This window comes from Phytoactinopolyspora limicola (genome assembly GCF_011320225.1).
GTDB lineage: Bacteria > Actinomycetota > Actinomycetes > Jiangellales > Jiangellaceae > Phytoactinopolyspora > Phytoactinopolyspora limicola.
This window is the reverse complement of record NZ_JAAOEN010000002.1, coordinates 646,436-704,106: the sequence shown is the minus strand read 5'-3', so window position 1 is coordinate 704,106 and position 57,671 is coordinate 646,436. Positions and strand designations below refer to the sequence as shown.

Annotated in this window: 49 protein-coding genes, 1 tRNA gene and 1 riboswitch (2 of these 51 running past the window's edge); of the genes, 31 read left to right on the top strand and 19 right to left on the bottom strand. The window is 68.0% G+C overall.

Translation table 11 applies throughout. The annotated features are described in order from the left end of the window. From G8760_RS08920 to G8760_RS08910, 3 genes are all read left to right on the top strand, one after another. Positions 1–214 carry the 3' portion of a WhiB family transcriptional regulator gene (locus G8760_RS08920; RefSeq protein WP_166349871.1) on the top strand. It extends 53 nt beyond the left edge of the window, so 214 of the gene's 267 nt are visible here — the last part of the coding sequence; its start codon lies off the left edge, out of view; its stop codon occupies positions 212–214. Between the two features lie 165 nt (positions 215–379). Continuing rightward, positions 380–4,279: a glycosyltransferase gene (locus G8760_RS08915; protein WP_166349869.1), complete on the top strand. Its 3,900-nt coding sequence runs from the start codon at positions 380–382 to the stop codon at positions 4,277–4,279. Further along, positions 4,279–5,799: a DUF5719 family protein gene (locus G8760_RS08910; protein ID WP_166349867.1), complete on the top strand. Its 1,521-nt coding sequence runs from the start codon at positions 4,279–4,281 to the stop codon at positions 5,797–5,799. The genes G8760_RS08915 and G8760_RS08910 overlap by 1 nt, the downstream gene beginning before the upstream one ends. 671 nt (positions 5,800–6,470) lie before the next feature. On the opposite strand, the gene G8760_RS08905 is transcribed toward G8760_RS08910, so the two are convergent. Beyond that, positions 6,471–6,923, bottom strand: a complete 453-nt coding sequence (locus G8760_RS08905; protein ID WP_166349865.1) for a metallopeptidase family protein — start codon at positions 6,921–6,923, stop codon at positions 6,471–6,473. Positions 6,924–7,100: 177 nt separating this feature from the next. On the opposite strand from G8760_RS08905, the gene G8760_RS08900 reads away from it, so the two are divergent. Beyond that, the gene (locus G8760_RS08900) at positions 7,101–7,454 is read left to right on the top strand and encodes a DUF3499 domain-containing protein (RefSeq protein ID WP_166349863.1); all 354 of its coding nucleotides are present in this window, start codon (positions 7,101–7,103) and stop codon (positions 7,452–7,454) included. Positions 7,455–7,554: 100 nt separating this feature from the next. Here G8760_RS08900 and G8760_RS08895 read toward each other — a convergent pair whose 3' ends face one another. From G8760_RS08895 to G8760_RS08885, 3 genes are read right to left on the bottom strand one after another with little or no spacing between them, the layout of a single operon-like run. After that, entirely contained in the window at positions 7,555–8,355 is an 801-nt protein-coding gene (locus G8760_RS08895) for a CbiQ family ECF transporter T component (RefSeq protein WP_166350084.1), read from the bottom strand. 2 nt (positions 8,356–8,357) lie between these two features. Beyond that, a complete protein-coding gene (locus G8760_RS08890; RefSeq protein WP_166349861.1) occupies positions 8,358–9,938 on the bottom strand; it encodes an ABC transporter ATP-binding protein in 1,581 nt (526 codons plus the stop codon). A gap of 4 nt (positions 9,939–9,942) precedes the next feature. Continuing rightward, positions 9,943–10,602: an ECF transporter S component gene (locus tag G8760_RS08885; RefSeq protein ID WP_207782165.1), complete on the bottom strand. Its 660-nt coding sequence runs from the start codon at positions 10,600–10,602 to the stop codon at positions 9,943–9,945. A gap of 103 nt (positions 10,603–10,705) precedes the next feature. After that, a riboswitch (TPP riboswitch) is annotated at positions 10,706–10,811 on the bottom strand. Positions 10,812–11,081: 270 nt separating this feature from the next. Between G8760_RS08885 and G8760_RS08880 the strand changes: the two genes are divergently transcribed. The 8 genes from G8760_RS08880 to G8760_RS08845 all read left to right on the top strand — a co-directional run bounded on the left by G8760_RS08880 (position 11,082) and on the right by G8760_RS08845 (position 17,877). Further along, positions 11,082–11,876, top strand: a complete 795-nt coding sequence (locus G8760_RS08880) for a hypothetical protein (RefSeq protein ID WP_166349857.1) — start codon at positions 11,082–11,084, stop codon at positions 11,874–11,876. Between the two features lie 63 nt (positions 11,877–11,939). Then, on the top strand, positions 11,940–12,641 hold the full coding sequence (locus G8760_RS08875) for a lysophospholipid acyltransferase family protein (RefSeq protein ID WP_166349855.1): 702 nt from the start codon (positions 11,940–11,942) through the stop codon (positions 12,639–12,641). 392 nt (positions 12,642–13,033) lie between these two features. Beyond that, positions 13,034–13,540 (top strand): HNH endonuclease, encoded by a 507-nt coding sequence (locus G8760_RS08870; RefSeq protein ID WP_166349853.1) that lies wholly within the window; start codon positions 13,034–13,036, stop codon positions 13,538–13,540. A gap of 139 nt (positions 13,541–13,679) precedes the next feature. Next, entirely contained in the window at positions 13,680–14,150 is a 471-nt protein-coding gene (locus G8760_RS08865; protein ID WP_166349850.1) for a YflT domain-containing protein, read from the top strand. A 103-nt stretch (positions 14,151–14,253) separates the two neighbouring features. After that, entirely contained in the window at positions 14,254–14,895 is a 642-nt protein-coding gene (locus tag G8760_RS08860; protein ID WP_166349845.1) for a DUF6758 family protein, read from the top strand. Positions 14,896–14,987: 92 nt separating this feature from the next. Next, complete coding sequence (locus G8760_RS08855; protein WP_207782163.1) at positions 14,988–15,941, top strand: PHP domain-containing protein; 954 nt, start codon at positions 14,988–14,990, stop codon at positions 15,939–15,941. A gap of 1 nt (position 15,942) precedes the next feature. After that, the gene (locus G8760_RS08850) at positions 15,943–16,806 is read left to right on the top strand and encodes a RecB family exonuclease (protein WP_207782162.1); all 864 of its coding nucleotides are present in this window, start codon (positions 15,943–15,945) and stop codon (positions 16,804–16,806) included. A 177-nt stretch (positions 16,807–16,983) separates the two neighbouring features. Next, positions 16,984–17,877, top strand: a complete 894-nt coding sequence (locus G8760_RS08845; protein ID WP_166349842.1) for a L,D-transpeptidase — start codon at positions 16,984–16,986, stop codon at positions 17,875–17,877. 153 nt (positions 17,878–18,030) lie between these two features. Here G8760_RS08845 and G8760_RS08840 read toward each other — a convergent pair whose 3' ends face one another. After that, entirely contained in the window at positions 18,031–19,554 is a 1,524-nt protein-coding gene (locus tag G8760_RS08840; RefSeq protein ID WP_246222482.1) for a DEAD/DEAH box helicase, read from the bottom strand. A 263-nt stretch (positions 19,555–19,817) separates the two neighbouring features. Between G8760_RS08840 and G8760_RS08835 the strand changes: the two genes are divergently transcribed. After that, entirely contained in the window at positions 19,818–20,483 is a 666-nt protein-coding gene (locus tag G8760_RS08835) for a ferritin-like fold-containing protein (RefSeq protein ID WP_166350076.1), read from the top strand. On the opposite strand, the gene G8760_RS08830 is transcribed toward G8760_RS08835, so the two are convergent. Beyond that, the gene (locus tag G8760_RS08830; protein ID WP_166349839.1) at positions 20,434–20,952 is read right to left on the bottom strand and encodes an RrF2 family transcriptional regulator; all 519 of its coding nucleotides are present in this window, start codon (positions 20,950–20,952) and stop codon (positions 20,434–20,436) included. The genes G8760_RS08835 and G8760_RS08830 overlap by 50 nt on opposite strands. Positions 20,953–21,040: 88 nt before the next feature. Here G8760_RS08830 and G8760_RS08825 point away from each other — a divergent pair, with 88 nt between their 5' ends. Further along, positions 21,041–22,291: an MFS transporter gene (locus G8760_RS08825; RefSeq protein WP_166349836.1), complete on the top strand. Its 1,251-nt coding sequence runs from the start codon at positions 21,041–21,043 to the stop codon at positions 22,289–22,291. 107 nt (positions 22,292–22,398) lie between these two features. Here the strand turns inward: G8760_RS08825 and G8760_RS08820 are convergent, their stop codons facing one another. From G8760_RS08820 to G8760_RS08810, 3 genes are all read right to left on the bottom strand, one after another. After that, the gene (locus G8760_RS08820; protein ID WP_166349833.1) at positions 22,399–22,623 is read right to left on the bottom strand and encodes a DUF3107 domain-containing protein; all 225 of its coding nucleotides are present in this window, start codon (positions 22,621–22,623) and stop codon (positions 22,399–22,401) included. Positions 22,624–22,865: 242 nt separating this feature from the next. Continuing rightward, a complete protein-coding gene (locus G8760_RS08815; RefSeq protein ID WP_246222481.1) occupies positions 22,866–23,504 on the bottom strand; it encodes a TetR/AcrR family transcriptional regulator in 639 nt (212 codons plus the stop codon). Between the two features lie 31 nt (positions 23,505–23,535). Next, positions 23,536–23,769: a hypothetical protein gene (locus G8760_RS08810; protein WP_166349830.1), complete on the bottom strand. Its 234-nt coding sequence runs from the start codon at positions 23,767–23,769 to the stop codon at positions 23,536–23,538. A gap of 202 nt (positions 23,770–23,971) precedes the next feature. On the opposite strand from G8760_RS08810, the gene G8760_RS08805 reads away from it, so the two are divergent. Both G8760_RS08805 and moeZ read left to right on the top strand, forming a co-directional pair. Continuing rightward, positions 23,972–24,865, top strand: coding sequence for an alpha/beta hydrolase (locus tag G8760_RS08805; protein WP_166349827.1), 894 nt, complete (start codon positions 23,972–23,974; stop codon positions 24,863–24,865). 121 nt (positions 24,866–24,986) lie between these two features. Beyond that, positions 24,987–26,159 (top strand): adenylyltransferase/sulfurtransferase MoeZ, encoded by a 1,173-nt coding sequence (gene moeZ / locus G8760_RS08800; protein WP_166349824.1) that lies wholly within the window; start codon positions 24,987–24,989, stop codon positions 26,157–26,159. A 583-nt stretch (positions 26,160–26,742) separates the two neighbouring features. On the opposite strand, the gene G8760_RS08795 is transcribed toward moeZ, so the two are convergent. After that, positions 26,743–29,157 carry a lysylphosphatidylglycerol synthase transmembrane domain-containing protein gene (locus tag G8760_RS08795; protein ID WP_166349821.1) on the bottom strand — a complete coding sequence of 805 codons (2,415 nt, stop codon included), beginning with the start codon at positions 29,155–29,157 and terminating at the stop codon, positions 26,743–26,745. A gap of 281 nt (positions 29,158–29,438) precedes the next feature. On the opposite strand from G8760_RS08795, the gene G8760_RS08790 reads away from it, so the two are divergent. The 4 genes from G8760_RS08790 (at position 29,439) to G8760_RS08775 (ending at position 37,522) form a co-directional block, all read left to right on the top strand. Further along, complete coding sequence (locus G8760_RS08790) at positions 29,439–29,753, top strand: MGMT family protein (RefSeq protein WP_166349818.1); 315 nt, start codon at positions 29,439–29,441, stop codon at positions 29,751–29,753. 279 nt (positions 29,754–30,032) lie between these two features. Further along, the gene (locus G8760_RS08785) at positions 30,033–33,206 is read left to right on the top strand and encodes an ATP-dependent helicase (RefSeq protein WP_207782160.1); all 3,174 of its coding nucleotides are present in this window, start codon (positions 30,033–30,035) and stop codon (positions 33,204–33,206) included. After that, positions 33,203–36,517, top strand: coding sequence for an ATP-dependent helicase (locus G8760_RS08780; RefSeq protein WP_166349815.1), 3,315 nt, complete (start codon positions 33,203–33,205; stop codon positions 36,515–36,517). The genes G8760_RS08785 and G8760_RS08780 overlap by 4 nt, the downstream gene beginning before the upstream one ends. A 51-nt stretch (positions 36,518–36,568) precedes the next feature. Then, positions 36,569–37,522: an NUDIX hydrolase gene (locus tag G8760_RS08775; protein ID WP_166349812.1), complete on the top strand. Its 954-nt coding sequence runs from the start codon at positions 36,569–36,571 to the stop codon at positions 37,520–37,522. Between the two features lie 7 nt (positions 37,523–37,529). Here the strand turns inward: G8760_RS08775 and deoD are convergent, their stop codons facing one another. Then, on the bottom strand, positions 37,530–38,234 hold the full coding sequence (deoD, locus tag G8760_RS08770) for a purine-nucleoside phosphorylase (protein WP_166349809.1): 705 nt from the start codon (positions 38,232–38,234) through the stop codon (positions 37,530–37,532). A 203-nt stretch (positions 38,235–38,437) separates the two neighbouring features. On the opposite strand from deoD, the gene nudC reads away from it, so the two are divergent. Then, on the top strand, positions 38,438–39,346 hold the full coding sequence (gene nudC / locus G8760_RS08765; protein ID WP_207782159.1) for an NAD(+) diphosphatase: 909 nt from the start codon (positions 38,438–38,440) through the stop codon (positions 39,344–39,346). 96 nt (positions 39,347–39,442) lie between these two features. On the opposite strand, the gene G8760_RS08760 is transcribed toward nudC, so the two are convergent. Continuing rightward, complete coding sequence (locus tag G8760_RS08760) at positions 39,443–39,700, bottom strand: mycoredoxin (protein ID WP_166349806.1); 258 nt, start codon at positions 39,698–39,700, stop codon at positions 39,443–39,445. Between the two features lie 107 nt (positions 39,701–39,807). Between G8760_RS08760 and G8760_RS08755 the strand changes: the two genes are divergently transcribed. From G8760_RS08755 to G8760_RS08740, 4 genes are all read left to right on the top strand, one after another. Then, positions 39,808–41,886, top strand: a complete 2,079-nt coding sequence (locus tag G8760_RS08755; protein ID WP_207782158.1) for an ATP-dependent DNA helicase UvrD2 — start codon at positions 39,808–39,810, stop codon at positions 41,884–41,886. A gap of 317 nt (positions 41,887–42,203) precedes the next feature. Continuing rightward, entirely contained in the window at positions 42,204–42,434 is a 231-nt protein-coding gene (locus tag G8760_RS08750; protein WP_166349800.1) for a hypothetical protein, read from the top strand. A 104-nt stretch (positions 42,435–42,538) separates the two neighbouring features. Then, positions 42,539–42,811, top strand: coding sequence for a WhiB family transcriptional regulator (locus G8760_RS08745; protein ID WP_166350068.1), 273 nt, complete (start codon positions 42,539–42,541; stop codon positions 42,809–42,811). A gap of 44 nt (positions 42,812–42,855) precedes the next feature. Then, complete coding sequence (locus G8760_RS08740) at positions 42,856–43,101, top strand: hypothetical protein (RefSeq protein WP_166349797.1); 246 nt, start codon at positions 42,856–42,858, stop codon at positions 43,099–43,101. Positions 43,102–43,379: 278 nt separating this feature from the next. Here the strand turns inward: G8760_RS08740 and G8760_RS08735 are convergent, their stop codons facing one another. Both G8760_RS08735 and G8760_RS08730 read right to left on the bottom strand, forming a co-directional pair. Next, the gene (locus G8760_RS08735) at positions 43,380–44,705 is read right to left on the bottom strand and encodes an ABC1 kinase family protein (protein ID WP_166349794.1); all 1,326 of its coding nucleotides are present in this window, start codon (positions 44,703–44,705) and stop codon (positions 43,380–43,382) included. A gap of 4 nt (positions 44,706–44,709) precedes the next feature. After that, a complete protein-coding gene (locus G8760_RS08730; protein ID WP_166349791.1) occupies positions 44,710–45,708 on the bottom strand; it encodes a TOMM precursor leader peptide-binding protein in 999 nt (332 codons plus the stop codon). 1,047 nt (positions 45,709–46,755) lie between these two features. Between G8760_RS08730 and G8760_RS08725 the strand changes: the two genes are divergently transcribed. Next, a complete protein-coding gene (locus G8760_RS08725; protein ID WP_425502299.1) occupies positions 46,756–47,277 on the top strand; it encodes a M48 metallopeptidase family protein in 522 nt (173 codons plus the stop codon). A 30-nt stretch (positions 47,278–47,307) separates the two neighbouring features. Here the strand turns inward: G8760_RS08725 and G8760_RS08720 are convergent, their stop codons facing one another. Beyond that, positions 47,308–48,771: a zinc-dependent metalloprotease gene (locus G8760_RS08720; protein ID WP_166349788.1), complete on the bottom strand. Its 1,464-nt coding sequence runs from the start codon at positions 48,769–48,771 to the stop codon at positions 47,308–47,310. A gap of 87 nt (positions 48,772–48,858) precedes the next feature. On the opposite strand from G8760_RS08720, the gene G8760_RS08715 reads away from it, so the two are divergent. The 3 genes from G8760_RS08715 to G8760_RS08705 are packed head-to-tail and all read left to right on the top strand — an operon-like array spanning position 48,859 to position 51,453. Continuing rightward, positions 48,859–49,953 (top strand): NAD-dependent epimerase/dehydratase family protein, encoded by a 1,095-nt coding sequence (locus G8760_RS08715; protein WP_166350064.1) that lies wholly within the window; start codon positions 48,859–48,861, stop codon positions 49,951–49,953. A 4-nt stretch (positions 49,954–49,957) separates the two neighbouring features. Continuing rightward, positions 49,958–50,380, top strand: coding sequence for a molybdenum cofactor biosynthesis protein MoaE (locus G8760_RS08710; protein ID WP_166349785.1), 423 nt, complete (start codon positions 49,958–49,960; stop codon positions 50,378–50,380). Positions 50,381–50,409: 29 nt separating this feature from the next. Then, complete coding sequence (locus G8760_RS08705; protein WP_166349782.1) at positions 50,410–51,453, top strand: YlbL family protein; 1,044 nt, start codon at positions 50,410–50,412, stop codon at positions 51,451–51,453. A gap of 39 nt (positions 51,454–51,492) precedes the next feature. Here G8760_RS08705 and G8760_RS08700 read toward each other — a convergent pair whose 3' ends face one another. Then, entirely contained in the window at positions 51,493–52,044 is a 552-nt protein-coding gene (locus tag G8760_RS08700; protein ID WP_166349779.1) for a PPA1309 family protein, read from the bottom strand. Between the two features lie 106 nt (positions 52,045–52,150). Here G8760_RS08700 and G8760_RS08695 point away from each other — a divergent pair, with 106 nt between their 5' ends. After that, the gene (locus G8760_RS08695) at positions 52,151–55,144 is read left to right on the top strand and encodes a UPF0182 family membrane protein (protein ID WP_166349776.1); all 2,994 of its coding nucleotides are present in this window, start codon (positions 52,151–52,153) and stop codon (positions 55,142–55,144) included. 139 nt (positions 55,145–55,283) lie between these two features. After that, positions 55,284–55,360 (top strand) — tRNA-Met (locus tag G8760_RS08690). A gap of 719 nt (positions 55,361–56,079) precedes the next feature. Here the strand turns inward: G8760_RS08690 and G8760_RS08685 are convergent. The 3 genes from G8760_RS08685 to G8760_RS08675 form a co-directional block, all read right to left on the bottom strand. Beyond that, positions 56,080–56,772 carry an AAA family ATPase gene (locus G8760_RS08685; protein ID WP_166349773.1) on the bottom strand — a complete coding sequence of 231 codons (693 nt, stop codon included), beginning with the start codon at positions 56,770–56,772 and terminating at the stop codon, positions 56,080–56,082. A gap of 164 nt (positions 56,773–56,936) precedes the next feature. After that, on the bottom strand, positions 56,937–57,446 hold the full coding sequence (locus tag G8760_RS08680; protein ID WP_166349770.1) for a cupin domain-containing protein: 510 nt from the start codon (positions 57,444–57,446) through the stop codon (positions 56,937–56,939). Then, on the bottom strand, positions 57,443–57,671 hold the 3' portion of the coding sequence (locus G8760_RS08675) for a hypothetical protein (RefSeq protein ID WP_166349767.1). The gene runs 122 nt beyond the window's last position; 229 of the gene's 351 nt are visible here — the last part of the coding sequence; its start codon lies beyond the right edge, outside the window; its stop codon occupies positions 57,443–57,445. Before G8760_RS08675 ends, G8760_RS08680 begins: the two co-directional genes overlap by 4 nt.

The window sequence follows — 57,671 nt, the reverse complement described above, 5'->3', positions numbered from 1 at the left end:
GAGCTGGCAGGAGCGCGCCCTGTGCGCACAAACCGATCCAGAGGCGTTCTTTCCCGAGAAGGGCGGCTCTACGCGGGAGGCCAAGCGGGTGTGTCTGTCCTGTGAGGTACAGGACGAGTGCCTGGAATACGCGTTGGCCCACGATGAAAGATTCGGCATCTGGGGCGGGCTATCCGAGCGGGAGCGACGCAAGCTGAAGAAACGGGCCGGCTGAACAGCCGGTCCGATCGCCCGATCGTGCGGTGTCCCACCAGCGTCGATGAGTGGCGCCACTGGTTCCGTGCGGCTCTTTCGCCAATCTCGGCGTAAGGTTGGCGATCGGCGTATCAGTGCGCCAGCACACCATCAACGCTGACACCGGTGGAACCGACGACGAGGCATGGCAACCGACCAATACCACTCACCCTCCGATGGCCACGTGACCGGCGGCCACGGCCCAACCACCTCCGCAACGGCGTCGGGCCCCGACGCCAACCGGAGCGTCTACGAAGACCCCGGGTACGGGATCGACGACGCTCTCGACGCCTTCGCTGGCGAAGCCACCTATGAACCCCCGGTGAGCGCCGCCGATCTGCACGGGCATGACGTCACCACGATCCTCGTGGCACACAACGGCGGGCGTTGGCTACCTCGCACGCTCGAGGCGCTCGGCGCGCTGACCTACGCACCCAACCGCATCATCGGTGTTGATACCGGCAGCCGGGACGAGACACCTCAGCTGCTCACATCCGCCCTCGGTGCCCCCGCGGTGGTCACGGCCCCCCGCACGACGGGTTTCGGCGCCGCGGTGGCCCGTGGGGTTCACGCAGCCGACGAGATGCTCGCCGCCACCCGCCGTACCGGCGCGGTCGACACCGGCCGCACCGAGTGGATCTGGTTGTTGCACGACGACAGCGCGCCCGCTCCGGACGCCCTGGTGCACCTGCTGGAGACCGCCGTGCGCCGCCCGGATGCCGGGATCGTCGGGCCCAAGGTGCTCGGCTGGCGGGGCGACCGACAGCTGCTCGAGGTCGGCGTGACCATCTCCGGTGGTGGCCGACGGCACACCGGGCTGGACCGCCGGGAATACGACCAAGGCCAGCACGACACCATCCGTGACGTCCTCGCTGTTGGTAGCGCCGGCATGCTCGTTCGCCGCGACGTCTGGGACGAACTCGGCGGATTCGACCCGCTGCTATCGGTCTTCCGGGACGACATCGACTTCGGCTGGCGCGCCAACCAGGCCGGGCACGCCGTCGTCGTCAGCCCTGGAGCCGCCGTCGAACACGCCGAGGCGGCCGCACACGGCCGGCGCCGGCTCGGCGCCACCCGGTACCGCCCGCACCTGGCCGACCGCCGCAACGCGCTCTACGTCCTGCTGGTCAACTCGCCGGTGCTCTACCTGCCGCTGCTGTTCCTTCGGCTGCTCGGCGGCGGGATAGCCCGGTCGTTCGGATTCCTGTTCGGCAAACAGCCGGCGCTCGCCGCCGAGGAGCTCGGCGCCGTGCTCGCGGTGCTGGGTCGCCCGGACCGGCTGGTCCGCGGGCGGACCCGGCGCCGGCGCACCCGGCGCAGGTCACATGGGCAGTTGCGGCATCTGTTCCCAGCCCGGGGCCAGCAACTGCGCCATGCCGGCGAGAACCTACTGGCGCTGATCACCGGCTCGGGATCCGGTCATGACGTCCCCGGTTCGCAACGGCGGGCGGCTACCACCGAAACCGACGACACACCCGACACCGACGACGCCTTCCTCATCCGGCTCATCCTCCATCCGCTGGTGCTGTCCGTCACCGCTCTGGTGCTGGTCACCATCCTCGCCGCGCGGGACCTGATCGGTGGCGGCCGGCTCATCGGCGGAGCGCTGCTCCCCGTGGTCAGCGACATCGGTGGCTTGTGGCAGTCCTACACCGAGTCATGGCATGGCGTCGGTCTCGGCAGCCCCACGCCGGCCCCGCCGTACCTCGCTGTCGTGGCGGCGCTCGGCTGGGTGGTGCGTAGCCCCGCGCTGGCGATCGACCTGCTCATGCTGGCGGCCGTGCCGCTGGCCGGCATCACCGCCTACCTCCTGCTGCGCCGCTTGGTCGCCGGCCGGTGGTTGCGGCTGTGGGGGTCGGTCGGTTACGCCCTACTGCCGGCCGTCACCGGTGCTCTCGCCGCCGGCCGACTCGGCACTGTCGTCGCGGCGGTCCTGGCGCCGCTGCTGGTTCTCGCGTTGTACCGAACGCTCGGCCAGCCCGGCGAACCAGGGCCTTTGCGGGCGGCGTGGAGCGCTGGCCTCATCCTCGCCCTGATGGCGGCGTTCGTCCCCATGGCGTGGCTCCTGGTCCTCGCGTTGGGCATCGTCGCGGTGGCCACGGTCTTCCGCAGCGGCGCCAACGCCATCAGGATGGCGATCGTCGTTGGGGTCGCTCCCGTCGTCCTGGTTCCGTGGAGCGGGAGCGTGCTCGACACGCCCGTGCTTCTGTTCACCGAGGCGGGGATGCCTGGTCCCGGGTTGTCCAGTGACGCCCTGGCCCCGTGGTCGGTGCTGTTGCAGCACCCGGGTGGCCCCGGAGGGGCACCGATCTGGCTCGGCGCCGGTCTGGTGCTGGCTGGCTGGGCGGCGTTGTTCCGCCCGCAACGTCGCCTGGTGGTCGCGGCGGCCTGGACGGTTCTTGGGGTGGCGCTGGCGTTCGGCGTCCTGGTGTCCAGGATTCCCGTCACCGGACCGACCTTGCAGACACCGGTGTCCGGATGGCCCGGTTTCCCCGCGATCGTCGTCGGCGGTGCGTTGATCGTGGCGGCCGTCGTCGGAGGCGAGGGAGCCCGCGCGTGGCTCTCCCAGAGCACCTTCGGCTGGCGACAGCCATTCGTCGCGCTGGCCACCAGCGCGGCTCTACTAGTCCCGTTGGTCGCATCGGTGTGGTGGGTGGCCCGCGGCGCCGACGACCCGCTGGAACGGCGCGATCCCCGGGTGCTGCCCGCGTACATCTCCGACGAGGCCATGCAGCCGGAACGGATACGTACGCTGGTGCTCAGCCGGGCCGACGACGGCCGGGTCACCTATGCCCTGCTGCGCGCTTCGGGGCCGCGGCTGGGTGACGCCGAGATGGGCCCGCCACCGGAAGAGTACGGCCCCGTCGATGAGGTCGTGGCCGACATCGTCTCCGGCCGGGGCGGAGCTGACGGCGCCCGGCTGGCCGAGTTCGCCGCCAAGTACATCTACCTGACCGCGCCGTTCGACCGTGAGCTTGCCGACACTCTCGACACCGTGCCCGGCCTGGTCCGGGCCAGCGCACCAGAAGGCGCCGCGATGTGGCGCGTCGACGAGCCGGTCGGGCGGATCTGGATCGCCGAGCCCGCCGCCGACGACGACGCCGCGGAGCCAGCCGAGACCGAACGCGTGGTCATCGACAGCGGCGAGATCGATGCGAGCGCCACCGTACCCGATGGTGCCGACGGCCGGCTGCTGGTGCTGTCCGAACTTGCCGACGCAGGCTGGTCGGCGACCCTGGACGGGGTCGCCTTGCAGCCGGTGGTCCACGACGAGTGGGCACAGGCGTTCGTCCTCGGGCCCGACGGCGGCGAACTGCAACTGTCCCATCAAGGGCCGCGTCGGGCCGGGGTGTTGCTGATCCAACTCGGCGCGGTTGTCCTGGCGATCGTGCTGGCTCTGCCGGGGATGCGGCGGGAGCGTGGGGCCGTCGAACACGCATCCGAGCTCGACCCGGACGACCCGACATCGCCGAACCTGCCCCGAGTTCCGGCTGAGCCGGAGCGCCACCTGGTGCCGGCGGGTGCACCACCCATGACAACACCGGTCCACCCGGAGCCGATGGAGGCGCCGCCAACCCAGCCGCCTGCCCTGCCGCCTGCCCTGGCGCCCGCCCCTGAGCGGCCAGACCGAGGATGGCCGGCCCCTGACCGGCCCGACCCGTCGGTGCCGATGACGCCGGCTCCGGCGAGACGAGGGGGGCCCGCTGGGCCGGAGTCCGAACCGGCGCCGGAGCCTGCGCCCGAGACGGTTGGTCATTCGCTGGACGACGACACCGGGGCCGATCCGGCGGGAGGACGTTACCGGGGGCGCCGGGCGCGGCGAGCGAGGCCCGAGCAACCGTCGGACGTGCGTGCGCACACCGAGGGGGACGTACCTGCGCACACCCAGGCTGACGTGCCGTCGGACGCGCCATCCAATGGCCCGCCCGACGACGACAGCTCGACTTACCGGGGGCGCCGGGCCGCGGGCCGACGCAGGTCCGGGCAGTCCGGTGGGCGCCGTGCCCGCAGACGTGATGAGGAGGACCGCGGCGGTGATGTTTGATGCGTAGCGGACTGACCGCCCTGGTGGTGGCCGCTGTGACAGCCGGTGCGCTAGGGGCGGCATCGCTGGTTGGGGCGCCGGACTCCGTCGTGGAAGAACACCCGGAAGTCCTGGAGCCGGTCGTGCGTAGCACCCTAGTGTGCCCATTCGCTGGCGGCGAGGAAGAAGCCCGGTCCCACGTGGGTGTGTACGCGCTGCCAGGGGTCGATGCGGTGGCTGACGACGAACCCGCACCCATCACCGCGCGGGCTCTCGGATTCGCCCCGGAACCGGGCGCAACCCCCGAGCCGACTCCGGAACCGACCGAGCCGGCCGAACCCATACTCACCGTCGACGGGCGCGGTGTACTCGAACGCGTCCGGGTAGAGATCGACGAGGGGACCTCGATAGCGGTCGAGGGCGCCGCGGCGTTGGCGCCCGGGCTGGTCGCCGAACAGTCCATGCTCGTCGGCGAGATCGATCTGCGCGGACTCAGCACCGTCGCCTGTACGCCGGCCGCACGCGAACACTGGTTCGTCGGCGGATCCGGAGAGGTCGGCAAACGCGGTCGGCTTATTCTCGCCAACCCGACGTCGGTTGCCGCGGTCGTCAACGTTCGGTTGTGGGATGAAGCCGGCCCGATCGACGCACCTGCCACCCAGGGCATCGGGGTGCCCGCCCGCAGCCAGCAGGTGTTGCTGCTTGACGCGCTGGCTCCCGACTCGGCGCGGGTCGGAGTGGAGATCACCACCAGTCAGGGGCGGGTCTCGGCGGCTTTGGAAGTACGCGAGACCGACGAGACGACCCCGATGGGTATGAGTTACGTTCCAGCCGCCAGTACGCCCGCCGAGACAGTGGTGATCCCGGGGATACCCGACCACGGCGATCGAGTGCTGCGGGTGCTGGCGCCGGGAAACACCGACGCGATCGTCGCCGTGCGGATGTTCGGGGCAGGTGGCCCATTCGCGCCCGTGGACAACGAGGTGATCACCGTACCGGCAGGCAGCGTCTACGAGATGGACCTCGCCGGGCTCGCCGACGACCCCGTCGCCATCGAACTGGACAGCGACGAACCGGTCACCGCGTCGGTGCGGGTCGTGGACGATCCCGACGACGGACTGCCCGATCTCGCCTACACGGCGGCGACCACACCGCTGTCCGGCACCACGGCTGCCCTGTTCGGCCGGGCGACGAGTGGGTTCGAGACCCGGCTGCACATCAGCTCCATCGAGACGTCCAGTACCCGGGTGACCCTTCGCATGCTCGACGACGACGGCGAGGTGGTCGACGAGGAAGACGTCGACGTTCCTGGTGGCGGCACTGTCTCGGTGGAGCTCGAGCGGCCGGAGGACGCATCCTTCGCCACCGTGGTCGTCGAGCCGGCGCAAGCCGACACGATCATCGTGGCCAGGGAGATGTCGGCCAGCGCCGACGATGGCGCGTATCTCGACCTGCTGCCCCTTCCGTCGCCAGCCCTGCAGGTCAGCGTCCCTCGGGTCGTCGGTGAACTTCCAGGCGTCCTCGACCCCTCCGCCAACTAACCCGTTGCGCACCTGATCTCCGTTTTGTCACCTGATCTTTTTTCAGGCGGCGATCAGGTGTGCTGAGCGCGGGCGATGGCCGACCGGGGTGCATCTGATCGCGTCCCGTGATGTGGACGCGCGGCGATCAGATGCATGAACGCAACCTCTCGGCTGGTTGATGCATCTGATCGTCAGTGGGTGAGCAATAGCCCGTGCCAGGTCCGTCGGCTACGTGTGGTGCCCGATATTGCCGCGTTCATCGTGGGCGTTGGTCTCGGCGGCCGCCGGTCATCACGGTGGTGGGCAGTAGCCCGTGCCAAGTCTGTCGGCTGCAACAAGCTTCCTTACGGCGCGCCGCCGTGTGCAGTAAGCCTCCTTGTTGTCGCTCTGGCGACAGTAAGCGTCCTTGTGCCCGGGGGAATGTCGCAGCAAGCCTCCTTATGGTCGCCCGGACACGCGCCACGCTCCATCGCGCCGAAGCCCGTGCTGCCCCGCACTCCGCTACCGCCAGATGGCGTTCAAGCCCGAATCTGGCCCTTAACCCCATCTGGCGGTAGCGGAGTGCGCGATGCCACACTCATGGAACGTTGGGGGGGCACTGTGATCACCGGGGGAGCGGCATGCCGGACAGTTGTGGCAGCAGCGGCGCTGCGATGGGGTGAATGCGCGCAGCGCGGTGCCGCCAGCGGTCAGTGGGCGCGGCCGCTTCCATACGACGGGTCTACCTCGTGTGGCTCGGCGCCGAACATCTCGGCGACCTGTTCAGCCACGACATCGCGCAGGAGCTCGCGGGTTCGGTCGGTGGCACCGGCCCGGGTTTCGATGGGGCGGCGGAAGACGACGATGCGCGCAGGTAGGGCCCCAGTGCCGGCGAATGCCCGGGCCAAGGGGATCCAGTCATGGTTCCAATCGTCGAGCGTGGGAACGTCTTCGACGGCGAATTCCACTTTCGCCAGGCGTTCGCGCCACCGAGCGGGGAGCCGGTCGACAGTCTCGACGACGAGATCGTCGAAACGCTGCGCGCGGGACCGGTTGACTGGTGATCCTGCCGGGGCTAGCGGCGCGCGTAGGCCGTGTCCGTGCCGATCCCGGCGAAGGCGGGGCAGGCCCGCTCGAGGGGTATCGCCGCTGGGATGACTCACAGTGGGCAGACTAGCAACTTGGTGACGCTCGACGTGGGTGGTGGCTGTCCGGTCGCGGACCGCGTGTGGCCTGCCCCGCGTGGCCTGCCTGCGTGGCCCGTCCCACCTTCGTCCCCGCGTTGCCCGTCCGCGCGCCGTCCCCGCACGGCCAGGCCACGCGGGATAGCCTTGGCCATTGTGAGCCCTACGCGTCGTTGTTCCCGCTCGGCCTGCGCCAAGGTGGCGGTCGCGACGCTTACGTACGTCTACGCTGATTCCACCGCTGTGTTAGGGCCACTGGCTACGTATGCCGAGCCACACACCTACGATCTCTGTGCCGGGCACGCCGAGCGGTTGGTCGCTCCGCGCGGCTGGGAGGTCATCCGGCTGGCCCCGGATCCGGACGCTGACCGGCCGAGTAGTGACGACCTCCTCGCGCTGGCCGACGCCGTGCGTGAGGCCGCCCGTCCGCCGGAGCCCGAGCCCGAGCCACCGGGCGAGACCGGCACCCGCCGTGGGCACCTTCGGGCCCTCCGTAATCCAGATCAGTAACCAGATCCGTCGCCCACATCCGCACCGAGCTCCGCCGCCCGGAACCGGTATCGAAGAGCGGCAGGTCCGACGTCGGGTTGTGGGCCTACCAGCAGTCCCATTAGCGCAGCGACGACGTCCATGTGCCGGTGCCGACGGCGAGGGTGACGGCCAGCGCGACTACACCCGCCGACACCAGGAGTAGGGCGGCATCGGCTCGGGTGAACCGGCTCTCCCGGGCGCAGGTGCGTGGACCACGGGCGTCGAACCCGCGTGCGTCCATGGCGACGGCGAGGTGGGTGCCACGACGGACGGCTCCGACGAGCAGCGCGAACAGCTTGCCGCCGAACAGGCGCAGCGCCGCCACCGGGTTACGACCAGCTTCGAGGCCACGGGCCCGGCGGGCGCGCCCGAGGACCTCCCACTCGGTGGCCAGCAACGGGGCGAGCCGCAGGGCGGCCAGTGACCCGTAGGCGAACCTGGGTGGTACTCGAAGGTGGCGGACGAGCGAGTCGGCGAGGTCGACAGGGTCGATCGTCAACACCGCCAGCATCCCGGGCAGCACGATGGCGGCGAACCGGAGACCGGTGGTGGCGCCGGCGGCCATGCTCTCGCTCGTGATCAACAGGGGGCCGAGGTCGACGAGGACCGCGCCACCCTTGCGGCCGGTGAAGATGGTGTTGCCGAGGGCGATGGAGGTGATGGCCAGGCCCAACGGCCAACCGCGCCGGATGAGATCGGTCCAGCGCAGACCCCATGCGGGCACGCTGGCCAGGGCGGCGGCGACGACGATACCCGACGACACGGGATCGACACCGGCGAGTAGCACGATGGCCGGGATAAACGCGGCACCGAGTTTGGCGACCGGGTTCCGTCGGCCGAGCGGGCTGTGTTGGCCGGGTATTTCGGTGCTTCCGGTGATGATCACAGGCCGCTCCGATCCCGGGTGGGGACGGGTTGTGGTGGGCCGACGGGGGTGGCGGTTCCGTCATGGACGGCGATGTGCTGGTCGGCGAGTGCGGCTGCGAACGCGGTGTCGTGGGTGACGCTGAGCAGGGTTGCCCCGTCGTCGCGCAGCGTGCGGCACAACTCGACGAGTTCGCGCCAGGTACGGGCGTCTTGTCCGAAGGTGGGTTCGTCGAGGACGATCACGTCCGGGGCGGTGGCGAGGGCGGTGGCGACCGACAGGCGACGTTTCTCCCCTCCGGACAGGGTGTACGGGTTGGCGCCGGCGAGCCGGTCGAGGCGTAGGCGGTCGAGAAGTTCACCCACCCGGCGCTGGGTCACCGACGTGTCGAGTCCGGCCCGTCGGGGCCCTAGCAGTAGCTCCTCGTGCACCGTCGGAGCCAGGAACTGGTGCTCTGGGTCCTGGAAGACGGTTCCGACCCGTCGGCACAGTTGCTGCGCCCGCCAGCGATGTAGTGGCCGGTGGGGAAGATCGGCGAGGAAGGAGCCGCCGGTGTCTGGTCGAACGAGCCCCGCCAGGATGGTGGCCAGGGTGGATTTGCCGCTGCCGTTGGGGCCGGTGACGCAGGTCGCCTGCCCGGCGGTGAGTTCGATGTTGGCGGGTCGGAGCGCCGGGGTGATGGCGCGCGGATAGGTGCGACTGACGTGGGTGGCGCGCAGCCGGACCGGTCCTCCAGGGCCGCGCTGCCAGTCCGGCATCGGGGGCGACCACGGATCTGGCACCCACACGCCGGCTTGGGCCAATGCGGCGCCGCGCCGGGCGAAGACCTCGGCTGGGGGACCGTCTTCGACGACGCCACCACCCGGCTCGACGACCACCACCCGGTCGGCGAGGCCGGCCGCCAGATCCACTCGGTGTTCGATCATCAGCAGTGTGGTCCCCGACACGTTGGGGGTGCCGAGGGGGCCCGACGCTTCGTTTCGGGGTTCGGTCGGGCGCAACGCGGTGGTGATCGCATCCAACACCAGTGACGTGCCGGCCGGGTCGAGGTTGGCGGTTGGTTCGTCGAGGAGCAGTACTGACGGGCGACGGACCAGCGCCCCGGCGAGCGCCAGGCGTTGCTGCTCGCCGCCGGAGAGCGCCGCGGTGGACCGGTCGAGACCATAGGGGAACCCGACGTGTTCCAGTGCGGCGCGCACCCGCGGCCAGATCTCGTCGCCTGGGACGCCGGCGTTCTCCAGCCCGAAGGCGACGTCATCCCCGGCCCGGGACATGACGAGGGACGCTTCCGGATCTTGAAGGAGCATGCCGATCCGGCCCCGCATGGTCGCCGCCGGGTGCCCGTCGACCAGGACCTCGCCTTCATGCTCGGCGGCGGACTCAGGATCGAGTAGACCGGCGACGGCCCGTAGTAGCGTCGACTTGCCGGCCCCTGACGGGCCGACGAGCAATACCCGTTCACCGGGTTCGATGTCGAGGTCGACGCCGCGGCAGGCCCAATCCCGCCGGCCCGCGTACCGCCATCCCCAACCGCGCAGGCGCACTCGAGCCGGAGGGGTTGGGGAAACGTCCACGGCGCTGGCCGCATCCACACCCATTGGCTCAGACCTCCTGTTGGGCACGGCCGGCGGCGAATGGCGCCAGGGCGCCGGTGCGGGCCAGCGAACGTGCCAGTAGCCAGCTCAGAACCCCGGCGATGAGTCCGGTGAACACGGCCGAGCCGACGTAGACGGCTTTCCAGTCCAGACTGAACTCGGGCACCGACACGATGGCTTGGTTGACCCCCATGGCCAGGCCAGCACCCGCGCCGGCCAGCACCGCCATGCCAACTCCCCACCGGCGGTAGGCGAGCAACGCGAACACCAGCTCCGCTCCGAGGCCTTGCCACAATCCGGACAGGAAGACCGACATCCCCCACGCGGAGCCGAACAGCATGGACGTGCTGGCGGCGACGAGTTCGGTGTAGAGCGCAGCACCCGGCCGGCGAATCACGAGGGCGCCGAGCACGGCCGGCATGAGCCAGATGGCGCCGATGGCGGGGCTGAACGGTGTGCTGCTCAGTGGTGCGTAGACGGTCGGGTAGACGAAGTTGTTCCAGGCGGCGAAGAGCACACCGAAAGCGACCCCAAGAACCGAGGCCACGATGATGTCGACGGTGCGCCATCGGCGACCCCGGGCCGGCGGCTGGGAGGTACCTGGCGGCTGGGAGGTGCCTGGCGGCTGGGACGCGGCCGGCTGTTGGCTGGGGTTCGTAGCGCTCACGGTGCTCCTGACGTCGTCGGGCAGAGGACGACGGGGGAGCTCCATCGTGCGGAGCCTGATCATGCACGAGCGCGCCAACGGGTTCTTCCGCGAGCGCGCCACAGCTGATCTCGTATCGACTTCCTGCGCCGGCATGATCCGGATCAGGTTCGAGGGTCTGCGGGTCTGTCCCGCACTCTCAGCGCTGCAGCGCTCCCCTGTCGTGGGTATGGAGTTGTGGGGCTGGATTGGCCCGGGTTCACCGGTGAATACGGGACGATTCAGCCTTTATGCGCAGGAGCGTACCCCGGCTGGGCGCAGGGAGTCATCCAGGTGACCACCAGGTGAACCCCGGTATGGCCTGTGGCGATGAGGTCCAGGTCACGAGGACGGGACGATCGCCGCTACTGCGGGGTACACTCCGTGCTGGCCCGTGCGACATGCCTGGCACGGCGTCACATATCAGGTTCGATCCGAGATCAGAGCGAGGTCCATCGCCGATGCAACTGTCCAGTTGCCGCAAGGTGGGGCTGGCGCTCGTGGTCACGTTGACCGTCGTCGTCACTGGATGTAGTGATGATCCAGATGAGCCGACGGCTGCGCCGATTGCCCAAATCGCCTCCGACCGCCAGACCGTGCCGGCGGAGAACGGCATCGACCAGCTGACCCCCGACGAGGTGCTGGCCGCGGCCATCGCCAACCTCGACGATGCCGGTACCTACCGGGTGAGCGGGACCACTTCGGCCGGCAGCACCATCGATATCAGCTTCAAAACGGGTGCCGGTTCGGTCGGGTCGGTCACCACGGACAGCGAGGTCACGCTGGTCGCATCGGATGGTGTGGTGTATATCACCAGCGACGTCGAGACCATCGCGAACATCGTGGGAGCCGACGTCGACGACACCATCGCGGAAAAGTGGCTGCTGATCCCCGAAGAGTCGAGTTCGAGCTTCCGCATCTTCGCCGAGGGCAGCGACTTCGCCGAAGCCGTGCTGGGCTCCCAGGTTCAGGGTGAGCTGACGGCTGTGCAGGACGTGGGTGGCGTCCCCGCCGTCGGCCTGGTGTTCTCCGAGTCCGGTGGAACGCTGTGGGTGTCGGCCACGGGAGAAGCGCTGCCTTTGCGATTCGAGGAGAAGGGCGCCTCCGGTGGTTCGGGTGTGCTGACGTTCAGCGATTTCGGGGACGACGTGGACGTCTCCCCGCCGGACGAGGACGACGTCATCGACCCCTCCACGCTGCCGGAGGAGAGCGACGACGGCGGCGACGAGTCCGGCGAAGGCGACGGCGAGGACTGACCGCGGCGCAGACCCGGACGAGTGGGGCGCACGCGGACGAGACCGGCACGCGATAATAGGACCGTGGAGCTAGTTGGAGCAGTCGCCATCGGCTTGACCAAACTGTTCGGACGAGTGGAATCGGACGGCCTGGAACACCTGCCGGTGCAGGGTCCGGCCATCATCGCGGTGAACCACACGACCATTGCCGACGTCCCACCGGTGCTGTCCACGCTGCACCGGGCCGGCCTGCATCCGAGCGTCCCGTGCAACGCGGACGGATGTGGCACCGACCACGGGCACGTCCGCTTCATCGCGTCGTCCATGGTGTTCAAGAACCCATTCATCGGACCCTTGGCCCGGCACGCCGGAATGGTGGAGGTGGGCTGGCGACAAGCTGGTGCGGTGGCCTTGCGAGCGGCCAGGGACGCGCTGGGCCGGGGCGAGATCGTTGGTATCTACCCCGAAGGCGACGTCTCGGCGACCACGGACGGCTCACCGCGCAGGTTCCGGTTCGGCGTTGGTCGCCTGGCGTTGGACGCTCAGGCGCCGGTTGTCCCGGTGGCCCATCACGACGCCCGTGAGATCGGCGCCGGTTCCGTCGCGCGTACCCTCGGCGGGGCGTTGACGTCCATCGTGCGTCGCCCCACGATCCGTCTTCGAGTGGGCGAGCCGGTCCAGCCGGCGGAGTTACGCGGGTTGGCCATCCGGGAGGCCGTCGACCTCGTACAGCAACGGGTCACGGACGTGTGGCGGTCGCTGGCGGCCGAACCCGCGACCCGCTGACCCTCACCGGGCATGCGGCCTACCGCGGCCCACCGTCGTCGGAGGCAGTCGGCCTATTGCCCGCTCCGGCCATGGGCGGACTGAAAGTGCAGGTCAGGGCGGTGTGTTGCACCCTTTCGTAGGGTGGCGATCAAATTCGGTTGAGCGTCGACACGATGTCGTGAAGGCTGAACTCCGGTCTCGTCGAAGGTTTAACTACAATTCGCCCATACAAGCAAAGTTGTGAACCCGAACCAGACACAATGCCGGACGTGAGGAGCGAACCCGCAGCTATGAACACCTGGACCCACCACGGGCGTTGTGGAGCCACGCGTCCGGCTCTGGCGGAGCAGGAGCGCGGCGTTACGAGATGAGGTAAAGGAGCGGCCGATGTCACGGAAGGAACCGGGCGGATGCAGACGCTGGTGTTGAACGCCTCGTATGAGCCACTGGCTGTCGTCTCTGTTCGCCGGGCCATCGTTCTCGTGCTGACTGAGAAAGCTGTGACAGAACAGGCCGACTCCGGCCGGATCATCCGCTCGGCGACCCGGGAGTTCCCGGCGCCCCTCGTCGTCCGCCTCGTGCGGTTCGTACGGGTGCCATACCGGCGCAGGCTGCCGTGGTCGCGCGGCGGCGTCCTCGATCGGGACAACCGCCGCTGCGGGTACTGCGGCGGGCGCGCCGAGTCGATCGACCACATCGTGCCCACCTCGCGAGGAGGTGCCCAGCGCAGCTGGCTCAACACCGTGGCGGCGTGTGTGTCCTGCAACCAGCTCAAGGCGGACCGCACCCCGGATGAGGCAGGCATGCACCTTTTGGTGGTGCCCTTCGAGCCCAAGGTTCAGAAAGCCCTGGTGCTGGCGCTCGGGGTGCGGCAGACCGAACGGCTACCCGACTGGCTGGTCGCTTCGTTCGCGTAGAACTTCGCGTAGAACTGGGGTGCCGTTCGCGGAGAAGTCTGACCTCCATCTGCCTGGATGTGTCTGTGCGGCTCCGGTGTCTTCGGCCGGGAATAGTGCGAACATAGGAGTGACGCGGGGCGAAACGAGGAGGTCCGCCATGGTCAGTCCGGTCCCAGGGCTGCCGACGGGGATGGTCGTCGGTACCTACGATGCGTATGAGCAAGCGCAGCGGGCGGTCGACTACCTGGCCGATCGGAAATTCCCGGTCGAGCACCTCGCCATCGTCGGCACCGAACTGCGCCAGGTCGAGCGGGTCACTGGGCGCATGACGTGGGGAAAGGCGCTGGCTGGCGGGTTGGCCACCGGCGCCTGGTTAGGTCTGTTCGTCGGCTTGCTGCTCAGCCTGTTCACCGACGAGGGGTGGCTGACGATCATCGTCATGAGTATGGCGTGGGGAGCGCTGTTCATGACCATCTTCGGCGCGGTCGGCTACGCGTTGACCGGCGGTCGTCGTGACTTCACCTCCAAGAGTGTCATCGTCGCCGGCAGATACGAGATCTACTGCCAGCACCAGCACGCCGAAGACGCTCGTAACCACTTGGCGCGGCTGTCCTTGCAAACTGGGTGAATGGACGTGTACGGCGGGCCCCACCCGGACCTTCGCGTCGTGATCCAGCACCAGTCGGCCGAAGTGCTTGACGTGAACGACGTAAGCGGGGAGCGTCAACCGGGTGAAAGGTGAACTGTCCTGTCCGCGGTGTGGCGCCGCGCCACAACCCCCGGGGCCTTGGTCCAGTCGATGGACCTGCCACCAGCATGGTCCCGTCTATCCGGTGACGCCGATGCTGGTACCGAGTGCTCCGCTGATCCGGCAGATCAGCCAGCGTTCCGCGGTGCCCTTGTGGCTGCCGTGGCCGCTCATGCACGGATGGGTGGTGGGTGCCCTCGCCCACGCCGGTGACGATGTGTCCGGGGTTCGGGCCACCGCGGTGGCGATCAGCGGACCGAACCCGTTCGGCGGGGCAGCCGATCTGGTCGTGGTGGCGGAGGAGCAAGGGGTGGGCCTGGGGGCAGGCTTCGCTGGGCTCGACGCCGTCGACCCCGGCGAGGTGGTCCGGTCCGAGCCGCATGCCAGAGTAGAGCTCAACGGTCGCCGGGTCCCCTTGTGGTGTGTCGACGGCGACCCGAAACATGCGGTATACGCAGGCCAATCCGGTGGCCATTGGTTGTGGATGATCCTCTACCCGCAGACGGCCGGTGCGCTGCTCCTTGAAGACCTCGGCCTGGAAGACCTTCGAGATCTCGGGCGAGAGGTGGAGATGCTGCCGTACGGTACTCCGCCGCCCTGGCTCCGTCCCGGCTACGATCATTAGGGTGGAGGGCACGCGGACCTCGGGTGGCATCGGGCCCACGGACCTGGTGGCACCGCCTCGCATCATCGTCATGAGCCCGGCTCGCCCGCGGCGTGGCGAGACCACATGAGCAATGGCACGTCCAGGTGGAGACATCACCGGGGGATGTGCTGTCGACAACACTGGGAACAGGTTTGCGCATCGATCTGCACACGCACAGCGTCGTCTCCGACGGCACCGACCGGCCAGAGGTGTTGGTTCGGCAGGCCCGCCGCCACGGGCTCGACGTCGTCGCCCTCACCGACCATGACACTTACGACGGTTGGGACGCCGCACACGAGGCAGCGGCCGAGGAGGGCGTGGAGCTGGTACCCGGCGTCGAGATCTCCACCCACTGCCAGAGCTACGGCGTGCACTTGCTGGCCTACCACGTCGACGCCGGATACCGTCCGCTGGCGCGTGAGCTGGCGCGGATCCGCCTGGACCGCCGGGACCGGCTGCAGCGGATCGCTACTCGGCTCACCCAAGCCGGCCTACCGGTAGAGCTGTCCGAGGTGCTCGCCCACGCGAAGGGTGCCTCCGCCGTCGGCCGGCCGCATGTCGCCGACGTCATGGTCGCCAAAGGGTACGTGGCCAGCCGGGACGAGGCATTCGCGACCTGGCTGTCGTACGGCTGCGTCGGCTACGTCGAGAAGTACGCGCCGGACATCGTCGACGCGATCGGCTGGGTCCACGGCGCGGGAGGTGTGGCCGTGTTGGCCCATCCATGGGGGCGCGGCTCGCGTCGGCTGTTCGACCGGACCATGCTGACCCTCCTCGCCGAGGCCGGGCTCGACGGCGTAGAGGTGGATCACCAGGATCACGACCACGCCGAACGGGCCGGTCTCCGGGAGCTGGCTACCGAGCTGGACCTCGTCGTCACCGGATCCAGTGATTACCACGGCACCGGCAAGAACGGGCACGAATTGGGCGTGAATACCACCGAGCCGGCCGAATGGGAGCGTCTGCTGGAGCGGGTGGGCCAGCGGACGCCGCATGGCACTCGGCGCCCCGGAGCGGAGGCATGAGATGACCGACACCACCGCCGGACAGCAGGCCCTCGAAGGGATGCCCCGGCGGCTCTATCGAGCCACACCTACACGGCTGACGACGTGGCTGGATTGCCCGAGACGGTATCGGTTCACCTACCTCGACCGTCCGGCGCCAGCCAAAGGTCCGCCATGGGCACACAACACCGTCGGTGCGGCGGTCCACAACGCGCTGGCCGAGTGGTGGCGGCTGCCGCTGGAGGCCCGGACCGTGGCCAAGGCCGGGGCGCTGGTCTCGACATATTGGTCCGCCGACGGCTTCCGCGACGCTGAGCAGGTCGAGCAGTGGCGCCGCAAGGCGCAGGTGATGGTGGAGCGTTATGTCACGAGGCTCGACCCGGCCGACGAACCACGTGGTGTAGAGCGCACTGTCGGGCTCATCCATGGCGGCACCTCGCTGACCGGCCGCATCGACCGGGTGGACGAGCGGGCCGACGACGTGGATACGGAGTTGGTGGTTGTCGATTACAAAACCGGCCGGCACCTGCTGACCACCGATGACGCCCGCTCGTCGTTGGCGTTGGCGGTATACGCGGCTGCCGCCGCGCGGACGTTGCGGCGGCCGTGCCGCAGGGTCGAGCTGCATCACCTGCCATCCGGAGAGGTGGTGTCGTGGGAGCATGACGAGCTGAGTTTGACCCGGCACCTGGACCGGGCCGACGACATCGCCGGCGAGTGCGGCGCCGCGGACGAGGCGTTCCGAGCCGGACAGGCTGGCGACGACACCTTTCCTGCCCGGCCCTCGGCCCTGTGCGGCTGGTGCGACTACCGGGCGCACTGCCCGGAGGGCCGGACGGCGGTGCCCACCCGTGCGTCCTGGGCGGGGCTCGCGGATACCGCGTGAAGCCTGGTGACGGGAGCGGCGGGACGCGGCGTGGTGAATGTCACCCGGGTCAGTGCACCGGAACGGAACGACGATCAGTGATCTGACGTTTGACGCGGTGACGGGATGGGCAAATGTCGTATGGTTGGCGTGATCTTGACACGTGCTGGCCGTTGTCGGCTCAAGGATGGAGGGCGGATGCCCGGACGCTACGGTAAGCCTGCGAAAGCAGGTCGTAGGGCACACGCGGCCACTCCCAGGCGTCCGTCGTTCCGGCTCCGGCTCATCGGCGTGGTGACCGGTGGCGCGATCGTCGCCACCGGCGTCGTCGCCATCACCGGTGCTGCGGACAATGCCGACAATCCAGAGTTCACTCCGGAGAGCTTCGCATCGGGCGGCGGTGAGATGACCATCGACCGCGACCCCGGGGGTCTGTCGCGGTCTGGCTCGCGGCAGCCGGGCCGGCTGTTGGGCACGTTGAGCGACATCATCGATCGCGCCGAGCTCAGTGACGATGCCGAGGCCGACGATGCCGACGACACCACGGCGGAGGAGCCGGATGATTCCGGTGAGCCGGATGACGTCGACGAGGTTGACGACGATGCCGACGACGAGCTGGACGAGGACGGTTCGACCGACGAGCCAGACCCGGACCCGAACGCCAAACCCGAAGCGACCGCGCCCCTGCCGGACAACAGCGGTGAGGGTAAACGGGTCGTCTTCGACATCACCGGCCAGCAGGTGTGGCTGGTGGCGGAGGACGGCGACGTCGAACGGACCTACATGGTGTCGGGCAGCCGCTACGACCAACTGCCTGAGGGTACGTACCAGGTGTTCTCCAAGTCGGAGGACGCCATCAGTTGGACCTTGGAAGAAACCATGCGCTACATGGTCCGCTTCCACCGGGGCGAGAACTCCAACATCGGTTTCCACGACATCCCCGTCTACAAAGACTCCGGCGACGCCGCGCAGACGCTGTCCGAACTGGGAACCCCGTTGTCCGACGGGTGTATCCGGCAAGACCTCGACGATGCCAAGGCGCTGTGGGAGTTTGCGCCGGTCGGCACGGACGTGGTTGTTGTCCGCACCTGAGCGGTAGCGCTCGGCCCGGACAAGTCGGATGTGTAGTCGGTTACGCCGAACTCACGGTCGACTTGTCAGGCTCGGCGCTGCCGGATGTGCAGCTCACGGAGTTGTCCGGCCTGACAAGTCGGGGAGGACAGTGGTGACCAGAGCGCCGGTCGATCACTCCGACGCTTGAAGGTCGACCGCCTGGCCCGCACGAGTACGTCGCCGGACCCGCTTGCGCGGCCGAGACTCGGAAACCTCGGTGGACTCCACCGCAGGCTCGGAACGCGCCGACCGGCTGCGGGTGCGCTGCCCACCGCCATGCGAGCCGGAGCTGCCACGTCGGGTCCGCCGACGCTGCCGTCCTGGTCGCTCCGAACCCTTGTCGGCGTCGTCCACCTCTTCGGCGTCGAGTCCGTCGCGGGTGCGTTCGGCGGCAGGAAGCCGGCCCTTGGTACCCGGCGGGATCCCGAGCTCACGGAAGAAGTGCTCACTGCTGGAGTACGTCTCCGGTGGATCGGCGAAGGGGAGGTCGAGCGCCTCGTTGATCAGCTTCCAGCGGTGGAGATCGTCCCAATCGACGAAGGTGACGGCGATCCCGTCGGCGCCGGCCCGGCCGGTGCGGCCGATGCGGTGCAGATAGGTCTTCTCGTCATCGGGACAGCTGAGGTTGACCACATGGGTGACCGCTTCGATGTCGATGCCACGCGCCGCGACGTCGGTAGCGACCAATACGTCGACCTTGCCGTTGCGGAATGCCCGCAGTGCGCGTTCCCGTACCGGCTGGCTGAGGTCGCCGTGGACGGCCGCGGCCGCGAAGCCACGCTCAGTCAGCTCGTCGGTGAGGCGCTGAGCTGCCCGCTTGGTGGTGCTGAAGACGATGGTGCGGCCCCGGCCCTCGGCGCGGAGCAGACGGGCGACCATCTCGTCTTTGTCGAGGCTGTGCGCCCGGTAGACGAACTGCGCCGTGGTGGGCACGGTCTGTTGTTCGTCGCCGGTCTCAGCTCGGATGTTCAACGGGTTGCGCATGTAGCGACGGGCCAAGCTGACCACCGCTGGCTGCATGGTGGCGGAGAACAGCATGGTCTGGCGCAGTTCGGGCGTGCGGCTGATGAGCTTCTCGACGTCCGGCAGGAACCCGAGGTCGAGCATCTTGTCGGCTTCGTCGAGCACGAGGACCTTGATCTGCCCGAGGTCGAGTTTGCCCTGGTTGGCGAGGTCGAGCAAGCGTCCGGGAGTGCCGACGACGACGTCTACCCCGGCGCTCAGCGCGCTGAGTTGCGGCTCGTAGGCCCGGCCGCCGTAGACGGTGAGTACCCGGACCCGGCGTATCGTCGACGCTGTTTCGAGGTCGCCAGCGACCTGGAGCGCGAGTTCACGGGTGGGGACGATGACGAGTGCCTGCGGCTTGCCGGGCACGACGGCCTCGGCGTAATCCCGCTCGTCCGGGCTGACCACGCGTTGCAGTAGCGCGAGCCCGAACGCGTAGGTCTTCCCGGTGCCGGTGCGAGCCTGACCGAACAGGTCGCTGCCGGCCAGTGCGCTGGGCAGGGCCAGCTCCTGGATGGGGAAAGGTTCAGTGATGCCGACGCGCTCAAGGGCGTCGGCTATGGGGGGTAGGACCCCTAGATCTCTGAAGGTGGTCAGAGTGTTCGCCTCACTATCTCGGAGGGTAACCCCGAGGTGTTGTCCACAGTGCACGCTGCAGGGCTGCTCAACGGCGGAACTCAACCGTGGCGCCAAGCGCCGCGCCGGCAGGCGTCCGAATCGACCTCGGGAGCGCCCAGTTGGTCCGGACGCATCGTCATTACTAGCAGGCCAGTCTACGGCATCGTGGGCAAGTGTGACGCACGACGCGTCCGGGGTGGCCGCGGCAGGTTCCTCATCGCCGTCGACAGCGGAGTTCATCGCCTCGTGAGCCAGCCGCCGCAACTGCGGATATCGTTGCTGGCGTGGATGTACATATGGACGATCCCGAGTACCGCGCCGGCATCGTCGACCTGCTCGGTGCCATGGGCCTCGGGGAACTGCTGGCGTTCCAGCGGCTCGCGGCCGACGCCGAGTTGGCGCCCACGCTCTCCGATCAGGCTGCCCTGGCCGGGATGGCGGTAGCGGAGTTCCGCCACTTCGAGCGGATCCGTGACCGGCTGGCTGAGCTGGGTGTATCCGCCGACGAGGCCATGACGCCGTTCCGGGCGGCGTACACCGAGTTCCACGCCAAGACCGCGCCGTCCACCTGGCTGGAAGGCTTGGTTAAGGCCTACGTCGGCGACCAGATCGGCACCGACTTCTATCGCGAGATCGCCGCCACGGTCGACGACGACACACGTGCGCTGGTCACCGAGGTCATCGCCGACTCTGGGCACGCCGACTTCGTGGTCGATCGGGTCCGGTCCGCCATCGAGCGGGATCCCAGCGTGGCCGGCCGGCTCGCCTTGTGGGGGCGGCGTCTGGTGGGAGAGGCGCTTGCGCAGGCTCAGCGGGTCGCGGCCGACCGCGAGGCCATCACCGCGATCATCGTGGGTGGACCGGGCCGGCCGGGGATGGACCTCGCCGAGTTGGGGAAGGTGTTCGCGCGGCTCACCGAGAACCACGCGGCCCGGATGGCGAAGCTGGGCTTGGCGTCGTAGCGGAGAACCATCTCTGTAGGCGTTCCAGCGCTGTGCCGCCGCTGTCCGCGTCGACCTGTTCGGCCAGGTCGGCGACGGTGATCTCGGCCAACGCGGATCGCCAGGCCTGTTCGGCGGTGGCCATGGCCCGCGCTATAGCACAGGGGAGCAGGCACCGTTCCGGGTCCGCCGCCAGGGGTCCGCGCTGGCGGATCTCGGTGCAGCGAAACGCTGGTTCGGTGCCGTCGATGGCGACGACCACGTCGAGTGCGGTGATCTGACTGGCCGGTCGGGTCAGCTCGTAGCCACCTGCCTGCCCTTGCGTCGACGCCACCAGGTTGGCGCGAGACAGCGCCTGAAGTTGCTTCGCGAGATAGGGCTGCGGCACTCCGTGCAGCTCGGCGAGCCTGGACGCGGGCACCGGATGCTGGCTCTGGCTCAGCGTGACACAGCAGTGCAGGCCCCATTCGACGCCGCTCGACAGTCGCATAGCCGTAGCCTACCCAACGCGGATGTTTGCTGTCTGAGTTGTGATATAACTCGGACATTGAATATCCGAGAAGAGTGGAGCAGTTCGCATGGCGCGTGTTTCAGGTCGCCCGCCCAGCCCAGTCACTCCTGTCACGGCCGACGCTCAGCCCGGCGGTTCGGCCACGGCGATGTCCGACCGCACCAGGCTGGGCTTCGCCGCCGTCGCCCTCTTCGTGGCCGCCCTCAACCTCCGCCCCGCGGTAGCCGCGGTATCCCCGCTGGTCGACCGCATCCGGACCGACCTCGACCTCTCGGCGACGGGGGTGTCGCTGCTGACGGTTGTCCCCACCCTCGCCATGGGGGTGTGCGCGCCCCTGGCCGCCTACGTCGGCCGGCGCTGGGGTCTACACGCCGGTGTCCTGCTGGGGCTCGCCGTCGTCACGGTCGGCACGGCCGCCCGCGTCGGCGGCGAGGCAACCTGGATCCAGCTCAGCAGTGCCGCCGTCGTCGGCACCGGGATCGCCGTCACCCAAACCCTCCTACCCGCCGTCGTCAAAGCTCGCTTCGCCGACCGTGCCGGACTCGTCACCGGGATCTACACCGCCGGCCTCGGGCTTGGCGGCGCGATCGCGGCCGGGGCCAGCGCCCCGCTAGCCGAGGCTGTCGGGTCATGGCCGGGAGCGCTGGCGTCGTGGGCGGTGCTGGCGGTGCTGGGGATGGTCATGTGGGCCGCCGCGGCGCCGTCGTTGAATATCCGTCGGTCCGGGACGGCAGCGGGTCCGGCTACCAGTGGACTACCGTGGCGCGACGCTACGGCGTGGCGGGTCGCCGCGATCTCCGCGATCAACTCGGGGCTCTACTACTGTGAGCTGGCCTGGGTGGCGCCGCTGTTGCACGACGACGCCGGGTACACCGAGGCGCGGGCGGGAGTGCTCCTCACCGCCATGATCTGTGTGCAGGTGGTAGCCATGCTCATGGTGCCTTCCCTGCTGGGCCGCCGCAGCGATCTCCGTCCGGCGCTGGCCGGATGTGCCGTCGTCACCGCGATCGGGTTTCTCGGGCTCGCCGCCAGCCCTGGGACTCCGACCTGGGTGTGGCTGTTGCTGCTGGGAATCGGCCACGGTGGGCTGTTCCCGCTCGTGCTCATGCTGCCCGTCGTCGCCAGCGTCGACCCAGATGGAGCGAGCCGGCTAGGCGCGATGGCATTCTTCGTCGGCTACGGCTGTGCGGCGATCAGCCCACTCGTCGTGGGTGTCCTGCGGGATGTGCTGGGTGGGTTCACCCAAGCATTCGGGCTGCTGGCAGTGGTGACGCTGATCGCCCTGTATCCGATCATCCGGCTGACCCCAGCCGACTAGGTGCCATGGCGTGACACACGGCGGCGCCGCCTCCGCATCGGAAACGACGCCGGCGCGCCGGTCGCTATGGGGCTGGCCGGCGCGCCGGGAGTACGGCCAGGCAGGTTTTACAACGCGCCGAAGCCGACGCGGCGTTCAACCGGCTCGCCGATCTCGACGTATGCCAGATGTTCGGGCTTAACAAGCACCTTGCGGCCACGCTCGTCCGTCAGTTCGAGCAAGACGCCGCCTTCGATAGCTTTGCGGACGGCCGCCTCGACTTCCTCCGGTGACTGATCGCTCTCGATGATCAATTCGCGCGGGGCGTTGTGCACGCCGATCTTGACCTCCACGGTCACCTCTCCTGCGTCTACGTACCCGGCGATACCCGGATGTTTGCCCTCGAGGTCACCCGGATAGGGGCTCTGCCCCTAAGCGCGCGACCTCATGGGAGATCGCGTGACCTCTTCATTGTCTTGACCACAAGCCAGCGTAGCCGAGGTGATGCCGGACCGACCGGGCTGTACGCCGCAAGCGAAGCCGGCGCACGCCGGGAATACCCGGCTCCCGGGATGACGTCATGGGTGTCGTTGCGTCACGGGGCGTCGTCGGTCGCGTCCAGGCGTGGAAACCCGCGGATCCCGCGCCAGCCCAGCGTGGCCACCAGTTCGGCTGCTGTCTCGCGTGGAATGGTGCCGTTGGTGACCAACCAGTACCGGGCCGTCACCTGGGCGATCCCGATGAGTCCCACCGCTAGCAGGGTGGATGCCTCCCGGGACAGGCCGGTGTCTTCGGCGATGATCGCGCTGATCTCGGTGGAGCACACCTCGGTCAGCCGGTCGAGCCGGCTGCGGACGGCCGGGTCGTTGGCGAGGTCGGACTCGAACAGCAACCGGTACAACCCGGATTGATCGTCGACGAACTCGAAGTAGGCGTTGACCGCGGCGATCACGCGCTGCTTGTTGTCTCCGGTGGAGGCCAGTGCTCGGTGTAAGCCGGCCAGTAGCCCGTCGGTGGCCGTGTCGATCAGGGCAAGATAAAGCTCCAGCTTGCCCGGGAAATGCTGGTAGAGAACCGGCTTGCTGACGCCGGCGCGGACGGCGATCTCGTCCATGGCCGCGGCGTGATATCCGTGTGTGACGAACACTTCCTGGGCGGCCCGCAGTAGGTGAACACGTCGCTTGCCGCGGGGCATGCGCACACCGCGCGGTGGTACGTCCGGCACGGCGGTCACTTGTCTACCTCCATGTCGACTCCGAGGGATCCTATCGGTAGTCGTCCTCGTCGTACTCGACGATCCTGGTCTGCTCGTAAGCGTCGGCGGGATCGACGTCGCTGGGAAGGGTTCTGGGCAGCTCGACCGGCGTGAGGTCGGGCTCCTCAGGATCGGCCTCGGTGCGACCGGCCCCGGCGTCGGCGTTGTCGACGGGGCGGCTCTGCTCGAACGCGTCGGCCGCGGGCTTCTCAACGCGCTCGGTGGGGCCATCGTACTCGGTCATCTATACCTCCTGCGTGCGTTGACGGGTTGCCCAAAGACAGCTTTGATACACCCTTCTCATCTTGAAGCTACCCCGAATCGGCGGGGTTGAGCGCGATCGTGGCGGTCGGCGCCCAGGGTTGTCGAGGCGACGGCGGGGAAAAGTTCGACGGCTGGACCTGCCGGTGGGTGGCCGAACGCCGCGAGCGAATACCATCGTTGACGTGGCTGTGATCACCCGGTGGCCCGGCCACGAGGTCACCCTCTCGAACGGACATCTCGTCAACATCCGGCATGCCGAACCGGCGCGGCCGGGGCTCCCGCATGCGGTGATGGTGCACGGCTTGGGCGGTTCGTCCACCAACTGGACCGCGTTGATGCGAGAGCTGCGCGGCGACCTTGATCAATGGACACCTGACCTGCCGGGATTTGGTGAGTCTCCGCCGTCGGACGAACATACCGTGCCTGACTACGTCGCCGACGTCATCGCCTATCTGGAGCGGTTCGACGAGCCTGTTCACCTCGTCGGGAACTCGATGGGTGGACTGATCAGCGTACTTGTGGCGTCATCGCGTCCGGACCTGGTCCGCAGCCTGACACTGCTCTCACCGGCGATGCCGCAATACCGGCTGCCCTGGGGCGCTCAGGCGATGGCCGTCATCGCCGCACCCAAGCTGGGCGAGTGGATGTTGGGCAGGGTCAACACCGAACCGACGCCGGAGCAGATCCGACGGCTGGCGCCGATGCTGTTCGGCGACCCGGACGGAGTCGACCCCGACGAGTTCGACTTCGCCGTGCAGGAAAGGATGCGCTGGATCAGCAAACCGCACGCCGAGCGGGTGCTGCTGACCGCGCTGCGCTCACTGGTGGCGCAGTACGTGGCGCCGCACCGCCGATCGCCGTGGCGGGCCGCACAGCGTGTTCTCTGTCCGACGATGGTGGTGGTGTGCAATAAGGACGCTCTCGTCGGGGCGTGGGCGGCGCGTCGTTGGTGCCAGACCCTTCCGGGAGCGAGGGTGGTCAAGCTGGAACGGTCTGGCCACGTGGCGATGATGGAGTATCCGTGGGTGGTGGCGGACCTGATCAGGTCGTTCCTCCGTGACGTGTCCGAATATTGAGACAATATGTCCATCACATGGACACTGGCGCGGGAATGTGTGCGGCTGTGTCACTGTTGCGCAGAGGACAAGGCCGAACTTTCCCGGTTGATCACCGAGACGTATATCGATGGAGTCGATCGTGTCTTTGCCACCTCTCGTAGAGCCTGCCGCTGAGCTGACCATCGACGAGGTCAGGCGCTATTCGCGGCACCTGATCATCCCCGACGTCGGGATGGACGGACAGAAACGGCTGAAGAACGCCAAGGTGCTCGTCGTCGGCGCCGGTGGCCTCGGCTCGCCAGCACTGCTGTACCTGGCCGCCGCCGGAGTCGGCACCCTCGGCATCGTCGAGTTCGACGAGGTCGACGAATCCAACCTGCAGCGCCAGATCATCCACGGGCAGTCCGACATCGGCCGGTCCAAGGCGCAGTCCGCGCGCGACTCGGTCAAAGAGGCCAACCCTTACGTCAACGTCGTCCTGCACGAGACCCGGTTGGACAACGACAACGTCCTCGACATCTTCGCCGGCTACGACCTCATCGTCGACGGCACGGACAACTTCGCCACCCGGTACATGGTCAACGACGCCGCCGTACTCCTGGGCAAGCCCTACGTCTGGGGCTCGATCTACCGGTTCGAGGGACAGGTCAGTGTCTTCTGGGAGAAGCACGGACCGCAGTACCGCGACCTCTACCCCGAGCCGCCGCCGCCCGGCATGGTGCCGTCGTGCGCCGAGGGCGGCGTGCTGGGCGTCCTCTGCGCATCCATCGGCTCGATCATGGTCAACGAGGCCATCAAACTGATCACCGGCATCGGTGAACCGTTGATCGGGCGGCTTATGGTGTACGACGCGCTGGAGATGAGCTACACCAAACTAAAGATCCGCAAGGATCCCAACGCCGAGCCGATCACCGAACTGATCGACTACGAGGCGTTCTGCGGTGCCATCAGCGACGAAGCCGCCGAGGCCGCGGTCGGCTCCACCATCTCCGTGACGCAGCTGAAAGACTGGCTGGACCTGCGGGAGAAGGGCGAACGAGACTTCGTCCTGGTGGATGTCCGGGAGCCCAACGAGTACGAGATCAACCGGATTCCAGGTGCGGTCCTCATCCCCAAGGGCGAGTTCCTCACCGGCGAGGCGCTGGGCAAACTGCCGCAGGACAAACAGGTAGTACTGCACTGCAAGTCCGGTGTGCGCTCGGCCGAAGCGCTGGCGGTGGTCAAGGGTGCCGGTTTGGCCGACGCGGTGCACGTTGGTGGTGGCGTGGCTGCGTGGGTCAACCAGATCGACCCGTCACAACCCGCCTACTAACCCCTTGTGCACCTGATCTCCGTTTTGACGCCTGATCGTTTTCGTGGCGACGATCAGGTGCGCGGTGGTGGCGACGGCCAGTGTCGACGTGCGGTAGCGGCGTCTGATCGTCGCCACGATGTGGGACGCGTGGCGATCAGATGCACAAACCGTCGTATGGCGTCCAGCAGCGCATCTGATCGCCAGGGCGTCCATCGTGGTGACGCCCGCGCACGGCCGGCCGCAACAAGCTTCCTTACGGCGCGCTGCCGTGTGTAGTAAGCCTCCTTGTTGTTGCCCTGGTGACAGTAAGCGTCCTTGTGCCCGGGGCGGAGGCCGCAGTAAGCCTCCTTGTTGCCCCGGACACTCAACACGCGTGCCTCCCACTGCGAGAACCGTGCTGCCCGTTCCGGACTCCGCTACCGCCAGATGGTGTTAACGCCCGAATCCGACTCTTAACGCCATCTGGTGGTAGCGAAGTGCGCGGATGGGCAGCACGACACCTATTTCGCCATGCCGCGACGGCCCTTTCTGCAGACGGTGCGACGATCAGGTGCACAAACGGAGATCAGGTGCACAAATGGAGATCAGGTGCACAACGGGGTTAGAGGAGGCCGCGGCGCTGCATCTGCGTCCAGAGGATCCAGCCGGGGATGATCGGCATCCAGAAGCTGACGATGCGAAACAGCAGGACCGCCGGCACCGCGATGGTGGTGCTGACACCGATGGTGGATACGCCGGCGGTCAGCGCAGCTTCGACCGCGCCCAGCCCGCCCGGCGTCGGCACCGCCATACCCAACGTGTTGCCCACGAGCTGTACCACGGCGAGCGCGGCGATGTCGGCGCTGCCGCCCACCGCGCGTAGGCAGGTGTAGAAGCACATCACGAGGGAGGCGGCCTGCAGGACGATCCCGCCGATGGCGACGGCCAGCTTGCGTGGGTTGCTCAGCACGTCCAGCAACCTCGGGAGGCCACGTTCGGCGAAGTCCGCCCACATCGACCGTAGCCGGGTACGGATCGGCGGGATCAGAATCAACAGGGCGGCGGCCAGCAGGATACCCGCGACGATCATCAACGTGGATTGCGACGGCTCCAGCCCGGCGGCGGCCGAGCTGCCGGAGACGACGGCGAGGACCGCGATGGTGGGCATGGTGATGGCGACGTTGCCCACCTGGTTGGCCGCCACGCTCGCGGTGGCCAGCGGCCCGGTGACGCCGGCCTTGGTGAGGAGCCGGATGTTGATGGCGACATTGCTGACGGTCGACGGTGCCACTAGCCGCAAGAAGCTCAGGGAGATCTGCGCACCCAGGGTGCGCATGAACGGTACCCGCTCCGGCACGAAGCCGAGAATGGCGAACGCGGCGCCGACGAAGCTCAAGAACATGAACACCACGGCCGGCACTAGCCAGGCCAGGTTGGTCTGCTCCCACAACTCACCGAACGACACGTCCACCAGTTGCGTACCGACGAGGTACACCGCCGCGACCGCCCCCACACCGGTCAACAGCGACAGCGGTTTGAACCGCTCCAGGCGGACTGGCTCGGTGTCTCGGCCGATCTGGCTGATCAGGCCGTCGCGTAGCTCTGTCAGTAGGGCGCGGCGCCCGCGAAGCTCGCGGCGGACGCTGCGGGGCAAGGCGAGCTGTTGTAGCAGCGGTACGGCGCCGCCGAGCACGGCCGGCCCGAGGACCTCCAGGGAGGTGGTGATGGTCCGTTCGGCACCGACCACCAGTGCGGTGGCGACCAGCGCCTGGGCTAGGTCGGCTCGGACGGCGAGGTCCGGTGCGGCGACCTCTCCGCCGGACGGATCCAGGATCCAGACCTTGCCCTTCTCGGAGATCAGGATGGTGCGCCCGGACAGCCGCCGGTGGGCGACCTGGTTGCGGCGGAGCCTGCGCAGCTGTCGCCAGAGGTCGCGGAGCATGTCGTCGGTGACGGCGTCAGCGGTGAGGTTGGATAGCGCCGAGCCGGGTACGTGGTCGAAGACGAGTGCCGTGGACTCGCCGTTGACCTTGAGGACCTTGCGTAGTTTGGGGGTGCGCACGCCCGCCCGCGACAGCGCCAGCGACTGGAGCGTGATCTGATTGACGGCGGTGCGCATGGTCACCGCCTGCCGCGGCCGCACCTCTTCGCGGGTGCGGATCTGGTCGAGCACGCGGGCCATCGTCCCGGCGCCTTCGGTGTCGCGGTCGAGGACGAGGACACCCAGCGGGCCCTCATCGCTGTCAGCGACGTAGCGGCGGTGCTGTTCGACCGAGTCCGCGCGTAGTGTGCTCAGCGCGAACCCGTTGTTCTCCAGGACCGCCGCAACTTTGTGTCCAGTGGGTGCCACCGATGGTTGCCCGCTGACGAGGCGTACCAGCAGGCCGACGATCCGGCCAAGGCTAAGTGCGGCGAGGATACCGGCGACGGTGACTTCGCCGCTCAGCAGTCCGACGGCGAAGCTCGCGGTGATGGCGAACAGGGCAACCTGGCGGATGCGTTTGAGGTTGAGTCGGGCGACGACGGTGACGATGGCAACCAGCACGGCGGGAAAGGTGGGTACGGGCGCGCCGGTTGTGCCCGGGAGAGACGGGACGAACGAGTCGTGTAACCGTTCCGGCGCCGCGGTGAGTAGCCATTCGGACACCAGGGCGGTGACGACGGCCGCCAGCAAGGCGGCGACCAGCAGCTCGGCCGTGGTTCGCAGCCGTCCCCGGATCATCAGGATGACGACGAGAATGGGGGGCAGGGCCTGAGCGGCGAGGCCGGCGGCGAACGCGACGATGTTGACTGGGCCGCTCGGCATGACTTGGTCGAGTTCGGCGAGGTCTCCGGTGAGTGCGGTGAGGGTGCTCTCGGCGACGACGGCGAGGGTGACGAGCGCCGTGGTGCCGACGATGACCAGCAGGAGCCGCAGCCCGTCCAGGGGACGGCGAGTGCGGCGGGGCAGCGGCGGTTCGTCCACTCGCACTGGGGGCGCTGGCGGCTGCGGCGCAGCCGTGGCATCATGACCGGCACCGTGCGCGGGCTGCTCCATCGATGAGCCTCCCCGCGCACGTATCGTTTCGGTCGTGTTCGTCATGCCATTCTGATCGTCGCACGTCATCGGCGTGCAGGGTGGGGGCGACCCGCACATTCCGACGAAGCCAGTGTCCTGTCGCAGACTTCCTGCGCAGGACATCAGATCTTAGTGTGGCGGTCCTGTCTGCCGCACCGGGTTTCAGGTGGGGCACAGCAGCACCATGGTCGGTGCCTGCGCGGCCGCCGCCGACGAGGCATTTTGCCGGTCAACGACGTATCTGAGGAGAGCTGTGAGGTATGGACGACGAGTATGTCGAAGCGGTGCTCACCCTCGTTGAGCGGATCCCACCCGGGCGCGCGATGGCTTACGGCGCGATCGCGGAGGTGATCGGCGCCCAGCTGCGGCGCGGCGGGCCGCGGATGGTTGGTGCCGTGATGGCGTCGTTCGGGGCGGCCGTCCCGTGGTGGCGGGTGGTGACGGCGAACGGTCGGTTGCCTCCGGGAAACGAGGTTGCCGCACGGCGCCATCTGGCTGCTGAGGGCACCCCGATGTCGGTCGACGGCGACCGGGTCGACATGCGACGTGCCGCCTGGCGGCCGGATGGGCCGTGACGGTTGAAGAAGCACAGTGCATCAGGGTGTCGCCGGGACAGTTCGTTGTCGGTCCGGCATGGTGAGATGGAGCCCGCTTGGCAAACACGTCATGACGTCGCGTGAGAGCTTCCGCCGATAGATCGGTGGAGCTGAGCCAGTGGAGGAGCGAGTATGGCAAGGCGGAGGAGGAGGTCGATGCGGAGTCATCGATCGACGACGACAACGACGCCAGGCGATGCTCATCCGCCGGCTCAGCCCGCCAGCATCTATTGGCGGAAGCTCTAAGGAGGGCGCCGCTTGCGTACACCTTCGGAGCCGTCCGTGCGGCTCGTCCGGCCGAAGCGTTCGCCGCTCACCGCTCCCGTGCTCGACGCCGACCAGCGACGGGTCGTGGAGCATCGTGGCGGACCGTTGCTCGTCCTCGCGGGGCCCGGCACGGGAAAGACGACGACGCTGGTCGAGACGGTGGTGCACCGGGTGGTGCATGACGGCCTCGACCCGGAGCAGGTGCTCGTTCTCACATTTAGCCGGCGGGCGGCCACGGAGTTGCGGGAGCGGATCGCTCGACGGCTGGATCGCACCGTTCGTGAGCCGTTGGCGCGCACCTTCCATTCCTACGCCTTCGGGCTGCTGCGTCGTGAGGCGGTCCAGAACGGTGAGCCCACCCCCCGGCTGCTCTCGGGCGCCGAGCAGGACCTTCTGATCCGGGAGTTGCTACGTGGCGACGTCGAGCAGCTTGGTGCGGATTACTGGCCCCCGCGGCTCCATGCTGCGTTGCTGACGCGGGGATTCGCCCGTGAGCTGCGTGATCTGCTCATGCGTGCGGCCGAACGTGGTCTGGCTCCGGAGGAGCTGGCCGAGCTGGGCCGCGGGCATCGCCGAGACGACTGGCTGGCCGCGGCCACGTTCGCCCACCAGTACGCGGGCGTGACGGCGCTGCGCACACCGCCGTCGTATGACCAGGCGGAGCTGGTCCGGTCGGCGGCGGGGTTGCTCCGGGAGGATCCGGAGCTGCTGGCGCGGGAGCGCGATGCGAGACGGCTGGTCGTGGTCGACGAGTACCAAGACTCCGATCCGGCGCAAGAGGAGCTGCTCCAACTGCTGGCTGGCGGCGGACGGGACCTGCTCGTTGTTGGTGATCCCGACCAATCGATCTACGGCTTCCGTGGTGCCGAGGTCGAGGGTATCCGGCGCTTCCCGGAACGGTTTCCGGGTGCTGACGGCAGCCCGGCTACGGTCCTCGCGTTGACGCTGTCGCGGCGTAGCGGTCCGGCGTTGCTGGACGCGTCTCGGCGGGTCGCGGCCCGACTCGGCGGTCCACCGGGGCACCGGCGGTTGCGCCCGGCTGACCCCTACGCCGCCGCCGACGTGTCCGTACATGTGTTGGGCAGCCCCAGCCAAGAAGCGGCCTTCGTCGCGGCGCGGCTGCGTGAGGCGCACTTGATGTACGACGTGCCGTGGTCGTCCATGGCGGTGCTGGTGCGTGCGTCGTCGTCGATCCCGACGCTGCGGCGGACGCTGGTGGGCGCCGGAGTGCCAGCGACGGTCCGGCTGGATGAGATCCCCCTCGTCGATCAACCGGCGGTACGTGCCTTGCTCGCTGTGGTGGACGTCGCCCTGAACTCCCGGGAGCTCACTGGTGAGCTGGCATTCGATCTGGTCACCGGGCCGTTCGGCGGTGCGGACCCGCTGGCGCTGCGGCGGCTGCGGCAGGAACTGCGTCAGCATGAGCTGGCTGCCGGCGGGGGGCGTGCTTCAGCGGAGCTGTTGGTAGAGGCTATTCAGGAGCCTCTGGTGCTGGTGCCATTGGACGGCGACGCCGTCGCACCGGCGGAGCGGATCGCACGATTGGTCGAGGTGGGTCGAGCCGCGGCGAGCGCGCCCGGCGCTTCGGCCGAAGATGTGTTGTGGGCTGTGTGGTCGGCGTCGGATCTGGCCCGCCGGTGGGCGCGTACGGCGTTGTCCGGCGGCCGGTCCGGGCAGGGCGCCGACCGCGACCTCGATGCGGTGGTGGCGCTGTTCGACGCCGCCGCCCGGTACGTCGACCGCATGCCCGGCGCCGGCCCGGCCGGCTTCGTCGACCACATCCGGGGCCAGCAAATTCCGTCCGATTCACTGACCGCGCGGGGCGCTCGGGACGATGCCGCCGAGACCGTCACCATCCTCACCGCCCACGCCGCCAAGGGTTTGGAGTGGGATGTCGTTGCCGTGCCCGGCGTGCAGGAAGGGGTGTGGCCCGACCTGCGTGAGCGAGGCAGTCTGCTCGGTACCGAAGAACTTGTCGACGTGGTGGCCGACCGCGACGCCTCGGCGGTGACCCGGGCGAGTGCACGGCTGGCGGAGGAGCGGCGGCTGTTCTACGTCGCGGTCACCCGGGCACGGCGTCGACTCGTCGTCACCGCTGTGTCGAACGAGGACGAGCAGCCGTCCCGGTTTCTGGAGGACCTGGACCCGTTGCCATCGGACGCGCCGGCGGAGCGGCTCGTGGAGCGTGCTGGCCGCGGGCTGGATCTCGCGTCGCTGACCGCGGAGCTGCGCCGGGTGGTGTGCGACCCCGCGGAAGCGGCGGCCCGGCGCCGGGCCGCCGCCGTACAACTCGGCCGGCTGGCGGCCGAGGGGGTGGCTCAAGCCGATCCGGAGCAGTGGTACGGCGGGCGCGAGTTGTCGATTGCCGATCCGCTGGTTGGTCCGGACGATCCCGTCCGGGTCTCACCGTCGAAGGTGGAGGAGTTCAACCGCTGTGAGCTGCGCTGGTTGTTGAAGGCGTGCGGCGCCACCGACGCCGACATGTCTCGGGCCGGTGTCGGTTCGCTGGTTCATGACCTGGCCGAAAAGGCCGTCCTGCAGCAGTGGTCGGAGCCGGCCATGCTGGTGGAGTTGGACCGGCTGTGGCCGGGCATCGATGCCGGGACAGGATGGGTGGCCGCGCGCGAGTATCAGCGGGTCCGCGAGATGGTGCAGCGTATGGCCCGGTGGTTGCAGGCGAACCCGCGGCGGCTGGTCGGGGTCGAACTCGACTTCGACGTACGGGTCGGCCGGGCCCGGCTGGTGGGGCGGGTCGACCGGTTGGACGAAGACGACGAAGGCCGGCTCGTCGTCGTCGACTACAAAACCGGAAAGAGTGCACCGACGGCGGCCGAGGTGAGCGAACACGCGCAGCTGGCCGTCTATCAGGTCGCGGCGGAGGCGGGTGCGTTCCAGCGGGAGGGCTCGTCGAACGCCGCGCCACCCCGGTCCGGCGGGGCCAGCCTGGTTCAGCTTGGTAAGCCGTCGCGAGGGGAGGCACGTGAGCAGTGGCAGCCACCCCTCGCCGACGCCCCTGACCCGACCTGGGCGCACCAGCTGCTCGACGAGACCGCGGCCGGGATGGCGCAGCGGAGTTTCCGAGCTCAACGTGGTCCGTGGTGCGGTTTCTGCCCCGCACGGCCTTCGTGCCCCGCCTTCCCCGACGGCCAGCAGGTGACACCATGAGGTTCTCGGCCGCCGACCTGGCTCAACGGCTCGGCCAGCCAGCGCCGACAGCGGAACAGGCGGCTGCCATCGCCGCGCCGCTGGAACCGGGGGTGGTGATCGCTGGTGCGGGTTCCGGAAAAACCGAGACGATGGCCGCGCGCGTGGTGTGGCTGGTCGCCAACGGATTGGTCCGGCCGGAACAGGTGCTCGGTCTCACCTTCACCCGCAAGGCGGCGCGTGAGCTGGCCGCCCGGATCCGCCGACGGTTGAGTCAGCTCGCCGCCCGCGGGGTCATCGATCCCGCCGCTGGCCTGCTTGATGGGGAGCCTGCGGTGTCCACCTACGACGCCTACGCCGGGCGGATCGTCGCCGAACACGCGCTGCGGCTGGGCCGGGAGCCCGGTGCGCGGCTGATCACCGAGGCCGAGGCGTGGCAATACGCGCAACGGGTGGTCAACGCCTATGACGGTCCGATGGAGGCGGTGGAGTATGCCGCGTCCACCGTCGTGGGTAAAGTCCTGGCCCTCCACGGAGAACTAGCCGGGCACCTGGTGGAGCCGGACCAGGTCCGCACGTTCGCCGAGACACTCCGCGCGGAGGTGCAGGCTCGGCCACGCGCGCACGGACAACGCACCAAGACCGACATCTACGCCGACGTCACCAAGGTGCTGGGGGTTCAGGATGCACGAGCCGCCCTCGTCCCGATGGTAGAAGCGTTCCGCGCACGTAAGCGGGCCGATGAGGTCGTCGACTTCGCCGACCAAGCCGAACTGGCCGCTCGGCTCGCCGACGGCTTCCCCGAGGTGAGGCAGACCGAGCGGGCGGCGTATCGGGTGATCCTCCTGGACGAGTACCAAGACACCAGCCACGCCCAGCTGGTGCTGCTCCGGGCTCTGTTCGGTGATGGGCACCCAGTGACCGCCGTCGGCGACCCCTGCCAGTCGATCTACGGCTGGCGGGGAGCCAGCGCGGGGACTTTGTCCGCGTTCCGCAGCCAGTTCCGCGCCGAGCACGGGGAGCCGGCTCGGCTCGACTCGTTGACCACCAGCTTTCGCAACGGCCCACAGATTCTGGACGTGGCGAATCTCCTGTCCGGCCCATTACGCTCCGAAGGTTTGGAGGTACCTGAGCTGTCGGCGTTCGGAGGTGCGGCGCAGGTGACCGTCGGGCTGCACCTCACCGCCGAGGACGAAGCCGCCGACGTCGCGCGGCGGGCGCGGGCGTTCTGGGATGCCGCGCCGGAGGGCCGCTCCGCCGCGGTGTTGGTGCGCAACCGCAGCCAGATCACCCGGCTGGAGACGGCGTTGCGGGCTACGGGTTTGCCGGTCGAGGTCGTCGGGGTCGGCGGCTTGCTCGCTACCCCGGAAGTCAGTGACGTCGTGGCGACGCTGCGAGTGGTCTCCGATCCTGGTCGCGGTGATGCGTTGATGCGGCTGCTGACGGGCGCCCGGTGGCGGATGGGGCCGCGCGACCTGGAGGCGCTGGCCCGCTGGGCGCGTCGGCTGGGGGGCCCAGCCGGTCCGGCTGGACCCGCCGGTCCGGCGAGCGTGCCGGGCGCTGGAGGTGGAGCCGGTGCGGGTGCGGGCGCTGGAGGTGGAGCCGGTGCGGGTGCTGGTGTGGCCAGCGTCGCCGCCGAGGGAGTAGCGGGTGCGGCCAGTGACGCCGACGCGGTTGTGCCCGACGAGATCGATCAGCTGGGCATCGTCGATGCGCTCGACGCGCTGCCCACCGGGACCGAGGCAGGTTGGTTCTCCGCCGTGGGCTACCAGCGGCTGACCCAACTCGCCGACGAGCTTCGCGGCCTGCGTCGCCGGGCTGGTCAGTCGCTGACGGAGCTGGTGCTCGACGTTGAGCGCACACTAGGCCTCGATGTTGAGGTGGCCGCGCGGCGTGGTCCCACCGGCCGGGTCAACCTGGACCGATTCCTCGACGTCGCTTCCGACTTCGAGGGCACCGCACAGATTGCCACTTTGCCCGCGTTTCTTGCCTATCTGGAGGCGGCTGAGACGGCGGAGCGCGGCCTTGCCCCCGGAGAGGTCGAGGTATCGGGTGATCGCGTGCAGATCCTCACCGTGCACGGGGCCAAAGGCCTCGAATGGGACGCGGTGTTCGTCACGGGCCTGGTCGAGGGAGTTTTCCCGGCCGGTGGCGAGAGGGCGAAGGCCTGGCTGGGCGATCCAGGTGAGCTGCCGTACCCGCTTCGCGGTGACGCCGCGGCGTTGCCTCAGTTGGATCTGGCCGGCGCGGGCGACCAGAAGGAGGTCAAGGAGGCGGTCGACGAGTTCACCGTAGCCGCAGCCGACGCAGCTCGGCTGGAGGAGCGTCGGTTGGGTTACGTCGCCGTGACCCGAGCACGGTCACTGCTGGTGTGTAGCGGCTACCGGTGGGACGACGCGGTACGGCCGCGGGAGCCGTCGCCGTTTCTCGTGGAGATCCGCGACGCCTGCCAGCGTGGTGCGGGTGAGGTGGCGGTGTGGGCCGACGAGCCGGGCGAGATCAACCCGCTCACCGAGAATCAGCCGGAGTGGCGGTGGCCATACGATCCACTCGGCGAGCGCCGGGTCGTCGTCGAGGAGGGAGCGGCGCTGGTGCGAGAGATGTCCGCGGCCGATCTCGACCTCGAGACGGCTGCGGCCATGACCGAGTGGGACGACGAGATCAGTCGGCTGTTGGCCGAACGGCATCGCCATCGCCGAGGTCGCCGGATCGAGGTTGACCTGCCGGGACACCTGTCGGTGTCGCAGTTGGTGCGGCTGCGCCAGAATCCCGACGCACTCGCCCGCGACCTGCGCCGCCCGGTGCCGCGGGCGCCGGCGCCGTTGGCTCGGCGGGGGACGTTGTTCCACACGTGGCTCGAATCGCGGTGGGGGTCACCGCGGCTGGTCGACATCGACGAGCTACCCGGGTCGGCCGACGAGGGCGCTGCACCGGACCGCGAGATCGCTGAGCTACAGGAGGCTTTCCTCGCCTCGGGGTGGGCGGACCGGACCCCCGTGGAGATCGAGGCGCCGTTCGAGCTGATGGTCGGTGGTGTCCTGCTCCGTGGCCGGGTGGACGCGGTGTTCGAGACGGCCGACGGCGGCATCGAGGTGGTGGACTGGAAGACCGGCCGACCACCCCGCGACGCTGCCGAAGAGTCCATCCAGACGGTTCAGCTGGCCGCATACCGGTTGGCCTTCGCTCGGCTGCGGGGGCTTGCCACTGAACAGGTTGGGGCGGCATTCCATTACGTCCGCGCGAACATCACGTTGCGACCAGCGGATCTGCTCGGCGCGAAAGAGTTGGAGTCGCTGGTGAGCGAGTTGCCGGCGGCCGCGGATGCATCTTGACGCCAAGACAACCGTTGATCTTTCCGGCTTTTGCCGGAACACTGACGTAGCGTGACTACTGAGTTGACACCGCTGCGCCGGGTAGCCGCCTACGCGATCTGCGTTGACGAGCACGAACGTGTCCTTTTGATGCGAGAGTCGGCTAACTCCGGCACCCCTGGTGTCTGGACGCTGCCTGGCGGGAGCGTCACGCAGGGTGAGCATCCGGAGGTGGCGGTCCGACGTGAAGCCGTCACCGAAACGGGTGTTGAGGTGCGGGTCGAGTCCGTCGTCGACGTCGTGGCAGACACCCGGGAGCTGCGGCACCGCGGCGTCACATTACACACCGACCGGATCATTTTCGGTGCCCGATCGGCCAGCGGAGGTGACCTTCGGATCGGCTCACCGATGGTCGACGAAGCCGCGTGGCTGAGTGTTGACGAGGCAGCGGCGGTGCAGCTACGCCCTTTTGTGGCGCAGGCGTTGAAGCTACCGCTGTCGGCGGTCGACATGCCCCCGGAGCAGATGCCTGAGCTTCCGGGATTCCACATCGTGGAGTCGAATGGCCGCCCGACTGTGCAGCGGTTTGCCGTCTACGGGCTCGTGCGAGACCCGTTCGGACGGGTGCTACTGACCCAGGTGGCCGACGGATACCCGGGAGCGGGTTCCTGGCATCTGCCCGGTGGCGGGTCCGACTTCGGTGAGCAGCCCGCCCAGGCGCTGCTACGCGAGCTGGAGGAGGAGACGGGACAGGTGGGGCGGGTTCGAAGCTTGCTGGGTGTGGCCAGCCATCACGAACCAGCTCAGGTCGGACCCGAGGGTTTCCCCATCGATTGGCACGGCATCCGCCCGTACTACGACGTCGCCGTCGACGACCCCGGCACCCTGAGGGTGGTGGACGAGGGTGGGTCTACCGTCGGGGCTCGGTGGTTCACGCCGGACGAGGCGTCGTGGCTGTCGCTTACCGCCGTCACCGCGGAGGCCTTCGACGCTGCGAAGCTTTCGAGCGAGATTCCCCGGCGGTGAGCTGAACTCAGGCGAGCACGGTGTCGAGCGCGAGCGTCGCCATGTCGGAGAAGCTACGTTCTCGGTCTTCGGGTGGGAGTTCCGCACCGGTCACGATGCTGTCGCTCACCGTGCACACGGTCAATGCGCGGGCGCCGAACTTCGCTGCCAGCGTGTACAACGCGGCGGCCTCCATCTCCACCGCCAGCACGCCATACCCGGCCAGCCGGTCACGCAACTCGGGGCGGTCGAGGTAGAACGAGTCGGTGCTGAAGATCTGTCCGACATGGTGGCGCACACCGGCGGCTTCGGCCTGTTCGACGAATGCACGCAGCAAGGTGAAGTCGGCGTGTGGGGCGAAATCGAGGCCCTCGAACCGTAGGTGGTTCGCCGAGGAGTCGGTGGCGGCGCTGATGCCGACCACGAGGTCGCGGATGCCAACCGACTCCACGAGCGATCCGCAGGAGCCGACTCGGACGAGGGTACGTACGCCGTATTCGGCCAGTAGTTCATGGACGTAGATGGACAGCGACGGTTGTCCCATGCCGGTGCCCTGGACGGATATCCGACGCCCACCGTAGGTGCCGGTGAATCCCAGCATGTTGCGGGTAGTGGAGTAGCAGATCGGCTCATCGAGGTACGTGGTGGCGATCCACTCGGCTCGGAGGGGGTCGCCGGGTAGCAGTACGGTGTCGGCCACCTGGCCGGGTTCGGCGGCGATGTGAGTGCTCACCTGGGTGACGTTACCCGCCCGGCCGTCGGGATGAGCCGCGAGAGTCCGACGGATCCGGCCACGATCACCGAGTTGGGGGCAGAAATCCGGCAACGATCATCGGGGTGGTCGGTGGTCGGTGGTCGGTGGTCGGTGGTCGTGCCGACCGCTGACCTCTCACCGCCGGCACCCTCGACCTGACGCGGCGTCTAAGCTCGAAGACTGTGGACGACACGTTTTCGTTGCCCGGTCCGTTGGCCCTGTCCCGGTCGACAGCCGACCGGATCGCTCATCGTCGCGGTGACACCGCATGGCTGGACAAGGCATGGCACGATCCGGCCACCCGGGTGCTCGTTGTCGACGGTGGCCGGGTGGCCGTCGCGGGCGGGGCGTTGTCGTACGTCGCACCGGCCGATGCGCCCGATGGCGAGCGGTATCTGCTGGGTGCTGAGGACGGCACGGTTTATATGGCGGTTCATGCCGCCGGTGCCCTGGGCGAGCCGGGAACACCGACGGACGGAACCAGCGGCCTCACGTTGCGCGAGGTCGGGGTGTCACTCGACGACCGCGACGCCGGTCTCGCCGTGCACGCGATCTCGTTGGCCAACTGGCATGCCACACATTCGTTCTGTCCACGTTGCGGCCGACCTACCGAGGTTGCGCAGGCCGGGCACGTGCGGCGGTGCGCCGCGGACGGCTCGGAGCACTATCCCCGGGTCGATCCCGCGGTGATCATGCTCGTCGTGGACGAGAACGACCGGTGTCTGCTGGGCCGCCAGCGCTCGTGGCCGGAAGGACGGTATTCGACACTGGCCGGCTTCGTCGAACCAGGCGAGACTCCCGAGCACGCAGTGGTCCGGGAGGTTTACGAGGAAGCCGGCATCACGGTGACGTCGTGCCGGTACGCCGGTGCTCAGCCCTGGCCGTTTCCGTCCAGCCTGATGCTCGGGTATTACGCCACGGCGACCGGGGAATGGCCCCGGCCGGATCGCGACGAGATCGACGAAGCGCGCTGGTTCAGCCGCGCCGACTACGAAGCGGCGCTGGATAACGGGGACATCAAGACACCGACGTCGTTGTCTATCGCCAGCCGGTTGATCCAGGGCTGGCTCGGGCATCCGTTCCCCGGCTGACGGCACCCCGTCGTAGGCGCGGCACAGCGTACGTCGCCTGAACGTCTCCGGCGACGGGCGACGCGAAGAGTAGTACGGAGGCCGCGCCACCCGGGCCTAGGGGCGGGCGCCGGCCAACTCGGCCAGCCGCTGCTTGACCTCCGACGGGCGGGGGTTGGTGAGCGAGCTGCCGTCGGCGAACACCAAGGTTGGGACGGTCGCGTTGCCGCCGTTCAGGCTCATGACCAGTTCAGCCGATGCCGGGTCGGCCTCGATGTCGACCTCGTCGAAGGTGATGCCGTCGCGATTGAGCGCACCCTTCAGACGGTGGCAGTAGCCACACCACGGCGTGCTGTACATGGTGAACTCGGTCATCGACGCTCCTGCGTTCGTGGACGGGTGGGTCTGGGTGTCACTCGAGACAACACCACATGTGCACCGCGTGTTCCTCGATGTCGGCCGCAGGTGCCAGGATGGAGCCCATGGCTGTTCCCGACGTGCTCTCCGCCCTGGACCCAGAGCAGCGGGAGGTGGCCTCCGCACTGTCCGGTCCGGTCTGTGTCATCGCCGGTGCTGGCACTGGCAAGACCCGCGCCATCACGCACCGCATCGCCCACGGTGTGCTGACCGGCACCTTCGACCCACGTCGTGTGCTCGCCGTGACCTTCACCACGCGGGCAGCGGGCGAGATGCGGGGGAGGCTGCGCTCGTTGGGCGTCGAGGGGGTTCAGGCCCGGACGTTCCACTCGGCTGCGCTGCGGCAGGCACGGTATTTCTGGCCGCAGATCACCCGGGCTGAACTACCGGAGATCACCAGGAGCAAGCTCTCCATCGTTGGTACGGCGGCCAGCCGGTGCCGGGTTGCTACCGACCGTGCCGTGTTACGCGATCTAGCGTCTGAGATCGAATGGGCCAAAGTCAGCAACGTCCTGGCGGAGCAATACGCGGCCGCGGCCGACGCTGCTCATCGCGAGGTGGCAGGTATCGACGCCGAGACCGTCGCCCGCGTCTACGCAGCGTATGAGGACATCAAATCCGATCGCGGCCTGATGGACATGGAAGACATTCTGCTGGCAGCGGTCGGGTTGCTCGACGCCAACCCCGGCGTAGCCGAGGCGGTCCGGGCGCAGTATCACCATTTCGTCGTCGACGAGTACCAGGACGTCTCCCCGTTGCAGCAGCGGTTGCTGGATCTTTGGCTCGGTGATCGCGACGACGTCTGTGTCGTGGGTGACGCCGCCCAGACCATCTACTCATTCGCCGGTGCCCGTCCGGACTACTTGCTGGAGTTCGCTCGGCGTTACCCGTCGGCGACGGTCATCAAGCTCTTCCGCGACTACCGCTCCACTCCGCAGGTGGTGGACGTGGCCAACGCGGTGCTGCGCAAGGCGACGGGCAACGGCGCGGGGGTAACTCTGCAGGCGCAGCGGCCGCCGGGACCCGGCGCGGTCTTTCTCGAGCATCCCGACGAGGTCGCGGAGGCCGAGTGGGTCGCCGCGGAGATCGGCCGGCTGATCGCGGCCGGCGTGCCGGCGCGAGAGATCGCGATTCTGTATCGGGTCAACGCCCAGTCCGAGAATTATGAGCAGGCCCTAGCCGACGCCGGCATTCCCTACGTGGTGCGCGGCGCCGAGCGGTTCTTCGACCGCCCCGAGGTGCGGCAAGCCGCGATGCTGCTCAGGGGGGCGGTTCGGGCGGGGGAGTCATCTGACGACGCGCCGGACGCGGCAGCGGCCACCCAGGCGATCCTGCTCGCCGCGGGGTGGTCGGCCACCCCGCCGGCGGGAGGCGGTGCCGCCCGTGAGCGCTGGGAGTCGTTGGCGGCGGTGGTGGCGCTAGCCGAAGACGTCGTCGCCGCACGGCCCGACGCTCGCCTGGTGGACGTGGTCAGCGAGTTGGAAGCGCGCGCCGCTGCCCAGCATGCCCCGGTGGCAGACGGTGTGACACTCGCCTCGCTGCACGCGGCCAAGGGTTTGGAATGGGACGCGGTGTTCGTGGTGGGTGTTCATGAGGGCACATTGCCGTTGAACTATGCGGAGACGCCGGAGCAGATCGAGGAGGAGCGGCGCCTTCTGTATGTGGGCGTCACCCGGGCCCGTGAACACTTGGCGGTCTCGTGGTCGCAGGCCCGGCAGCCGGGCGGGCGTGGCTCGCGGCGGCCCAGCCGCTTCCTCGACGGGCTGCGGCCGGGCGGGACGGCCCGGGTGGCTCGGAAGGGCCCCGCTCCAACCGGGAGCCGCCGCCGAGCCCCGGCCCGTTGTCGGGTGTGTGGGGCCGCTTTGGTCGATGCCGCATCACGCAAGCTCGGTCGGTGTGGCGAATGCCCGTCGTCGATGGACGAGGCACTATTCGAGCAGTTACGAGAGTGGCGGCGGGAGCGGGCGCAGCAGCAGAAGGTGCCACCGTACGTCGTGTTCACCGATGCCACCCTCACCGTGATCGCCGAGACCAAGCCGGCCGATGAGACGGCCTTGATCGCGATTCCCGGCGTCGGACGGACCAAACTCGACCGTTACGGCGCGGACGTTCTGGAGTTGTGTCGCGATGCCGGCGCCGTCTAGTAGGCCGCGTCGGTGATCGTTGCCGGTTTTCTGCCCTCAACCCCAGTGATCGTTGCCGCTTTCGGGTCGCTATAGCGACCCAATCGTGACTTCGATCACTGGGGTTGAGGGCAGAAAACCGGCAACGATCACCGGGAGGGGGGACGGGGCGGCTGTCGTGGCGGACGTCACCTACCGATCTTCTGCAAGTAGTCAAAAAATATGTTGCCCCTTACTTGGTGAGCCGATAGTGTGTGCGTTACACGCCCGATAGAGTTGAGCGTGCCCGCGAGCCGGATGTACCGGACCAAGATCGAGAGCGAGAGGAGGGGAACCCAGTGATGAACTTCGAGACGAAGAGCCGCATCGCCATTGTCGACTGCGTGCGCCTGGCTTCCCTCCGTGACCGCTCCGCGTTCCTGGGAGATCGCGCCGTGTCGCCCATCGAGGCTCCGATGACGGGTGCAGTGCGTCCGCAGCTGGTGCAGGGCGGCTATGGCCTGGCGCAGGTTCACACCGGCACGAATAAGGGTGATCTGGGTCTCCGTAGTTTGGGTCCGCCGATTTGATCTTGTAATCGGCGCCTCCAAGGCTGCGGACCCCGACCCCGGGATCCGCAGCCTTTTTGTTTGCCCACTATCGAGATCAGCGAGAGGAGGTGACCGACCACATGATGCTGGCGAGCGTTCTCGACAACGTGCTTGTCGCCGACGAGGACATTCCTTGTCGCACCGACCCGGAGCTGTGGTTCGCCGACACACCGGCGGACGTCGAGCTAGCCAAGGAGTTGTGCCGGACCTGCCCAGTGCGGGCCCAGTGTCTCTCCAGTGCAATCGACCGGCGCGAGCCCTGGGGCGTTTGGGGTGGCGAGCTGTTCGAGTCCGGCGTTGTCGTGCCCCGCAAGCGTCCTCGTGGACGGCCCCGAAAGACCCAGCTGGCCGCGTAAACCGTGCTGACTGGTCATTTGAACGTGACGAGGAGTTGATACCCGTGAACCCGATCCGCGACGAGTCGACCCGTAACCCGACCGACCTGATGTTCTGGAGCAATGACGTGAATCTGTTGAACGAAGACCTCGCGCGGGAGCATCGCCGCCAGATGCGTGAGGAAGCGCAGGCCCATCGCCTCGCCTACCGCCTGAGAACGGCGCGTCGACTAGAGCGGCGCGCGGCACGCGCCGCCCAGCGTGCCCGTCGGTTGGCTGCGGCCGCCGTCGCGGCCTCCAGCCGGGTCTGACGGGTCCCGGTAGTTGTACGTCACGTTCGATCGACCAGTACCTGCGGATGGCGATCGCCTGGGAGCTAGAGCCGCACCAACAGCGGCCGCATCCCGGGTGGTCGGCTACGCAGGTCCACCATCACCGAACCGCTGGGCCAGGTGATCGAGTAAGCGAAGGAGCCGCCAGGTGAGCGCCTGGCGGCTCCTCTTTGTGTTCTGGGCGACGACGGGGTGCCGGGCTAGCGATCTGTTCCCGGTCGATGGCCCCGGCGAATCAGCCTGCGGCCAGGCGTTGCTCAGCTGACGGGTGAGTCGGCGTCGAACCCTGGAACCCAGCGGGCGAACTCGGCCCGGAACGGCCCCTCGGACCCAAGCTGCGACAACACACCCACACCACCCAGCCACACGCGATGCACGAGGAGATACGCCGGGGGCACGTTGAGTTTGAGGCCGATCGTGTACCCGGGGCGGCGTGGATCGTTGATCCGGCTGAACTGCTCGCGCATCCACTCCCGGCTGAACCGGAACCGCTCGGTGGCGGCCGGTTCGAGGAACGGCGCGAGGTATTCGTAGAGCCCTTCCGGGTCGATGGTGATGTGCGGCAAGATGAAGCCTTCGTCCCGCAGCCCGTCGAGCATCTGCTCGGTGTCTCCGGCCAGGGCCCGACTGATCAGTTGGCCGATCGATGGTGGCAACCCCTCGGGCAGCCGGGCCACCGCGCCGTAGTCGAGCACGCCGAGCCGGCCGTCGGGCAGCATCCGGTAGTTCCCCGGGTGCGGGTCGGCGTGGAGAAGCCCAGCCCGCTCCGGTCCGGAGAACAGGAATCGGACGTAGAGCAGACCAACTCGGTCCCGTTCCGCGGCCGATCCGTGTGCGATGACCTCGGAGAGCGGGGTGCCGTCCAGCCACTCCGATACCAACACCCGCCTGGCACCGTGGACGAGCTGCGGTACCGCGAAGTCGGGATCGTTCTGGTATGCGAGGGCGAAACCGTCCTGGGCGTCGGCCTCCAGTCGGTAGTCGAGTTCTTCGAGCATTCGGTCGTGCAGTTCGTCGAGTATCGCCTTGGCGTCGACGCCGGGAACGAGAGAACCGAGGGTCCGGCCAAGCCGGCTGACCTGGTTGAGATCGGAGCGCAGCGCATCGTCGGCACCCGGGTACTGGATCTTGACGGCGACATCGCGGCCGTCGTGCCATACCGCGCGGTGTACCTGGCCGATGGAGGCCGCGGCCGCCGGTTCGTCGTCGAAGGAGACGAACGACCGGCGCCACTGATGGCCGAGGTCGTCAGCGAGCACCTGATGGACGGTGGATGCCGCCATCGGTGGGGCCGATTCTTGCAGCTTGGTGAGTGTCTCCCGATACGGTCCGACGATCTGCTCCGGGAGGGCGGCCTCGAGCACGGACAAGGTCTGGCCGAACTTCATGGCGCCGCCCTTGAGTTCTCCGAGGACCTTGAACACTTGCTCGGCGGTGCGGCGTTGAACATCGGCGGTGACGGCATCGGCGGACTGGCCGCTGAGCCGGCGGCCGAGACCGAGTGTGGCCCGGCCGGCCGCACTCAATGGCAGGCTGGCGAGTTTGGCAGCTCGGGTGACGGCCCGGCGCGGCAGATCGTTCACACCTTCATTGTGCCGCGTCGGCCCCGCCGCAGTCGCATTCCGGGTGTGGCCGCCAGCTCTTGCGTCGGGGAAGACCGTAGGGAAGCTCCACGGTGATGGTGCCGTTGATCGAGGCCACGTCGTATCCGTCGAGGAACGCGAGGACGTGTCCAGCAGCCAGTCCGGCGACGGTGGTGGCCAAGCTGGTATCACACGGCGGAGTGCGCGGTGATGTGCGAGCGATCCGGTCGAGCACTGTCGGCCAGTCGCGGTCCCGGTCCGTGCGGTGGAGGTCGAGGCAGCGCAGGCAGGCTGAACTGCCCGGCACGACGAGCGGCCCGACCAGCCCGGCGATTTCGACGACATGGACGAGCAGATGGGGGACGTCAGCATGCAGCAGACTGGTCGCTACCGCCTGGTGCTCGGCTGCCTTGGTGGGTGCGAGGACGACAAAATCCGGCTGCGCTTCGGATGGGGAGCCGCGTCGTGGCCGGCGCGGCAGAATCGAGCCAAGGGAGCGGCCCCGCGGCAGGCCGACATGTGCGGCCGGGTGGCCGCCGGGGGCGACATCGGCTGCGTCGACGAGTGCCTCGTCGTCGACGCCGACGTCTCCGATGCCCCCGGCGGCGAGCAGGCGCGCGACCGTGGCACCGATGCGGCCGGCACCGATGACCTCGACCCGTTTGCGACCGCGTCGGGTGAAGGTGGCGTGGCCACCGTCGGTGCTCCGGTCGACCAAGCCCAGGCTGGCCCGGTCGGGGGTGCTCTCGGCTGGGAGACCGTTGCTGTCTGCGGTGACATATTCGCCGTCGACGGCGGCGCCGGCCGAGACGAGCATGTCGACGATGCGGTCGGCAATCTGTGGGTCGCCTCCGGCCGCGGTGGCGAGGTCTCGGAGTGTCGGCAGGGTGTTGTGGCCGTCCAATGCGCGAAGGACGGCCGCCTCGATCGGGCCCAAGCCGCCGATGACCAGCGCCCGGTCCGGCGTGGTGCCGATCTGGACGGTTGTGGCGTCTCGCCACACACATGTCAGTGCAGGGTGCAAGAGTGGACGCACGCGCAAGGACCTCCCCGATCACCGTGCTCGCGAGCCCGGCGTGCGCCGTGACCACGCCAGGCTAACGAGTGCCGGCGCGGTGGAGTGCCCGCGCCAGCCGAACACACCACATTTTGCCGCGTCGGGCGTCGATCGTGTCTTCGCTGTCCACAAGCAGCGGCGGGGCCTCAGCGCCGCCGGTGCACGCGCGCACCTTCCCCGTTGTGCGCGTGAACGCCGTCGTTTTCCGAGACCCCGCCGGGACTACTACGGGCATTGCGACCCTGGAGGCACAGGGATTTCCGAGTGGGTGGCAAGGAGTTGAATGTTCCCCCGTGCGTGACCTGAGGTGGTGCTTCTGTCCGTAGGTTCTGTTGTGAACGTACGGCGACGCGCCGGTGTCTGCAAGCCGAATGGCATGTTGACATCCACGGTCTGTGGATAACCTTGTGGAGGAGTTGTGTAGGGAACCGGTCAATGCTGTGGATAGGCGGTGGGAAGCCTGTTGATGGAGCGATGTTCAAGCAGCGATCTTGGCTGTGACCTGGACGTTCTTTGTCCACCAGGTGTGGACGAAGAAAATTTGAAAAAACTCGGCGTGTCGACTCGACGCCGGGTGGTGGGCGGCCCTGGCACAGTGTTACTCGTGAGTTATCCACAATCTACCCACAATGGGCATATGGTGCGGTTTACTGCACGTTAGTGTCCCGGTGCACGACGCTCGTTCCCGCGAGGAGCACAAGCGGCACCGCCAGCACCACCCGGCGCGTGTGCCGGGGTACCGGAGAGGAGGCGTCACCCGCACGCACGGCGGCATGACTCGATCTGGCCCGCCGTGGTACGTCCGAGCAACCCGAGGGGGTGCCCGGTGGACCTTCTTCACCGGCCCGCGTCGTCGCCCGGCTGCCGGCCCGCATCCTTGCTGGCGCCAGGCACCAGTGTCGCGTCAGCCTTCCAGGTCGGCGCACCGGACCCACATCCGCTGGCCCGCCGGCGCCATGGGTCATCCAACATCGTCCGGGCGCGACCGTGACCATCGACGACACCAACGACGTCGAGATACGTCGCTCGGCCCGGCGGCGGCGAACGGTGACCGCCTACCGAGAAGGCGGGCGCATTGTTGTGTGTGTGCCGGCTGGGTTCAGCCCGGCGGAAGAACGCCGGTGGATCGCCGTGATGGTGGAGCGGATCCGGACGAAGGAACAACGACGACAGCCGTCCGACGAACAACTGCTGCAGAGAGCCCGTGACCTCTCGCGCCGTTACCTCGACGGGCGAGCCGCACCGACGACCGTTCGGTGGAGCGCGGCACAGCAGAGCCGGTGGGGTTCCTGCACGCCGAGCGACGGCACCATCCGGCTATCGGAGCGGTTACGCGGCACACCTTCGTGGGTTCTCGACTACGTCATCGTCCACGAACTGGCCCACCTGCTGATCGGCAACCACGGCGACGACTTCTGGGAACTCGTGGGTCGTTATCCGCGCTCGGAGCGGGCTCGCGGGTTCCTCGACGGTCTCGACTACGCGGCGAACTCCCCCGGGAGTACCGAGGAATAACTTCACCGTCGGGCAGCTGACCGAATCTGCTCACCGGGTGTCGTCGTCGCCGGTTGGCGGATCGTCGGCACCCGTCTCGTCGTCGGAGGTCTTTTCGTCAGCCTCCGCCTCGCGGTCGGTGGCCCGTTCAGCGGCCCCCGCCTCGTCGGAGCTGCCACCAGTGTGGGAGTCGCCGGCGTCAGCACCAGCGTCGGTGTCGGACGACGCGAGGGCATCGACCAGTTCGGACACGTCGACGAACTGGTCGCGGGCGAGAAAAGCCGCGGGGTCGCTGAGATCGTCGGCGGATGGCATCAGGTCTGGATGGGCCCAGAACGCATCTCGTCCCGTGACGTCGCCGTGGTCGCGGACCGCCGCCCAGAAAGCGGCCGCCTCTCGCAGCCGCCGCGGCCGCAGCTGTAGGCCGACAAGTGTGGCAAACGTCTGCTCGGCCGGTCCGCCGGCCGCTCGCTGCCGACGGACCGTCTCGCGCAACGCCCCGGCTGACGGCAACCGGTCCGCGGTGGCCTGTGTCACGACGTCGTCGACCCAACCCTCCACCAGTGCGAGGGCCAGCTCAAGGCGTTCGAGTGCGGCCTTCTGCGCGGGTGTGGTGGGAAGGTCGAACAACCCACCCTCGAGCGCGGCCTGAAGTGCTTCGGGGTTGCTCGGATCGATGTCGCGAAGCTTCGACTCGATGGCCTCGGTGTCGACGCTGACGTGCCGGGAGTATTCCTCGATGAGGGACGTGATGTGGGAGCGCAGCCACGGCGCATGTGAGTACAGGCGGACGTAAGCGGCTTCCCGCAGCGCCAGGTACAAGAACACGTCGCGGGACTCGACGCCGAGCCCTTCGCCGAACGCACGGACGTTGGCCGGCAGGAGCGCCGGGTGCCCGTCGGCCAGCGGGACACCGATGTCCGATGAACCGCAGACCTCACTGGCCAGCTTGCCGATGCTCTGCCCGACCTGAGCGCCCCACATCGAGACGCCGACCTGTTGCAGCATGCCGACCAGTGGACCGGCCGCCTGCGCCATCTCCGGTGGCAACGACTTGCCCATAGCGTCGGCGACCCTGGCGGCCACGGGTTCCACGAGCGCACGCCAGGAACGCTGCGTGCCCTCGACCCATTCGGCCCGGCTCCACGCGCGTGGAGCGCCTCCGGTGGCGGGGAACGAGGTGGCACCGTCCAGCCAGGTGTCGGCCAGGCGGAACGCGTCGTCCACCTCGCGGCGGTCGGACCCGCCCACCGAGCGGTCGCCACCGGCGGCGACGACGTCGCGCGCAGCGGAGTTGGCGAGATCCCAGTTGACCGGGCCGCCGGACCAGGAGAGCATCTTGCCGATCTGCTGGAGCATCTGGCCCAGATCCGGCGTGCCTTGTGGGCCACCGGAACCCATCATTCCAAATAGTGCGCTCAGAGGGTCGGTAGGGCCGGACCCGCCAGCGCCCTGGGTGGGCTTGTTCTCGTCGTCATCGTCGTCGGGTCGGAAACCGAAAGGGACGTCACTCATAGCAGGCCACTGACTCTCGGGCAGGATGGGAAGCGGTTGGGGCGCCTCATACGCTCCACCGTAACCGCAGGAGGGGCAAACGTGGGCATGGAGTCACGCCCGGTTCGCGCTGGGCGCAACGTCAACAGGAAACTCGTGGTGGCCGTCACCGGGGCGGCCTCGGCGGTCGGCCGGGCCTTGGTCGCTCGGCTGGTCAGGCAGGACGCGGTCCGCGAGGTGATCGCCGTGGACCGGGAGCGAGGCGACGCCGGTGGGGTGACGTGGCGGGTCATCGACCTCACCGACCCTGCCTTGGTGACCAGACTCACCGGCGCCGACGCCGTGATCCACGTGGCAGTCGACCTCAACGTCACCGATGACGTGCCCGCCCGATCCCACCACAACGTCCGGAGCACCCAGACGGTGCTTACCGCGGCGGCGGCGGCCGGAGTGCGGCACGCGGTCGTCATGTCCAGTGCCATGGTGTACGGAGCGGTCGAGGACAACCCAGTTCCACTGGACGAGGACGCGCAACTGCGAGCTCCCGCCGATGGTGGGCTCATCAGCGACTTGCTGGAGGTGGAGGCGCTGTGCGCCCGTTCCCCTCGGTCCCATCCGGGCATGGCGGTCACCGTGGTGCGTCCGGCGACCCTCGTCGGTGCGGGTATTGACACCGTCTTGACCAGGCACTTCGAGGCCCCACGACTGTTGGTTGTTAAGGGTGGCACACCGACATGGCAGTTCTGCCATGTCGACGATCTCGCCGCGGCGTTGGAGGCGGCGGTAGTCGGGCGGCTTGCCGGGCCACTGGCCGTAGCCAGCCCTGGACACCTGGAGCAAGCGACGGTCGAGGCGATCACCGGGCTGAGCCGCGTCGAACTGTCATCGTCGTTCACCTTCGGTACTGCCGGCCGACTGCACCGGCTGGGCGTGACGCGGGCGTCGGTGAGCGAGCTGCACTACGTGACACATCCGTGGGTCGTGGCCACAACCAGGCTCGATGCCGCTGGGTGGCGAGCTGAGTACAGCAATGAGCTCGCGCTACAGGCATTGATGGAGTATGCCAGCGGGCGGCACGCCCTGGTGGCCCGGCGTATCGGCCGGCGTGGCGCCACTGCGACCATCGGTGCGGCCGGCGCTACGGTAGCGATACTTGGTACCGCCGTGGTCATTCGCAAGGCACGCAAACGAAAACGGGGGTAGAACGGTGGATGTGATCAGACTGCTCGGTGTAAGAGATACACCGCTGTCGGTGGACGAGGTCCTGTCCGCCGTCGCCGACGACGCCGCGGGCGGCACCTGTGCGTTCATCGGCACGGTCCGGGACATCGACGAGGCACGTGCGGTGCGGGCGTTGGAGTACGAGGCGCACCCGCGGGTCGAGAAGGAACTGCGCCGAGTGGCGGAGGGGGTCGTCGCCGCCGTGCCGGTGGTCGGGCTTGCCGCCGTGCACCGCGTCGGTGAACTCGGTATCGGCGACCTCGCGGTCGTCGTCGCGGCGTCGGCTCGGCATCGCGGCGAGGCGTTCACCGCGTGCCGGAAGCTGATCGACGACCTCAAGCGTGAGGTGCCGATCTGGAAACACCAGCAGTTCGGCGACGGCACCTCGGAGTGGGTCGGCTCGCCCTAACCGGCGGGCGACACCGTACCCTGAATCGAGTGACCCGTCGTTCTGTCACCCTGTCCGTCGCCGGCGCACTGGTGGTCGCCCTGATCGCGATCGCGTCGTTGCTGCCGGTGCCGTACGTCGTTTACTCACCCGGCCCGCTGGAGGACACCCTCGGCGAGGTCGACGGCATTCCAGTGGTGCGGGTCGACGGCGCTGAGACCTACGAAGCCGCGGGCACCCTCGACCTGACCACCGTGGGGGTTACGTCCGCGGACACCAAACTCGACCTCATCTCGGTGCTGCGTGCGTGGTTCGATACCGACCGTGCGGTCGTGCCGCGTAGCACGGTGTATCGCGACGACGAGACCGCAGAGCAGTCGCGCGAGCAGAGTGCTCGCCAGTTGGCGCGGTCGCAGGAGAGCGCCAAGGTCGCAGCCCTGCGGCAGCTCGGCTACGACGTCGAGGAGCAGATCGTTGTGGTGACCGTTTTCGAGGACACTCCGGCTGACGGTGTCTTGGAGCCGGGTGACGTCATCCTCACCGTCGACGACGAGCCAGTTGGTGAACCAGCCGAGGTCGCTGAGATCGTCCAGGACCGAGAGCCAGGCGACAGCGTCGACTTCGGCATCCGGCGCGCCGACGACGAGATCACGGTGACCGCGTCGACCGAACCTGCCGAGGGCGACGGCCGGCCAGTGGTGGGGTTCGGGCCCGACTGGGGGTACGAGTACCCGGTAGAGATCACGATCGGCATCGACGAGCGCATCGGCGGCCCGAGCGCCGGCATGATCTTCGCGTTGGCTATCTACGACACTCTGACCGAGGAGCCGCTGGTCGACGGCCGCCACATCGCCGGAACCGGCGAGATCACCGGAGACGGCGACGTCGGCCCGATCGGCGGTGTGCAGCAGAAGATCGCAGCGGCCGCACGCGCGGGGGTGGAGCTGTTCCTCACCCCGGTCGAGAACTGTGGTGAGGCAGTCGACGCCAACGGTCGTGACATGCGGGTCGTGCCGGTGGACACCCTGAGCGATGCCATCGAGGCCATTCAGGGGTTCAACGCTGGCGACGAGGCCCAGCTCCCCACCTGCTGACCTACCCTCGTGGCGCTTGTCCGGCCCGCACCCCGCTTGTCAGGTAAGGGTGTCGGCCAGAGCATCGCCGATCTCCGGCGACAGCTCGGCATTCCTGATGAGGTCCTCGTCGGCCTCATGGCCGCGGACCCGCATCACCGACGTGCGTGAACCGTCCCGCAGCACTGCGACGACCACGCGGACGTCGGTGCGTTGCGGGTGTGTCTGCGCCCACCGCATGGCGGCGTCGTCGTCGTTGGGGACGTGGTCCTCCGCACCGGGCGGCAACACTATGCGCTCGATCGCGATGGCGCACCCGCGCACGGAATCCGGCCAGGTGATGCTGGGCAGGAGGTCGTCCAGGGTCTGGGTGCTGACGTCTTGCTCGATCGGGGTGAGCGCGTCGTCCGGGATCACCTCGTGTTTGAGTCCGAGCTGCTTGACCAGCTGTGGTGCATGCTCGACCAGCTCGCCGGTGGGGGCCAGGGCGTAGAGCCGTGGGTTCTGATCCCAGCCGTCCACGCCCACGTGTTGCTCGATCTCGACCACGGCTCGGGCCAGCTCCGGCGGCGGTTCGTGGTCGGTCGGTGTCGTGGTGGGGTCGAAGTTCATACGTTCATGCTCCCATGGCGTTATGATGTCGAATTGAGATCACGATCCGGTTTGGATGTCAGGACCGGTTCGATAAGCGGCTTGCCCGTAAGATAGCTTTCGTGGGGTGAGCCAGAACTTCCCCCGGCCAGCTGGTCCTCCGCGAGGGCCGGCCTCTTCGCGCCGGTCTCGTGCCCTTGTCCCCACTCTGATCGTCCTCGCCGTCCTGACCGTCACCTACCTGCTTCTGGTGAACTTCTGGACCGAGCGGCTGTGGTTCGACTCGGTGGACTTCACACATGTCTTCACCACCCAGCTGTTCACCCGGATCGGGTTGTTCACCGTCTTCGGCCTGGTTATGGCCGTCGCGATCGTCGTCAACGGCATCGTCGCGTATCGCCTGCGACCCAGCTATCGACCTATGAGCGTCGAGCAGCAGAGCCTCGACCGGTATCGGGATGCCATCGATCCGATCCGGGTGTGGGTCATGGGTGCCGCCGCGGTGTTGGTCGGCATCATCGCCGGCGCGAGCGCGGGCGGCCAGTGGCAGACGTTCCAGCTGTGGATGAACGGGGGAGCGTTCGGGCAGCGCGACGACCAGTTCAACGTCGACATCGGATTCTTCGCCTTCTCGTATCCGTGGTGGCGGTTCGTGCTCAGCTTCGGGTTCGGCGTCGTCGTGCTCGGCCTGATCGTCGCGGCCGTCACGCACTACATCTATGGCGGGATTCGGCTCCAGACCGCCGGCGAGAAGATCACCCCGGCGGCGCAGGCTCACCTCTCGGTGCTGATCGGACTGTTCATCTTGCTCAAGGCGGTTGCCTACTGGATGGACCGCTACGCCCTCGTCATCGACGACAGTTCGCTGTTTACCGGGGGGAACTACGCGGGTATCAACGCGTTGCTCCCCGCTAAAATGATCTTGATATTCGTGTCGCTCATCTGCGCCATTCTGTTCTTCCTCAACGTCTGGCAGCGGAACTGGACACTGCCCGGCATCGGTGCCGGTCTGCTGGTGCTGTCGGCGGTGCTGCTCGGCGGCTTGTGGCCGTTCATCGTGCAGCAGTTCCAGGTCAACCCAACCGAGGCGGACCGCGAAGCGCCGTATATCGAGCGCAACATCAATGCAACCCGGGCCGCTTACGACGTCGCCGGTGTGAACGTGGTGACGTATGACGCGGAGACCACCGTCGCAGCCGGGCAACTCGCCGACGACGCCGGCACCGTGCCTGGTGTCCGGCTCATGGACCCCACCCTGATTCCGCGGGCTTACCAGCAGCTTCAGCAGGTTCGTGGCTTCTATACCTTCGCCGACCCGGCCAACGTCGACCGCTACGAGATCGACGGCGTAGAGCGCGACCTCGTGGTCTCCGCCCGTGAGGTCTCGGTCGACGGCATCCCGGAAGGCCAGCGCAACTGGGTCAACGAACACACCGTCTACACCCACGGGTTCGGCATGGTGGCCGCCTACGGCAACGTCAGCGAGCGGGACGGTTCGCCCCAATGGGCCGAGTACGACATCCCGTCCCAGGGTGTCCTGGGCGAGTACGAGCCGCGGATCTATTTCGGTCAGAGTTCGCCGGAGTACTCGATCGTCGGTGCGCCGGAGAGCGCGGAACCGGTGGAGTACGACATCCCGGAGGATCCCGAAACCGGCGAGGAGCGCCGCAATACGTACTCCGGCGAGGGTGGCGTGCCGATCAGTGGTTTCGTCAACCGGCTCCTCTACGCCACCAAGTTCCAGGAAGCCAATATCCTCCTGTCGGACCGGGTGAACTCGGAGTCGGTCATTCTTTACGACCGCGATCCGCGCCAGCGGGTCGAGAAGGTGGCCCCGTGGCTCACCGTCGACTCCAACCCGTTCCCCACCGTGGCCGACGGCCGGCTGGTGTGGGTGGTCGACGCGTACACGACGCTGAACTCCTACCCGTACTCGCAGCGGGTGTCGCTCGAGGAAGCCACCAGCGACTCCCGCACCGTGCAGCCCGCGTTGGCCGCACAGCCTGACGACTACATCAACTATGTCCGTAACTCGGTGAAGGCTACGGTCGACGCCTACGACGGCACGGTGACGCTCTACGAGTGGGACCCGGACGATCCGGTTCTGCAGAGCTGGAAGTCGGTCTTCCCGGACTCCCTCACCCCCAAGTCGGAGATCAGCGACGACCTGATGAGCCACCTCCGGTACCCGGAGGACCTGTTCAAGCTGCAGCGGCGACTTCTCGAGCAGTACCACGTCACCAACCCGTTCACGTTCTACGAGGGCACCGACCGCTGGATCGTCCCGAACGACCCCACGGCCGATCCGCTCGAGGTCGACATCCCGCCGTACTACCAGTCGATCCAGCTTCCGGGCACGGATGAAGGCGTGTTCTCGCTGACGACGACGTACACGCCGCGAGGCCGACAGAACCTGGTCGGATTCATGGCGGTGAATGCCGACGTCCGGCACGAGGACTACGGTCAGCTCACGGCGCTGCGACTACCGGGACGAACGCAGATCGACGGTCCAGGGCAGGTAGCCAACGCCTTCGAGAGCAACGAAGAAATCGCTAGCCAGCTGACGTTGCTCAGTGCGGGTGACGGCGCCACCACCGAACTGGGCAACCTGCTGACGTTGCCCGTGGGTGGCGGGTTGCTCTACGTCCAGCCGGTGTACGTGGTCCGGCAGGCCGGAGACGCCGCATATCCGCTGCTGCGGCGGGTGATGGTCCGCTTCGGTGATCAGATCGGGTTCGCGGCCAGTCTGCAGGATGCCCTCGACCAGATCTTCCGGGGTGAGGCTGGCATCGAAACCGACGAGGACGGTGCCATCGACGACGACGCTCTGCCGGATGAGGATGGCGTCGTCGACGAAGACGGAGTCACGCCGCCGGACGAGGACGAGCCGACGCCGCCGGACGACGAAGACCAGCGCATCGACGAGGACGACGACGATGATGACGATGACGACGTCACCCCGCCACCGTCGGGAACGCTCGCCGATGCCATCGCCGAGGCGCAGCAGGCCTGGCAGGACGCTCAAGAAGCACAGGCAGAAGGGCGCTGGTCGGACTACGGAGATGCATTGGATCGGTTGGAGGACGCACTAGAGCGCGCCGAGCAACTGTCCAACGACTAACCCACCCGCCCCACTCCCATGATCGTTGGCTTTTGACCACCGAATTCGGTGGTCAAAAGCCAACGATCATGTGTATGTGGGGGTGAATCAACCCGCGATTTGGTGCGAGCTCGTGCGTCGCGTATGCTTGCTTTTGCGACGCGGGGTGGAGCAGCTCGGTAGCTCGCTGGGCTCATAACCCAGAGGTCGCAGGTTCAAATCCTGCCCCCGCTACCATGTGATGTCTCAGGACATTGAGGACGGCCGGACCTACGAAGTTGTAGGTCCGGCCGTTTGTTGTTTCCAGGTGGGGCCTGATGGGCCGCCTCCGCGTGGGTAGGTCGTGGTCGGCTCGATGGTGAGCGGGTCCTGGTGCGCTGAAAGCTCGCTGGAAACCGCTATCTGGCTCGATCGAGCAAGCACTCACCGCACCAGGCCGGCGCTGGCCGGTCAGGACCGCACCCAGCTGGCGGTGACCCCGGCTGACCGGGTCCACTTTTTGCGCTAACCCGCTGGCCCCGCTAACCCGCTGGCCCCGCTAACCCGCTGGCCCCGCTAACCCGCTGGCCCCGCTAACCCTGGGTCGCGGTCGATGCGGCCGGGGTCGTTGATCATGTGCGGGTTACACCCCCGATGGAGGGTGTAGCCCGCACATGATCAAGGTCGCGTCTGGTGTTCATCGCAGCTGCCGTTCAGCGATGACCAAGCGTCGCTTCGACACACCCCAGCGTCGGACCCGAAGGTACAACGACGTCGTTAGCCATGCCGGTGGCCCCGCGACACACCTATGCCGATGTCGTGAGACCTTCCACTCCGATGTCGTGACACTGCACACTCCCCCGCTACCAAGAAAGACCTCTGGTTATCCAGGGTTTCGTTTCTGACAAGGAGCGGAAAATGGGTGGCTAGGAGTTAGGGTCCAGAATGTGTGTCGGGTTAGCGGCCCCTCTGCTGGGTCAGCGGCCCGCTAACCCAGATCGCATGAGTCTCGGACGCTGTGGGTCTGTGTTGTCGACGACGAAGGCCGCCTTCGCCTGCGGGTTTGATCGTGCCAGGTACAGCCGCTGCCCCTCGACGTAACGGCGCATCGAGAGGTCATTCGGGTCGGGGCTGGTGCCATCTCGCTGTGCCATCCGCCGTGCGGTCTCGGTAAACGGAACGTGCAGGAAGACCGACAGGTCCCATGCATCAGCGAGTTCGTCGCGGTGGAGGAACATGCCTTCCACAATCACGACGCTATCCTCCGAGACCTGCTCCGCAGGCACACGGACAGCAGAGTCCGTACGGTGGTCGAACACCGCGCGGCGGATATGCCGGTCGCCATCAGGGCGTAGTGGGGCCAGGACTGCGGATTCGAGCGAAGCCAGATCGTACGTGTCGGCGACGAACCCCTCGGGAGAGTGACGACCCAGCCGGTACCGGATCGCGCGTGGGTTGAGGAAGTCGTCTTCGTGAACTACGACGGATACGCGTCCCGAAGCCGCGATTGCGGCAGCGAGTCCATCCGCAAAAGTGGTCTTACCCGATCCATCGACGCCATCGACAGCGAGGAGCATAGGGCGGGCGACGGTGGGGATGGAGTTGGCGAGGTGAGCAAAGAGCGCGACGCGTTCGTCACTCGGGCGCCGGAGCTGGTTGGAGTCACTCATCAGTCCAGAGTCACCTGCGGCGCGGCATGAATCCACCAGGCGCCTAATCGACAACGGCCCCGACCGGACTCGTCGTACCTTGAAAACACTGTCCGTACGTCAACGATCACGCCAGCCGAGGTGTTGCGACAGTGGCGCGCATTGCGCTCGAGGATGGCAGCCCGTCAGGTGAAGTAGCTGTCATGTTCGATGAAGAAACGTGCGCGTTCGTCATCGGTGAGGCTGGCGATCTCCGTGATCCCCTCGAAGTAGGCCTCTCGTGGCGCCCCGGGCGCGAACAGCATCAACATAGACACAGGCTCTCCGGATTCGTTGCGGAATGCGTGCAGCCCTCCCGGCGGGACGTAGAGGAAGTCACCTGGTTCACCGTCCAGCCAGCGGCTGCCGTCGTGGAGGCGGAGGGTGCCGTCGAGGATGAAGAACGACTCTGACATCGTCTTGTGGAAGTGCATGGCCGGGCCACCTGCGCCGGCGGCCATGTCCACCCGGTAGAGCCCGAAGTCCCCGTCAGTGGATTTCGTGGTGGCCAGGTAGTGATACGAGGTGCCGCGCTCAACAACGGGACCGCCCTTGGCAGCCGGCGTCGTCACGTAATCGGGTTCGGCACTCCCTGGCCGGAATCTTGCGGTGACCTCGCCTGAGTGACCGAAGTAGCGCTGTGCGGGGTAGCTCATGCCATCTCCTTGGGGTCACGCGGCTCCGCCAGGAGATCGACGTCGATCTCTAGGTGAGCGGCTTCCAGATACTCGGCGATGGCGTCGGCCATCATCTGCTCGCCCTCCTCGTCCGGGTGGGAGCAACTGCTGCGAGTCGCAGCGTCAGGCCAGCGGGCATAAGCCAGGTAGGTGCCGTCGGCGGCCCGGTGCAGGCGCGATCCGTAACTTCCACACGAGACATGC

Coding starts and splice junctions, on each gene's coding strand:
- G8760_RS08915 (WP_166349869.1), top strand. CDS start 380: ATGGCAACCGACCAATACCACTCACCCTCCGATGGCCACGTGACCGGC.
- G8760_RS08910 (WP_166349867.1), top strand. CDS start 4,279: ATGCGTAGCGGACTGACCGCCCTGGTGGTGGCCGCTGTGACAGCCGGT.
- G8760_RS08890 (WP_166349861.1), bottom strand. CDS start 9,938: ATGGGTGTGGATGCGGCCAGCGCCGTGGACGTTTCCCCAACCCCTCCG.
- G8760_RS08880 (WP_166349857.1), top strand. CDS start 11,082: ATGCAACTGTCCAGTTGCCGCAAGGTGGGGCTGGCGCTCGTGGTCACG.
- G8760_RS08870 (WP_166349853.1), top strand. CDS start 13,034: ATGCAGACGCTGGTGTTGAACGCCTCGTATGAGCCACTGGCTGTCGTC.
- G8760_RS08865 (WP_166349850.1), top strand. CDS start 13,680: ATGGTCAGTCCGGTCCCAGGGCTGCCGACGGGGATGGTCGTCGGTACC.
- G8760_RS08850 (WP_207782162.1), top strand. CDS start 15,943: ATGACCGACACCACCGCCGGACAGCAGGCCCTCGAAGGGATGCCCCGG.
- G8760_RS08845 (WP_166349842.1), top strand. CDS start 16,984: ATGCCCGGACGCTACGGTAAGCCTGCGAAAGCAGGTCGTAGGGCACAC.
- G8760_RS08835 (WP_166350076.1), top strand. CDS start 19,818: ATGGACGATCCCGAGTACCGCGCCGGCATCGTCGACCTGCTCGGTGCC.
- G8760_RS08830 (WP_166349839.1), bottom strand. CDS start 20,952: ATGCGACTGTCGAGCGGCGTCGAATGGGGCCTGCACTGCTGTGTCACG.
- G8760_RS08825 (WP_166349836.1), top strand. CDS start 21,041: ATGGCGCGTGTTTCAGGTCGCCCGCCCAGCCCAGTCACTCCTGTCACG.
- G8760_RS08810 (WP_166349830.1), bottom strand. CDS start 23,769: ATGACCGAGTACGATGGCCCCACCGAGCGCGTTGAGAAGCCCGCGGCC.
- G8760_RS08795 (WP_166349821.1), bottom strand. CDS start 29,157: ATGGAGCAGCCCGCGCACGGTGCCGGTCATGATGCCACGGCTGCGCCG.
- G8760_RS08790 (WP_166349818.1), top strand. CDS start 29,439: ATGGACGACGAGTATGTCGAAGCGGTGCTCACCCTCGTTGAGCGGATC.
- G8760_RS08780 (WP_166349815.1), top strand. CDS start 33,203: ATGAGGTTCTCGGCCGCCGACCTGGCTCAACGGCTCGGCCAGCCAGCG.
- G8760_RS08760 (WP_166349806.1), bottom strand. CDS start 39,700: ATGACCGAGTTCACCATGTACAGCACGCCGTGGTGTGGCTACTGCCAC.
- G8760_RS08755 (WP_207782158.1), top strand. CDS start 39,808: ATGGCTGTTCCCGACGTGCTCTCCGCCCTGGACCCAGAGCAGCGGGAG.
- G8760_RS08745 (WP_166350068.1), top strand. CDS start 42,539: ATGCTGGCGAGCGTTCTCGACAACGTGCTTGTCGCCGACGAGGACATT.
- G8760_RS08720 (WP_166349788.1), bottom strand. CDS start 48,771: ATGAGTGACGTCCCTTTCGGTTTCCGACCCGACGACGATGACGACGAG.
- G8760_RS08715 (WP_166350064.1), top strand. CDS start 48,859: ATGGAGTCACGCCCGGTTCGCGCTGGGCGCAACGTCAACAGGAAACTC.
- G8760_RS08700 (WP_166349779.1), bottom strand. CDS start 52,044: ATGAACTTCGACCCCACCACGACACCGACCGACCACGAACCGCCGCCG.
- G8760_RS08685 (WP_166349773.1), bottom strand. CDS start 56,772: ATGAGTGACTCCAACCAGCTCCGGCGCCCGAGTGACGAACGCGTCGCG.
- G8760_RS08680 (WP_166349770.1), bottom strand. CDS start 57,446: ATGAGCTACCCCGCACAGCGCTACTTCGGTCACTCAGGCGAGGTCACC.